The sequence below is a fragment of the Paenibacillus sp. 1011MAR3C5 genome, from assembly GCF_003591485.1.
Taxonomy (GTDB): domain Bacteria; phylum Bacillota; class Bacilli; order Paenibacillales; family Paenibacillaceae; genus Pristimantibacillus.
The window spans coordinates 403,510-461,180 of the sequence record NZ_QZCF01000003.1; the positions used below are offsets into that span (position 1 = coordinate 403,510).

Sequence of the window (57,671 nt, forward strand, 5' to 3'; positions counted from 1 at the left end):
TCCACGAACGCTTTTAGACAGTTTGCGAACGGAAAGAGTTGGCAGCAGCTTGATTTTAATACTCAGCAGACTATTCGTTACTTCGCTATCATGGAGCAAGCTGCAAGTAAATACGGTAATGAATTGGCTCAGAACACAGCAACTAAGCAGGCCATATTTAACGCCCACCTTAAAGACGCCCGTCTATACCTTGGACAGGCGTTTTTGCCTATCTACAATGCTATACTGCCAGCCTTAACGCAAATGGCCCAAGCACTTGCGACTGCGACGCGTTGGTTAGCATCGTTTGTGCAAGCACTGTTTGGCACTAAGTCGGTAACGTCGCAACAGACCAACGCTTTAGGAGGTCAAACATCTGCTGTATCTGAAATGGGTGATGCCTACGAGAAAGCCGGCAAACAGGCAAAAGGATCGGTTGCGGGATTCGATCAAGTCAACTTAGTTGGTGGCAAATCAGGCGGCTCAGATGATAAGTCAGGAGCGTCTGGTGTGGGAGGCGTGGCAGCGGCAGACACCGGGGCATTAAATGATGTTTCGCAAGCCTTGGATGGTGTAGCGACCAAAGCCCAAGAGATGGCTGCAAAGGTAAAAAAGGCTTATGGAAGCGTTTCGGACTTTATCAAGAAACACTCTGATATCATCATCGCTGCACTTGCTGGCGTGGCTGTTGCTTTAGCCCTAGCATTTGGCGTCGCGAAATGGGGAGCCATTATAGAAGGGATTAAGCGTTTCGGTGCAATTATCCTTACCGCGTTCCGGCTCACTCCAGTGGGACTACTCATAACGGCGATCAGCGCACTTGCAGCAGGTATCGTTTACCTTTGGCGAACAAATGATGGTTTTCGCGAAGCTATGATTAATGCATGGGAATCAATTAAGACTGCCATAAAAGGGTTCTGGGAGAACGTCATGGTCCCCTTTGGAAATTGGTTGCTTGAGGTTATGCCAATTGCTTGGGAGGCTGTTAAAAACGCCGCTATAGACGTTTGGGAAAGAGCTCTCGTCCCGCTAGGTAACTTCTTAAAATGGCTTTGGGATAACGTATTCGTCCCGTTTGGCGCTTGGTTGATGGACGTCATGCCGAAAGCCTGGGACGCCGTCGTTGTAGCTGCAATGTGGCTCTGGAAAAATGTCCTAGTCCCTTTTGGAGATTTCTTGAAGTGGTTATGGAAAGAAGTGCTTGTCCCGATTGGTAAAGTTATCGGTGAAGCCTTAGCAATTGCTTTTGATAAAGTAGCTAAGATCGCAAAGTCGTTTTGGAAAGAAGTATTGGTCCCTCTTGGTAAGGCTTTAGCTGAGATGTTAGGCCCTGCTGTCGAGGCCGTAGCGGCGGTGCTCTCGTGGCTCTGGAAAAACGTCCTAGTTCCGCTCGGTGCTTTTATTGCGGCTATATTGATGCCGATTATCGAAGGGCTTGTAGCTATTTTTACGTTCCTCTGGAAAAACGTGCTTAAACCACTTGTGAGTTTTGTCGGTGACGTTTTGGTCTCTGTATTCACAAATGCGTTCAAAAGCATCGGAGGTATTATTGGCGGAGTTAAGGATATATTTGTAGGCCTCATGAAATTTATAACCGGCGTTTTTACGGGCGACTGGAAAAAGGCTTGGGAAGGCGTCAAACAGATATTCAAGGGTGTATTTGACTCGCTCTGGTCCATAGTCAAGTTCCCGCTGAACCTCATCATCGACGGTATCAATGCCATGATAGGCGGTCTTAATAAGATCAGCTTTGACATACCGGATTGGGTACCTGGATCAATGGGCGGCAAGAATTTCGGCATCAACATTCCAAAGATACCGAAACTGGCGGTAGGTACAAACTATGTCGCGGATGATGGTTTGGCATTCCTTCATGAAGGTGAGGCTGTTGTGCCGAAGAAGTACAACCCAGCAGCAGGCGGTGAAATGCCTACATCGGATATGAGGAGTGTTGAGAACTTGCTCACCAAGATTTTGCGGGCAACCGAAAAAGGCGGCAATATGACCGTAACAATGTCCCAAACTACATTGACCAGGATGATAACCGAGGCCATGCGCGGCGAGCAAGCGAGATCGGGCAGAGCCCCGATACCGACGTAACGAGGAGGGGGAGCATGGATCTAAAGATAAATGGACAGATCATCGCCGCCAAGCCATATCAATTTAGTGTCACAGTCCTTGACCTGGACGACGCAGACGCGACAGTCCGGACAGCTAATGGAACATTTAACCGGGATAGAGTTGCCGTAAAAAGGCAAATTGACATGACGTTTAACCCGTTGCCATGGAAGACAGCATCAGCGCTGCTCAAGCAGATGAAGGACAGTTTCTTCCAAGTTTACTACCCTGATGTGATGACAGGCGAGTATGAGACGAAAACGTTTTATGTGGGGGATCGTCCTGCACCAGTTGCGATTAGTCGAGATGACGGTATCTGGTGGGGGCAAATACAAATAACGTTGACGGAGCAATGATATGTATCCAACTTCTGAATTATATAGAATGCTGCTCCTGAGACCTGACCGGGAGTTTTTAGTCAAGGTCGATGTGGGCGGGACAGATTATGGAATGAACGAGATCGTGGATATGTTGATTGAAACAAACCTTCTCGCTTCAGACGAATTTGAGATCGGGACGGTGTTTCGATCCCGGTTAACCCTGCGCATGAGGCTTAACGGGGCGGTTCCGAACAACGCCCGTATCATCCCTTACACCGCATTTGACAGTTCCGTCATGACTTGGGAACAAGCAATTATCCCTTGGGATAAAGCGGACATAGCATGGGGCGGCGGGGCCGGAGAATGGTTGCCGTTAGGCGAGTATTATATCAATAAGCGTCAAAAGGTTAATGACGTTTGGGAATTTGAATGCTATTGCAAATTAATCTGGACAGAACAGCCATATGTGTCGAACCTGACCTATCCAGCGAAAATGCAAGACGTATGGGATGAAATCTGCACACATCTCAACTACACCTATGATAGTACGGTGCAGATTAACCCATCCTATATGGTTCCATTTAAGCCCGTAGGCATGACGTGCAATGAGGTAATGGGTTATATTGCTGGCGCTAACTCTGCGAGCGTACGGACTGGCAAGGATGGGAAAATCCAGTTCGCCCAATTCACATCAGTTTTCAAACCTGTTTTAGACCTGGCTGATGCGCAATATATGAGAGCAGCTCATACCAACCCAATCAAGGAGTATACGCGATTTGTCGTTACCTATGATGACGAACAAGATCTAGTGTATGAGGCTGGGTCTGGTGATGAGGATCGGACTTTATATTACTACAACCCGTTTATGACGCAAGAGATAGTAGACGATCTGGAGACCACTTTAGGCGGTTTCAAATACCAACCGCTAGAAATGGATGCCCGAGGATATCCTCCACTCGATGCAGGGGATTGGATCGGTTATGAGGTATATGAAGGGACATCATGGAGGCAGACCATTACCCCATGGCAAGACACGAATATTCCTTGGAATGGTATGGTCCAGTATGGTTCGATTCTATTTTCCATTCGGCTTGGTTATCATGGTGGTTTTAAAATGCTACTTGATGCACCGAGCAAGTCACCTCAACAATCAGAATTTGTTGTGGAGGGACAATTAACCAAAAAAGTTAATCAAATCAATAAAGAAGCCGTAAAGCTTGGCCGAAACTATTACGGCACCCGAACGTCTCGCGAAGAAGGCTTTGTTGTTGAGACAGAAGGCGGATCCGGTAAGGGTATCTTTAACTCCGACGAGCTCTCATTCTGGGCTGATGGAGAACGAGCTCTGTGGTTTGACATCCCAAATAAGAAGTTTATATTTTCCGGTACTTTGGAGGGCGTTGACGGGACGTTCAGTGGCACAATAAGTGCTTCTGAAATAAACGGCAGCACAATCAATGGCGGCGGCATCTACGGTGCGTATATTGCAACGGGACTTGGGACATATCCGTTTGTCGAGCTGTCCAACACAAATAATTTGATTGCCGCTTATGGAGATGCGAACAAATACGTAAAAATAGAGTCTAACCTCGATAACCTGGGTGCTCCAATGATCCGATTCGGGTTCAATGGTAAGGAGACTTGGTTAGCGCAAATCAGCAGCGGCTTCTTGATATTTGGTCCCGATAGTAACGTCACCTATACCGTAAATAATCTCCAATTGGGCGAAAGCGTACAGGTTGGCGGCGGCGCTATGGTGTTGGGCTCTTATGGCGTGCCTGCTGCGACTGACCCTGATGATGCAGTTGTAAGGCTTAATCAACTGATTGCATTATTAAGTAGCATGGGTATATTGGCATAATTCGACAAATAACCTATAATAGTAGAAAAGCTATTATGAGGTGATATCGTGAAGAAGATCATTATAGGATTTATTGCTGGCGTTATATTCGCTACTGCCGGTACAGTTATGGCTCAGACTGCTATTGAAAAAATTACTGCTACTGTTAGAACAGACTATTCGGTAGAGGTGGACGGTAAGAAAGTAGAATTGAATAATGCGCCGCTTGCCTACAACGGTTCTTCTTATCTTCCGGTACGCGAAGTGTCTGAGATGCTGGGTAAGGAAGTGGACTTCAAAGATGGGGTGATTATGCTGGATACTCCTGTAGCCAACCATGAGAGTAATCCTGTGGCTGATCCTGCCGGAGAGTTGGCTAGACTCGAGAAAAACCGAGCTACGGATGAAGCTAATCTGGAAAAAATACACGAACACATAGCAAAAGAAGGCGCCAATATGACTGAAAGACAAAAGGAAATTAACGCAGAAGCTATTCGGATAACCGAAGAGGCACTAGCAAAAACAGAACAAAAAATTGCCGACCTTCTCAAGCAGTACCCTGAACTAGCAAAATAAAATATCCAGAATATGCAGAGTCCGCGAAATAGCGGGCTCTTTTATTTTGGCAAGGAGGATGTTGAAGATGTCCAAATACTATGGAGTGACTGCACAGGAAGCGCCTACGGAGACATTTGAAGAGTCGATTCGCCGGATCGTGAGAGAGGAAATAGCCGCTGCTCGCCAAGAGGAACAGCAGCTATTGGAAACTAGTCAAGAAAACCCGAAAATCAATGATTTACGCCCGATTATTAAACATTTGCTTCATGTATTAGTTACGCATAAGGCTCCTGTTCATTCGTTAGAACGCATTTTAGAAGGCCTGAAAGAGGCAGCCTTGAACAGCACTATTGTTCAAGAGAGATGGGCTAACGATGATTATAAAGGTTATAATCGGCTATAAATTCTTTTCCATCTTCTGTAATACCGAAGTTATAAGCGCCGTCGACAGTTAGTACGCCGCTCGCAACTCTAACAGGGTATGCACCCCTGATATATCCGTACTGGCAGCATGATTCAAGTGCCTGGTCAAAAAGGTCATCCCCTAATTGGGACATGCACGAACTGAAATCTGCTCCATTTTGAATCTTGACAAGCAACTCATACTTGGCTTTTTCGAGATCTTCGTTATAAGACATAGTTAATTCCTCCCTTCTCAGAGTGATAGGCTCGACAACCTACCATTCGACACGATGGGAGGCTTTTCCTTTTAATCCAACAAAGGAGGCTCCACCGTGGCAAAACTTAAACAGGTAATTAAAGCAGAACTTGACCCGCGCCGCCCGGTGCCGGAGATTATGGCAGTTATAGAGGCTATGATTGTTTCCAATCCTGGGCATGAGGGACCAATCCTATTAGGGGTATATGACGCCGTTCAAACAGCCTTAGACAGAATGACCAAGAAAGGAGGAGTAACCAATGGCAAATAGATATTGTAACCTTGTAGGCGTTAACCGGATCAGCGAGGACTATCCTAGTATTACGGAGGGATTTGACGGGGTACAGCGGGATATGGACGCTGCGACGGCAGGCATCAACGATGTACAGGCCCAAGTCGATACGCTCGTTATAAACGGCGATAGCAGCCCAGCAGCAGCGCAGGCGGCGGTAGATGCTAATGGACACGATTACAAGAATCTTAAGGTCAGACTGGATACAGAACATACGCAACTTAAAAACAATAAAGCGGATAGATCAGAAGTAAATGCGCTTGCGACTGAGAAGGCAAATCAGATTGATCTAAACGCTACGAATGTAGTTGTCGCCCAAAAGGCGGATCAGACGTATGTAGACGAACAAATTGCGAACATCGGGGACGGGTCACCAAAAGAGACTTTTGCTACGTTCGCGGAGTTACAAACCACATACCCTACAGGTGCAATCGGCGTTTATTTGGTCGCGCAAAACGGACATTGGTATTATTGGAATGGAACGGCTTGGACTGATGGCGGGGAGTATCAAAGTGATGGTTTAGCGGATAAATCTGTCACACCAAAAAAACTATCGTTTCTTCCTGTTGTAGGTAAAGTAGGTAGAAATCTATTCAACAAAGATGATGTAGTATTAGATCGATATATAAATTGGGCAGCGGGTGACGAGAGGGCGAATACCGCATATGTTGCAAGTGTCTATATTCCGGTTGACTCCAATACAACTTATAATTTAAACCATAGCGAGCAACTAGCATGGTACGCAGCAGACCGCAGTTTTGTATCAGGCGTTAATAAATCTGGCAACGGTAGTATTACAATTACATCTCCTGCAACGGCTAGATTTATTCGTATATCAGTTTTAAAAGCGAACCTCAATATTGTGCAACTAGAAAAAGGAAGTATAGCAACAGCTTACGAAAGTTATGTAATGATTGATGACAACAAAATACAAAATGAGAGCATCGCTAAAGAAAAATTAGCTTTTGAAGTTGTTGTACCAATAACGAGTAAAAACCTATTTTATAAAGACAAGATTACAACTGGTTATTATATAGGGGGAATTGACGGAGTTTTAAAGCCTAACCCATCTTATTCGGTTTCTGATTTTATCCAAGTAGCACCGGATACATTCTACACTAGAAATTTTGTGGATTTAATGACCATTTACAACAGCGAAAAAATAGGTATTTCATTTACTAATACGACAACTGGTACAGCAACTTTTAAAATCCCTCCTGACGGTTATTTCATTAGAGTATCTCTACCAAATACCAGATTAAATTCGTATCAAATAGAGGAAGGTGAAGAGACAACCGAATATGAAAAAGCAGGCTCTTATTTAACACCCTCATACTTTGATTCAGCTACTGAAAATGCATTAAATAATTTAATATTGAATCCAACTCATAAAACCATTCATTCTATTATGTCTCCAATCCGAAAAAACAACGGCTTACAAATCAAACTAATTGGCGACAGCATCACACAAGGCGTTGGAGGCACTGGTTTTGCTCAAGACGGGTATAACTTTGTTGGAGACTATAGAGTCAACACGAAGGGTTACTGTTGGGCTAACTTATTGAGAGATTACCTACAAGAAAAGTTTATTTGTACGGTAAAAAATTGGGGAACAACTGGAAGAACATCGAGATTTTTAGTGGAAAACATTTTAACGTTGGTGGAATCAACGGATGATATCGTCATATGTATGATTGGAACAAACAATAGAAACCAAAGTGCCGGCCAAACTATCGATCAGTTTTATGATGACTTAATATATATCGGTAACTACGTCAGAGGGCTAGGAAAAGAAATTATTTTTATGAGTTCGATTCCGGCATCTATTTCAAATGAAACTGACGTAAATAACCCTAAAACATATCACATGGAGGATATAGATACTGTTATTATGTGTGCGGCGGCTTACTTTAGTATGGACTACATTAGTTTGTATAAAATACTTATGAGTTATTGTGATCAAAAAGGAATTACAATCGATTCGTTGCTAGGCGATGGACTACACCCTAATGATGATGGTTACACATTAATGTTTAATTTTGTTTGTGATGGTTTGGGAATCGGAAGGAAACGACCGAATGCAACATGGTAAAAACGGGGCTCCATCATTGGTGCTCTTTTTCGTTATTGAAGTTATTCGCATATCGCTAAGGGCTCCGGGTAACCGGGGCCTTTACTATTTTACTTGGGAGGAAAACAATCATGGTTAAACAATTACTTTCAACAATTATAACAGCAGTAGCCGGTGCATCCGGCAAAGAAGCAGCGTTCGGCGGAGCTATTGCCGCATCCGGAACAACAATCGCGGCAGCGCTCGGAGGGTGGGACATTGCTCTGAAAATCCTTATTTTTGCAATGGTATTTGATTATATTACGGGTCTCCTCGCTGCCATAAAGGAAAAGCGAGTCGATAGTGACGTAATGTTATGGGGTGGCATCCGCAAGTTGGTAGTGGGTGGAGTTATTGCATTCGCGGTGCTGCTGGATCAATTCTTTGGCAATGACGCTCCAGTGTTGCGGACAATCGCATTCTACTTTTATCTTGGCCGCGAAGGCTTAAGCATCGTTGAGAACCTTGGCAAACTCAACATCCTTGTACCAGATGGAGTTAAGGATAAGCTGCAGCAGCTCAAGGGCAAGGAGAGCGAACGTAGCGATGTATAAGATAGACCATATCAAGATGACAACGCCATGCAACCGTCGTCCAGGGACATACATGCAGCCGGAGTACATTACAATACACAATACAGGCAATCCCAAAAGCACAGCGGCAAATGAGAGGTCCTGGCTGACGAATCCATCCAATAATGTGACGGCATCATACCATATTGTCATAGACGAACGGGAAACGATTGAGTGCTTGCCTCTCAACGAGGTCGGCTGGCATGCCGGTGATGGTAAAAACGGAACAGGTAACCGCAAGTCAATTGGAATTGAGATTTGTGAGAGCGGTAACTACGCTAAAACTCTGGAACGTGCCGTCGAGCTCGTGGCAAGGTTACTTAAAGAGCGCGGTTGGGGCGTCGATCGGCTGCGCCGGCATTACGACTGGAGCGGCAAGAACTGTCCACGTCTGATGAATGCAGACGAGAAGTGGACGGGCTGGGCAGATTTTAAGACTAGAGTAGCCGCGAAGTTGCAGCCGGCTGTTGTGCCAGTAAGTGACCAGGTTACGATCGTAGTGAATGGTAATCTGCTGGATCAAAAAGGAACGCTTAAAAATGGCGTGACTACTGTACCGGTTCGTGGCGTTGCTGAGGCGCTAGGGGCGAGTGTGAAGTGGGACGGGGAGTCCCGGACGGTTTATATAAATAATTAGGATAAAAAATCCCGCTGGCCGTAATGGTTGGCGGGATTAATCACTCCACTCTAATAGCCTCCAGCCCTTCCACTGAGAAACCTTTTTCTTTCGTTTACCTTGAGCCGAATATTTTATCTTCATAATTCCATCGACGGCTTGAGTCAAAGTGCCGTCATACATGTGTGAGTTCTCACGTAGCCAGTTTTGTAGGTTCCGGCACTTAAAAATCTCGCCAGTGGGGGACTGGATTACCCATTCCTTGGCATGCATATGCGTATCAAATCTACCCGTCAAAGGGTGAGTAGGTAATTTTTCATGTGCTAGTGCAAGATTGTCCTTTAAATACGTTTTGCGTCGCCTATTTTCGGACGAACACTCTGTACTGCATGTTTTTGTATCACTGCTAGGTGGCGCATAGAAACTCTGATCACACACGACACAAACCTTTTTATTGGAGCGCAATGCGCTGTAACAGGCCATAGAGCAAGCATTTTTGTTACGTCCAAGCGGTTTCCTGCAAACAGGGCAAGTCATGAATTACTCCATCGCGCTTGGCACTTAGAGCAGTATGTTGTATGGCTAATTGTACTCCACCTTAAAGGCTTTGGGTTATCGAAGTCACCGCCACATTGGGGACACTCTCCATCAGCAATACGTTTCGCGCGTAAGCGTTGGCGGTACACTCTACTACGGCAACGGTCGCTGCAATAAGCTTGTTGCGGCGCATGAGCATTTGGGATGAAAGTTTTGTCACAGTCATGAGCCGTACAGTTTTTACGGATAATCTCCAAAAACTTCACCTCCATTTCAATCCACGCACAAACCTATTTTATTATCAAAGTGCAATATATGTAAAGGCCAGCATGGCTTCCAGCTCATAGGGCGGGATATCCGCGACGCCTCACGGCGTTTCGACCGGTTTCCCTCCGGCCATCATCAGGCGGGCTATTTTCTATAAAGCTCAATTTTCTTAAGATCATCTTCGATCTCAAAACCCACTTCTCTGATTCGATAACTAACTGTAGCATCAAAGTAATCAAATATTACAAGACCTCTATGGTTGCTGCCGTAAAGTCCTATCATTTCCTCAGTAATTCCCAATTCAGTTTTGGCCTTTTCTGCTGCGCTTTCGATTGATTCAGCATCAACAATTACCTGAGTGTCATAATTCCACTCTTCACTCATGCTACTGTTAAAATCCAAAAATACATTATACTTTGGCATGAATATGCAACCCCTTTATTGTTTTTGTGTTTTCAGTCTTTGGTTCATTGCTTCTTTATAAGACATCAGTCGCCTGAATCTCAATGACCCAGGCTTGCGGTCAGGATACTTCCACGCCGAATACTGCACAACTTTGTGTATATAATACCTTATCCGTTCGCTATGGTGCTTCATTTCCTTTTAATCCACCGTACCGCAGCCGCAACCATTACTACCGCAGCCAGTGCGGTTATAATCATGGATACTGTTTGCATCTCTCATTCCTCCCTGGAAGGCCCCGAAGGGCCTGTGTTATTAAATTGGCAAGTATTGATTAATATCATCTGATGGATCACTGCCGTGATCTACAGTTCCCGCATCCGTTAGTTTTTGTGCGAGCGCAAGGACATCTTTTTTGGTTCCTATCATTCTTACACCATCACCATCGGCTGCGGCCCAGCAATTGTTTTTTCTATCCCACACTGACCAAGAGCGGACTCTCCCGCTATCGTGATAACTGTATGGACTTGCTACATAGCGATTTTCAAACATCCCCATTACCTCCCCGCGTAAGCTCGCCAGCATATTTATATACGAGTTACTTTATGATAAGATTGGGAGGAAGGCCGGGTCGTGACCGACCTTCCAATGGAACCTTTAACGTTTGCCCCGACGGCGATGTTTGGTTCCTTTTTTATTGCCTTCTTTTCCAGCGGCTAAGTAAATCATGATTGCGGCTAGTAGCTGGATGATGCTGGAGAGAAGGCCAACCCAATCTTGCATGTTCTTGTCTCACCTCCTTTCTAAATCAATTATATACTCACGTGAGTATATAGTCAAGCGTTTTTGTACTTGCGTGAGTATATTATTCTTGCTATTATGGAATCAGAAGGTAGGTGTTGATATGAGCGAAACTAAAGGGTCAGCGGCGACAAGGGCAAAGAACAAATATAATGCCGCAAATTATGACAGATTGTATCCTTACGCTCCCAAGGGAAGGAAAGCTGTTTATGAAGCTGCTGCAGCAAAAGCAGGCGTAAGCTTGAATGACTATATACTTACTGCTATTGAAGAGAAAATTGAACGTGATAAATATGATTCCGGCAAATAGGTCGGAATTTTTTGTGCCTTGCAATTGGAACGTATGTTCGGTATATAATAGGAGCATAATCATATTCGGGGTGATGAACAATGCGTAAGAAACTTGAAGGTAACGGCCTATGGGAATCCAGCCGCATGATGCTGCCGGAGCACAAGGCGGCGCTCAACTGGCACAACGCCAACAAGGACAACAGGCAGCGGATCAGCCTGGATGACCAGGAGCTGGAGCAGATCGGCAGAAAGCTGACGGAAGCACTTAACAGGAGAACCATTGTGACGGTAAGACTCTATGATGAAAAAGAGCAGCTGCAGGTTGTGGGGATGGTCGACCGTATAAGTCAGCAGCGCAGGCAGTTTATGGTTAACGGGGACTGGTATCCACTGGCCGACATAGAGGGTGTGGACGATGTTGAGTGACCGGGCGCGAAAAGTGTTATCGGTCGTGTGGCATACATTCGGCCATGAGCAGGCTGATTACGTTGCTGGCATGCATTTAATATGTCAACGGAGTCGCTATACAGAGCAGCAGGTGCGCGACGCTCTCAATGAGCTGGTTAAAACGGGATACCTACATCATAAGGATGGCCTTACTCGGGTGTTGTGGGCGTCGCCACTGGACCGAGAGAAGCATGAGGGGCGACGATGAACCATCTTGTCTCTTTAATGTGTAATGTGATAAAATGTAAATGAGCCGAGGGAAAGCATCCCTGCGGCTCTTTTCTTGTTCTATAACAGGTTATAAAACGTATTACGAATTGCCCACACCATACCCACATTGTTGTTAAAACTACAGCGAATTATGGTAAACTTAGGTGAACATATAAATCGCCAAAAGCGTTGAATATACTGGTGAAGGGAACGGTTGCGAATGGGTATGAACTATGAATTCAATTCGGTATGCAAATTCAAGTCGGAGCAGGAGTTATATGAATTGTTGGAATACGGAAAGGGCAAAATGGTAAAGAGCGGGTTCCGCGTCTATCCAACGGGCCAGAAGGTCATTGCTTATACGCCGAATAATGAAGCCATTGCGATTGTGCGTATCTCGGCTTCGATTGCGGAAATTAATTTTCAGGGCGAAGAAGTGACGCAAGTGGAGATGGAACTGGTACGCAAGCTGACGGATGAGGAAGCGCGGATCCAGACGGCTCTGGCGTACGAGATGTTTTTTGGAGAGCGGGGGTAATGTATGATTGTCAGATTCGGCTTCGTGGCGATGAGCCTGCTGCTGGAGAACGCCTCCCCATCCCGGACGATGACGTACAAAACGTTGTCCAATCTGGATGATCGGGAAGCAGGCCTAAGGCGGCTTGAGCGTATTGCGGAGGAGAACCTGACGAGCACGCTGCGTATCTTGAAGCATAGCCATGCCCATGATATTGCGATGTATCGTTTTTCATCAAAACTGATTCCACTTGCTACGCATGAAGATGTGGCGGATTGGGATGCCTATGCCCCATTGGCACCAGCCTTTCGTACTATTGGCGAGTATGTGAAGAAGACAGGCATGAGGGTGTCCTTTCACCCGGATCAGTTCTGTGTATTCAGTACACTGCGGCCGGAAGTTCTGGCGAAGTCGGAGCAGGATCTGGAGCATCATGTTCGTATGCTGGAGCTTATGGAGCTGGATGAGAGAAGCAAGTGCAATATCCACATCGGCGGAGCCTACGGCGACAAGGCCAGCTCTGGCGCAAGGTTCGTCGAGCAGTTCGGCGCATTGCCTGCGCGCATTAAAAACAGGGTTACGCTCGAGAACGACGATAAGACGTTTAACGTTATGGAAACCTTGACAGCTGCTGAGACGGCCGGTATCCCAATGGTGCTCGATATCCATCATCATGCCATCAATACGGGCGCCATCGAAGAGGACGAGCTTCATAACGGGCTGTGGCCTCGCATTTTGCGTACCTGGGAGCTGGAGCGCAAGCGTCTTGGTCTAGCCGAAGAAAGCGACCTGCCTCCGAAAATTCACGCATCCAGCCCGAAGAGCCTGTCCGATCCGAGAGGCCACGCCGATCATGTGGAGGCCGAGCCGCTGCTCCGGTTTCTGAAGGCAGCCGCGCGTAAGTGCTCGGCAGTCGATTGCATGCTGGAGGCGAAGAGCAAGGATGCCGCGCTGCTTCGGCTGATGGAGGATATGAAGGAGCTGGAGAAGAGAGGTGTAGGAGTCAAGGTCTTGGACGGAGCAAGCGTCGAGATTTCTCCTGATTAGCTATGGAATGGATTTTACTTGTATTGCTCGGCGTCGTCGCAGCTATGTTCGGCAGCATTGTGGGACTGGGAGGCGGCATCATCATCGTGCCGGCGCTGCTGTATACGGCTCCAGCCCTGATAGGATCCCATATCGACCATGCGGTTGCGGTAGGGGTATCGCTGTCGGTGCTCATTGTGACAGCGCTTGCATCGACGATATCCTATGCCAAAAGAGGATTGGTCGATAAGCGAAGCGCATTGCTGTTCTTTGTGACAAGCGGGCCTGGCGCCCTGCTCGGAGCTGCCATTACCGGCAAGCTGCCTATGGGGGTATTCCAGCTCGGATTCGGTCTGTTCATGCTCGGCATGGCAGGCCTGCTGATTGCTCGCGATTATATGAAACCGTTTTCGAAAGAGTGGCCGATCAAGCGAGAGCTGGTTGATGCATCGGGCATACGCCACAGCTATAGCTATGGCGTGCTTCCGGCGCTGGCTATCGGATTTGGCGTAGGGCTTATATCCGGACTATTCGGAATCGGAGGCGGGTCGCTGTTTGTGCCGCTTATGGTGCTCCTGTTCCGATTTCCGGCGCATGTCGCAACGGCTACCTCCATGTTTGTCATCTTTCTATCGTCTATATTGGGAAGCGGGATGCATGCTGCGCTTGGCGAGATGAACTGGCTGCTTGTGCTGGCTTTAGTGCCGGGTGCATGGATTGGAGGCAAGCTGGGCGCTTATATTGCCATGCGGATGAGCGGGAAGGGGCTGTTGTGGCTCCTGCGGGTAACGCTTATTGCGTTATCGATTCAGCTCATTTGGGAAGGGGTAGCTCATGTATAAATCCCGACATGCAGAAATGCAGGCGAAACGCAGCACGGGCTCCATACGTATTAAATATGATAGATGTGTTGCTGAAAATCCTATAACGCACCAGGGTTGACCAAATAATCGGCAAGGAGTGTGATACGGAGTGACGGAAGGGAACAACGCCTTCGTGGTTGGCGGCAAAAGCTTCACGGCTGTTGCCATCAACTGTGCGGCGAAGGCCGGGGAATGGATCATGACGAAGCTGGGCAACTACGCCAGCCTTGAAATCAAATATTCAGAGCATGACCTTGTCACCGAAGTGGACAAGGGTTCGGAGCGGCTCATCCGGAAGCTGATCGGCACGCACTTCCCCCATCATTCGTTTCTGGGGGAGGAAGGCTGCGAGCCTGGACCGGAGGCTTCTGCAAAGGCGCTGGAGGAAGTCAGCGATTCGGAATACCTATGGATCGTAGACCCGATTGACGGCACAACGAACTTTGTGCACGGATTTCCGTTCTTCTGCGTGTCCATCGCGCTTGCTTATCAGGGAGAAGTTATTGTTGGCGTCGTCTATGATCCTGTGAGGGATGAGCTGTTCGTCGCCGAGAAGGGCAAGGGAGCCTATGTGCATGGCAGACGCATGCAGGTGTCGACTGACCGGACGCTGAAGGAGAGCTTGATTGCAACCGGATTCCCTGCGGACCGGAATGATGCGCTGCCCATTAATTTGCGGGGAATCAGTGAGCTTGCTCCGCAAGTGCGCAACCTGAGACTCGCGGGATCGGCTGCGCTGCATCTCGCATATGTTGCTGCGGGGCGGCTAAGCGGATTCTGGGAAATCGGCCTGAATAGCTGGGATATGGCTGCAGGCGCGCTGCTTATTCAAGAGTCGGGCGGGCTTGTGACCAATACGAAAGGCGATTCCTATTCGCTTGGCGTGCGCAACGTTGTGGCGAGCAACGGCCACTTGCATGAAGAGCTGCTGACAGCATTGGTTAGGGCGGAAGCGACAGGGTAAGGATGATCCAAGGATAGAACAGGGGGCAGGAGAGATGAACACGCAATGGATCAAGCTTGGGGCTGCAGCGATGACGCTGGCGATTGTGATAGCGGGATGCAGCCGTTCGGACGCGCCGTCTGAGGAGAACGGGCCATCGCCATCTGCTGCTGCGGAGCAACCATCGTCAGGCGACTCCAACGGTGAAAAACCTGCGCCATCCGAACCGGCAGGAGAACCTTCGTCCCCAGCAGCCTACAATGGCACGGTCAGCGCGGGCTTGCGCATTCCGTGGTCGATTGCCTTTCACGGGAATGAGATCTATTTGAGCGAGCGGGAAGGAAACATCGTGCATATTAAGGACAGCGATATCGACCGTCAGACGGTCCGCCTGGGCAAGGCTGTCCACCACGATGGCGAGGGCGGATTTCTGGGCTTGTTGCTGGCACCGGATTTTCAAGAGTCCGGACTAGCCTATGCCTATCATACTTATCGCGGACCCGGAGGGACGCTGAACCGTGTCGTTCTGTTGAAGAAGGAAGGATCGGAATGGGCCGAGGAGCGTGCGCTGCTGGAAGACATTCCTGGCGACCTGTATCATAATGGGGGACGGATGGCTTATGGTCCCGACGGCATGCTCTACGTAACGACGGGTGACGCACAGGAGCAGGCGTTATCACAGAACAGGGACAGCCTTGCGGGGAAAATATTGCGCATGACGCTAGATGGCGCCGTGCCGGAGGATAATCCGATTCCAGGCTCGTATGTCTATTCATACGGCCATCGCAATCCGCAAGGATTGGCGTGGACGGAGGATGGCGTCATGTACAGCACGGAGCACGGACCGTCGGGAAGGCCCGGCGGCCATGACGAGATTAACCGGATTGAACCGACTGGCAACTACGGATGGCCGGTCGTCATTGGCGATGACAATCGAGACGGCATGATAGCGCCGCTCTATCATACAGGCGACGAAGCGATCGCGCCTTCCGGCACGATCATCGATGATCAAGGGAGACTGCTCATAGCAGGACTGCGCGGCGAAGCGATCTATCGCTATACGCCTGAGAGCGGCGAGCTGGAAACCCTTCATGAGGGCGAAGGCCGAATACGCGACCTGGTGCTGAGGGACGGGACTCTTTATTTCATAACGAATAACCGTGACGGACGAGGTGCGCCTTCCAGCACGGATGACCGCCTTATCGCTATACCATATGAATAATGAGATCGTCATAGATAAGGGAGGCAAAGCCGCTATTCGCGGACTTGCCTCCCTTTTGTCGTGGCGTATTACACCTCAATCATTTTGTACATGAAAATATCATCGACGTAACGACCGTTCATGTGGAATTCCTCAACCAGCTTGCCCTGTACTTGAAATCCGCATTTCTCATAGAAAGCAATGGCAGACGCGTTCGTTGAGAGAACGCGGAGCGACAGCTTGCGTTTGCCGTTACGCTTCGCCCAGTCATATGCGGCATTAAGCAGCAGTCTCCCGGCACCGATGCCTCTGAACCGGGAATCGACGCCAATGGCCAGCTCGATGACATGCTTGTTCGATTCCAGCTTGGTCGGTTGCTTCAGGCTCACATAGCCGCATAGCTGGCCATCGCATATCGCGACAATCTCGGAGCCTGGCGAATGATATTGTGCGTATTCCTCCGCGCTGTCCCAGTGAATCGGGGCAGGGGATGTGTCGTCGTTCCAGAGCCCGTTGTTCAGCTCCGCAAGCGCAGCGAAATCGCCGGCTTCCGATAAGCGGGTGGTGACATTCATGATGTGTGCAGCTCCTCTCTTATAGTATAAGTTCAAAAAGTCCGGTTTTCAGCATCGAGAAGATTGGATGAAGCTAGGAAATGAGGAGCGGAGCGTAGTAGAAGCTACGTGAGCACCGGAAGTTCCAGCTGAATTCAATATTCGATGTCGAGTAGGCTTCCCGTCTGCTTCGTGATCAAAAGTGGACTTTTTGAACAACCTCTTATAGTGTGAGTTGAACAACCTCTTATAGGGATGCCATGGCGTGATTCGCCGCTTCAATCGTAGTTTCAATGTCCGCATCCGTATGAGCGGTCGTCAAGAACCAGGCCTCGTATTTGGAAGGGGCGAGATTGATGCCCTGATCCAGCATGAGGCGGAAGAACTTGCCGAATCTCTCGCCGTCGGTATCCTGCGCTTCGTCGTAATTCGTAACGGGATGATCGCAGAAGTGGGCGGAGAAGGAGCCTCTAATCCCATTGACCGTAAGCGGGATGCCATTCTTCTTGGCTGCGGCAAGAAGGCCCTCGGAGAGCTTCGAAGCGAGTCCTTCCATCCGGTCGTAAATGCCCGGCTCCTGCAATACTTCCAGGCAAGCGATGCCTGCTGCGATGGAAGCCGGATTGCCCGCCATCGTGCCCGCCTGGTAAGCAGGGCCAAGCGGAGCAACCTGCTCCATAATGTGGCGGCGTCCGCCATACGCGCCAATCGGCAGCCCGCCGCCGATGATTTTGCCCAGCGCCGTCAAGTCCGGCTCGATCGCCGCATGGTCGGGAAATGCCTGATAGGTCTGTGATGAACCATAGTGGAAGCGGAATGCGCTGATGACCTCGTCATAGATGACCAGCGCGCCAGCCTCGCGAGTCAGCTTGCATAGGCCCTCCAGGAAGCCCTCATGCGGCATGACCATGCCGAAGTTGCCGACAATCGGCTCGACCATGACTGCTGCCGTATCGTCCCCCCAGCGCTGGAGCGCCTCTTCAAGCGCAGCCAGATCGTTGAAGGGTACTGTGATGACTTCATGGGCGATGCTGGCCGGGATGCCTGCGCTGTCTGGAATGCCGAGCGTGGAAGGTCCCGAACCTGCGGCTACCAGGACGAGGTCGGAATGGCCGTGGTAGCAGCCGGCGAATTTAATGATTTTGTTGCGTTTGGTATAAGCTCTGGCTACGCGAATCGTCGTCATAACGGCCTCCGTGCCGGAGTTCACGAAGCGGACCTTGTCCATCGACGGGATGGCTTCCTTCAGCATGCGGGCCAGTTTAATCTCCAGCTCCGTCGGCGTGCCGTACAGCGTGCCGTTCTGCGCGGCGCGTACGATAGCTTCTGTAATGTGGGGATGGGCATGACCCGTAATGATCGGACCGTAAGCTGCCAAATAATCAATATAGCGATTGTCATCAACATCCCAGAAATAAGCGCCTTCAGCACGCTTCATGAATACGGGAGCGCCTCCGCCTACGGCCTTGAATGAACGGGAGGGGCTGTTCACGCCTCCTACAATATGCTGCAGAGCCTCTTGATAGAGAGACTCGGATGTGGGTCTATGCTTCGACATGTGGTTCATTCCTTTCTATTCATGCAAGCTTAGCTATCTATTACATGTGAAACGACGGGTCCTGCGAGTCTGCATCGTGCTATCATTCATCCCCGTGTCCGCTCGTCCAACTTCATTAGTGTAACCGAATCGGGGAAAGAGAAAAAGAGCACGAGATGTGCTCTTTCACCAAGGGCTTATACGTTAGCTGCGGCTTCCCGTGCTGCCCGACACGCCTCCGCTGCTTGCCGAGCCGCTGGAATTGCCGCCATTCGCATCAGGCGTCTCCGATGGCACCGGTATCGTCTCGTCGGTCGATAGAATCTCCTGGACGTAGCCGCGAAGGGCATCCGCATCTCGAATGCCAATGACGGAGGCGCCGCCGACGGTTTTCTCTTCCACTAGCTCCATAGGCGGGATTTGCGCTGAGCCGCCGACATGGCTGTCAACGCCAAGCTGTCCAAGCTTGAGCATATCGGTGACGCTGAGGTTCGTCTCGATATAAGGCGAGACGCTCTCCAGGATTTCCTTCATCCGAATGAGGTTCCAAGTGGACTGAAGCTCCTTGGCGACAGCCTTCAGGAAATTACGCTGCCGCTCTGTCCGCGTATAGTCGCTCATGGCGTCGTGACGGAAGCGGACGTATTGGAGCGCCTTATCTCCATCAAGCAGCTGGTAGCCTTTTTTCAGATTAATATCGTAGCGGTTTTTGTCCGCATTGTCTGTGTAGCGCATGTCCTTCTCAACCTCGAAGTAGATGCCGCCGATCGTGTCGATGAGCGACTTGAACCCTTCAAAGTCGGTGTAGACAAAATATTGAATTTCAAGTCCGAGCAGTTCGCCGACGGTCTTCATCGCAAGCGACGGTCCGCCTATCGTAATGGCGGAATTAATCCGGCCGCGGTAGCCTTCAATTTCACCGTACGTATCCCGCAGGACGGAGAATAGATGGGCTTTTTTTGTAACGGGATCGAAGGATGCGACAAGTATGGAATCGGAGCGGGCGATTTCGCCTTCTTGGGCATCGCGTGCATCTCCGCCCAGCAGCATGATGTTGACGCGCTCTTTGCCTTCCCATTTTGGAATCTCAACCGTTTTGTCCGGCTCTATATCCTTGAATATCGAGTCTTCCGGCTTCTTCTGGAAGCTGTCCAGCTCCTTGATGATACCGGCGCCCCATACAGCAACTCCTGCCAGAATGAGCACCACAACGACCGAGAGACTTATCCATACCCATTTCCATTTATTTTTGTTTTTGTTTTTGCTGCTTGACCGAGTACGCATTGCGTTCGTGGGTCTCCTTTCACTATACGCCGATTAGAATTGTTCCGTATCCGATGTTGTCCGCCTGTATGAATGGAACATATCCGCACCCTGATGGAATGGATGGATCGGTTCTGCACAGTTTACGCATCGAGATAACTGATGTATGATTACATATCATAAAATTATAAAGCTCAGGACCAACCTGATGCAAGTTTTATCAAATAGGGAACAATATAGTCGCTATTTCCCAGGAAATGTCGAAGCGAGAGGAGCTGTTAACAGTATGCTGGCGATAGACGTCAAGGATCTGCGCAAAGATTTTCGCGTGCAAAAAAACCGCGAAGGCTTGTCTGGCGCGCTCAAAGATCTGTTTAAACGTGAGTATAGAGAAGTAAGGGCAGTCAAGGATATTTCTTTCCAGATTCCGCAGGGCGAGATATGCGGCTACATAGGGGAGAACGGGGCAGGCAAGTCGACGACGATCAAGATGCTTACCGGCATTCTCGTCCCGACGGCAGGCGAGCTGAAGGTGAACGGCTATGTGCCCTATAGGGATCGCGAAAAGTTCGTTAACGGCATTGGAGTCGTATTCGGCCAACGCTCGCAGCTTTGGTGGGATATTGGCGTCATTGAGTCATTTCAGCTGCTCCGCAAGGTATACAGAGTGCCAGAGGCTGACTTCCGCAGACGGCTCGATAATCTGGTGGAACGGCTGCAGCTCGGTGATCTGCTGAACCGTCCTGTCCGCAAGCTGAGTCTCGGTCAGCGGATGCGCTGCGAGCTTGTAGCGTCGCTGTTGCATAATCCTTCTATTCTGTTTCTGGACGAGCCGACGATCGGTCTCGATATCGTAGTGAAGACGGAGATTAGGGATTTCCTGATGCAGATGAATAAAGAGGAAGGCACGACCATTCTGCTGACCACCCACGACTTGCAGGATATTGAAGCGTTATGCTCCCGAGTCATTATGCTGGACGACGGCCGCGTCATCTATGACGGCGGATTGAACGAGCTAAAGACGAAGTGGAGCAAAGGGCGGGAGATTCAGTTCCAATTCGCCAATCAGACGCCAATCGCGAAGCTGAAGCAATTGACGGAGGGCATCAACGTGGGCTGGACCATCGAAAACGATGTAACGGCCAAGCTGTTCGTTCCGCATGAAGTAAGCGTGTCGGATGCGATGGCAAGAGTTGTCGGAGGAGCCGATATTCGCGATATTAAAATTTTCGAGACGAATACGGATGAAATTGTCAGAGGCATCTATCAATCGGGCTCGGCGGATGTCGCCAAGAAGGAAGTCGCAACGTCATGATGAGCGCGTACATCGATTTTATCCGAATCCGGTTTCTCATGATGCTGGCTTACCGGGTTAACTATTATAGCGGCATTATTATTTATGCGATTAATATTGGCGCTTACTACTTCCTGTGGCAGGCAATCTACGGAAGTCAGGATACGCTTGCGGGCTTTACCGTGGCTCAGATGACGACCTATATCGCCGTATCCTGGATGGCGCGGGCCTTTTACTTCAACAATCTGGACCGCGAGATTGCCAATGAAATCAGGGACGGCAGCGTAGCGGTTCAGTTGATCCGTCCTTACAATTATCTGTTTGTGAAGATGATGCAGGGGTTCGGAGAAGGACTGTTCCGGCTGCTGCTCTTTATGGTGCCGGGCCTCTTCATTGTCTGTCTGATCTTCCCGGTGTCGCTGCCTACCGATCCGAAGGTATGGCTGATCTATCTTGTCATGCTGTTCTTCAGCTTTCTGATCAACTCTCAGATCAATATCATGACCGGCCTGTTCGCATTCTTCGTGGAAAATAACGAAGGCATGATGCGGATGAAGCGTGTCATGGTCGATCTGTTCTCCGGCGTAGTGGTGCCGATTGCGTTTTTCCCCGGCTGGCTGTCGGGCATTATGGAGTGGCTGCCGTTCCAGGCAATCACGTATTTGCCAAGCTCCTTCTTCACAGGCAGGACGCCGCTTGAGGAGGCGGGAAGCGTCATGCTGCTGCAGCTGTTCTGGTTCCTGCTGCTGCTTATTCCGATCTGGCTGACATGGCGTGCGGCGCGCAAGCGGCTGTTCGTGCAAGGAGGGTAACTGAACGTGAGATACGCATCGTTATTTTGGGAATATATTAAGAACTACGCCAAAACCCGGCTTACCTATCGGGCCGACTTCTGGATTGAGGTTATCTCCGACCTGTTATTTCAGGGGATGAATCTGATCTTTATTCTAATCGTGTTCCAGCATACGGCATCGCTTGGCGGATGGTCGGAGCTGGAGGTGGTCTTCGTCTACGGCTTCTTCATGATTCCGTACGGCATCTTCGGTACACTGTTCAGCATCTGGAACTTCAGCGAGCGCTATATCGTAAAGGGAGAGATGGACAGGGTACTTACCCGGCCGGCGCATAGCCTGTTCCAGGTATTGTTCGAGAATGTCGATCCGCCATCGCTGATCGGCTCCTTCGTCGGTGCGGGCATCATGGCTTATTGCTGGTCGCAGATGGGACTGCCGTTCAGCGTGATGGATGTGGTTATGCTGTTCTTGTTCATCATTGGCGCGGTCTTGATCTATGCAGGCTTGTACACGGCGCTGAATGCGATCTCGTTCTACAGCGACGCGCCGACGGGCATCGTTCCGCTGATGTACAACATTCAGAACTATGGCCGCTATCCCGTCAACATTTACAATAAAATCATCCGTTTTATGCTGACCTGGCTACTGCCATTTGCTTTTGTCGGCGTTATTCCGGCTTCTTACTTCCTGGAGCAGAAGAGCGATGATATCTCTCAGCTGGCGCTGCTTACGCCGGTGATGGGCCTGATCGTATTCGGACTGGGACTGGCCTTCTGGAATCATGGCGTGAAGCGGTATCGCGGAGCGGGTTCATAGCATTAGGAAGGAGGGCATGCAATGACACTTGAAGTGGGGAAAAAAGCGCCAAAGTTCAAGCTGCCGGCTTCGAACGGAGAGACGGTATCCCTGATGGAGCTGAGAGGGCGCAACGTGGTGATTTTTTTCTACCCGAAGGATATGACGGCGACCTGCACGGTGCAGGCTTGCGACATGAGGGATGTCTACTCCGAGTTTGTGGACGCCAATACGGTCGTGCTTGGCATAAGCGGGGACAGCATCAAGTCGCATAAAAATTTTATCGCGAAGAAGGAGCTGCCTTACTTGCTGCTTGCTGATGAGGACCACCAGGTTTGTGAGAAATACGGCGTGTGGCAGCTGAAGAAGCTGTACGGCAGAGAGTATATGGGCATCGTTCGTTCGACGTTCTTGATTGATGCCAAAGGCAACCTCGTTCGCGAGTGGCGCAAGGTCAAGGTGAAGGGGCATGCGCAGGAAGTGCTGGATGCGGCGCGCAGTCTGAACAAGTGAGGTTGCTGTACGGCGCCTTTACATAGCAGGCTGTATAGGTATAGGGGGCGGCTGCCCCCATGCGCGCTGGAAGCTGCGCGCCCAAGTGAGAAGAGCGAGACCGACGTTGAAAAGCGTCGGTCCTCGCTTTTTTTGTTTAATAAGGACTGTAAAGTTGAGGGAGTATGGAGCAGGGGATAAGTCGGTGGGACCGACTTAAATGCTGTGCTGGTGCGGAGGAGCGTTGAATAAGTCGTTGAGAGCGACTTAAAAGCCTGGTGGAGCGGGCGAGTGTGGAATAAGTCGGTGGGATCGACTTAATTGCTCAGATGAAGCTGCAGGAGTAAGAAGCAGCCCGGTAGTCACCGGCTTATTTAATCTAGTTAATCAATAGAGTAATCAAATCAGTCGCCGAGATTGGTTCAGACGGATTCATAGGGTTAAGCAATGTGTGGAAACAAATCGAATAACAGCGCATGAGCGCTGAAGAATGAGCCTCGGAAGAGGCTTTTGGCATAGGTGTGAAATTAATATTTAGTGGCATTTACTAGAGAATTGTTTCATATACTCTATCAATTCGAATAAGAACCATTTTGATGATAGAGAAGGGTGGAAATGACGATGCGTCGAGTAGTGAAGGCATCTATTTGTGCGGCGGTATTTTGGTTTGGCGTGATGGAATTTGGAGGCGGTCTGCTGTACAAGGGCGAAGCGGCGCGAAGCATGGGTCAGACAGGCTATGTACAGACCGTGTCCCAACAATATGAAGCCCGCCCGTTGCTTGGAGAACCGGCATCCGATGAAGCTAAGGCGAATCCGGAGCCAGCTGTTGCTAATAACGAGAAGGAGCAGCAGCGTGATTTGCTGCGTGCGGACATGCAGCCGGATAACCCGAACGGCGCGCATGAGATAGGGGCTGCAGGAAACGGCAACGATGATAAATCGACAGAGAACCATAACGAGGATAAGCGCGATGACAGCGCCGGCAAATCGGAGGAATCCAGCTCCGGGAAGGCGGAGCACAGCGATGGTGGTGAGAAGGCGGGGCAAAGCAATGGCGGGAAGAACGGGTATAACAACAGTGGGAAGGCTGAGCATAGCAATGGTGAAATGACGAGTCAAAGCAGCAATAATAGCACGACAGTTGACGGAGCCAGCGCCAAGCAGGCCTCCAGTACGGTGAGTCAGCAGCCCGAACCGCTGGCTTCCCAGAAGAAACAAGGGAAAGTAGTCTATCTGACGATCGATGACGGACCGAGCAAGTATACTCCTGAGGTGCTTGATATTTTGCAGCGCGAAGGCGTGAAAGCGACGTTTTTTGCGCTGGGCGAGCAAGTGGAGCGCAATCCCGACATTGCCAAACGAATCGTAGAGGAAGGCCATGCGATCGGCAATCATACCTACGATCATCATTACGATAAGCTGTACGGCAGCTTTGCTGAATTTGCGAATCAGGTCATGCGTACCGATGATGCGATTTATGCCGCGACGGGTGTGCGGACAACCTTGCTTCGGGCGCCGGGCGGGACGCATACGAATTTTGACCAAGGGTATTTTGATGCGCTTGGGGCAGCGGGGTACCATGTGCATGACTGGAATGTGGACAGCGGAGACTCCAAGCGCAGAGGCGTGCCGGCTTCGGAGATTATTGCGAACATTAAGAAATCCAAGCTGGCAGATACGCTGAATGTCCTCATCCATGACAGCGCGGGGCATGGGGAATCTGTTAAAGCGCTGCCTGCTATTATTCACTACTATAAAAATCTGGGGTACACGTTCGAGATCCTTGACGATAGCGTAAAGCCAATGCAGTTCCAACTGGCGAGCAAGCCAAAATGGGCAAGAGGGAAAGTGACGGATGGAGAGAAGGCTGCTATCGTCAACTTCGGAAAAGCGCTGGATGCTAGCGGATCGCGTCAGCATTCGGCAGAGAGAGAGCCTGCACTAATCGTACATCGCGGCGAGGAATCTCTTGTTTTGAAAGCAGGACAATATCGTCTCGTAGCGGGGTCAATCCATGTGCCGCTCCAAGAGCTGGTGGAATGGATGGGAGGCGCAGCGGAGCGGGATGAGCAATCCGGTGTTGTGGAAGCCAACCTGTCGGGAAAATCATTGTTCTGGATGATGGATTCATGGCCGCCAGCCGAACATACAGAAGCTCATCTCGATGTACCATTGCGTTCCACGCTTGGTGAATTCGGTATCGATATCGAAGACTATACGATGACGAAGGACCGCCGCGAGGTTTGGATCAAAGAGTAGAGGAAGGGGCGGAAAACCGCTAAACAACGGACAGAATGGGAATCTAGCAGGTCTAAAGGGTGATAAAGCTGGCGACACTGAAAAATAGATAGATTTATTTTTCAGGAGGCGAGAGTGTATGATCACTTCCCATTTATATGAAGGCTATGAGGAACATGCGCAGCCGGGGCATGCCAGGCATTGGGCAGAACCGCCGCAGACCCTGCTTCGCAGGCTGCTGCTCAAGGTAGATTCGGTGCTGCTGGGCAAGCAGGATACGATTAAGCATACGCTGACGGCGCTGCTTGCAGGCGGTCATGTGCTGCTGGAGGATGTGCCGGGTGTGGGCAAAACGATGCTGGCGGGAGCATTTGCGCGAGCGGTAGGCGGTGAGTTCAAACGGATTCAGTTCACTTCCGATATGCTGCCTGCGGATGTCATCGGCGGGGTGGTGCTGGATGCGCGGACGCAGGACTTGGTCTATCGGCCTGGACCTATAATGGCCAATGTAGTGTTGGCTGACGAGATTAATCGCGCTTCTTCACGCACGCAATCCGCACTGCTGGAGGCGATGGAGGAACGCAGGGTAACGATTGAAGGAAAAACAAGAAGGCTTCCGGTCCCCTTTATGCTGATCGCGACCCAGAATCCGCTTAGCTTCGAAGGAACGAGCAGTCTGCCGGAAGCGCAGCTCGACCGTTTTATGATGAGATTATCGATCGGTTATCCCGGTGTAGAGCATGAGCAGCGTATGCTGGAGCAATATGCCGATGGCAAGCGATTGGAGCCCGAGAAGTTGCGCCCGGTCGTTGCCGTCCAGGAATGGCTGCAAATGCAGGCAGAGGCAAGGCAAGTTCATGTTCACCCTGCGCTTATGCGCTATATGGTTGCGATTGGCGAGGCGACAAGAAGATCGCCGGACATTCTGCTTGGGCTGAGTCCGCGGGCGCTGCGGGATTGGCTTCGCGCATCGCAGGCGCATGCTTACGTAGAAGGAAGAGGGTATGTCATTCCAGATGATGTGCTGACCGTGTCGGAGGGGGTGCTGGCTCATCGCATCGCCTTGCGCACCGGTTCCCCGCGCCAAGGAGGAAGCGCTGCTGCGCTGATCCGTCGTGTGACGAGAGAGACGCCATTCCCGAAGGAAGCGACAGCCGGTTCAGGAAGAGGGAGACGGGTATGACAGGACGGAGTCGCTATCGCACGAGATGGGCGGCATGGTCGATTCTGTTCGCCGGGCTGTTGTGCGCGGGAGTTGCAGCTGTCGTAAGAGGCGGAGCGGTAGAATGGTTTATATTCGCTTTGCTGGGTGGCATAGGGGCTGTTAGCGTCGGGCTTCCGATAGCGGCATCCAAAAGCATGAATATCAAGCGCATCGTATCCGAGACTGAGATAGAAGCGGGTGAATCTGTTCAAATCACGCTCAGCATCGAACGCAAATGGCGCATACCGATGGTTTGGATCGCGATCGAGGAGTCGGTCCGCAATACGAGCTCTTTGAACGATCGGCCGGCTCCGTATAGAACGGTGCTGGCGCAGATGTTTGGCGGATCGGCTGCGGTGAACTATTCGCTTAACGAGCTTGCTCGCGGAGTCCACCGATTCGGACCGGTCACGGTGACATGCGGAGATTTGTTCGGATTGACCGCTGTACGCAGGGAAGTGAATGGGGAGACGGAATTTGTGGTGCTGCCAACGCTGCCGGAAAATGATGCGTCCAACCCATTTCAGCTAACCGGCCGCCGACAGCCGGATATTTCTGCTTATACCGTGTCTTCAAGCCTCAGTGGAGAAGGAACAGACGCGTATGCGGGGCTGTTCGGCAAAGCCGGGCTGGGACCGGATAGTCGTCCGTATCGCGAAGGGGATTCGCTTCGGCATCTGGATTTCAGAGCTGCAGCGAGAGGCCGCGGCCTGTACACGAAGCTGCATGACGGCGATGAAAGCAGGTCAGAGCGGTTCGTGTGGATCGATCAACTTGCCTCGCCTTACGGCAATGACAGCAGGCTATTCGATGCATGTATCAGCTGGACATTGCTGGATGTTCAGCGAAGCTCGGAAGCGGGCAGTTCCGTCATGCTGTATGCGGATGAATGGACCTGTCATCTGTCAGGGGCTTCTGACTCGGAGCAAATGGCGCGCTTGTCGGAACTGAAGCATATGCTTGCCCGTGTGACCCCATCGGATACGCAGAAGGAATGGCCGGGACTGGCAGAGTTGCGGGATGAACGACATAGGAGCGATCGGATGTTGACCGTTTATTCCGCTGACTGGCATAATGCGGGACGATGGTTGAAGCTTGCGGATCAAGCTGGCGAATGCGGATTCGGGCTGGAGCTGCATGGGGTAACGAGAAGTGCCGTTCCTTCCTTTGCGATGCGGGAGACGGGGCGGCTGCTGGAAGCCAGCGGCATCCATTGTTATTGGCTGCATGTGACGCAAAGCAAAGAAGCATGGACTTCCGCCGGGAAGGGGGAGGACGCCTATGCTTTGGGATAAAGGAGAGGCCCGCACGGGTGCCGAGGATTCCTTGTTCTACCGATTCATAACGAGTCTGCTGCTATTCGGCTTGCTGGCGGAGTGGCTGTTGCCGTGGACAAGCGCGGGAGAGTGGCCGGTTCTCTACCAGCCTGTGCCTTTGCTTGTAGTAATCGGATGTATATTGGCAGCGGGCATGTTTCGCATCAGGGGCATCTGGTCGGTATTGGTGCATGCCCTATTGATCGTCCTTACATTGATGTGGCTGTTCAAAGGCGATAGTCAGAGCATGGCGGAATGGCTGCTTGGATTCCCCGTCCTGATCGGCGAGCAGATTGCGATGATTGCCAAAAGCGGATTGTGGGCCATGTCGGGAGAGCTCCGCACCTTGATGCTATTCGTGGGCTGGGCGATGCTTGCGCCCGCGCTTCAGGCTTTGATCTGGCTGCGCCAGGCCTCGCTTGGCATCGCTGCGCTCACGATGCTTTATTTGCTGGCGCTGTACGCTTGGCTTGGCATGGATGTGATGGGCGGCTTGATCCGCGTAGCGGCGGAAGGGCTGCTGCTTGCCGCTGTCGTTTCTATGCCGCGGGCAAGACGGATTTTGGACGCAAGCATGGATAGATTGAAGCAGGTGGAGGGCAAGTGGCTTGCGGGTTCCTTGTTCACGCTGCTAATCCTTGTAGGCATTGCGCTGCTGGCCGCAGGAGACAAGGAGCGGACGATGGAGCCGGCCCGCTGGACATCCTCTGTGACGGAACGGCTGGAGCGGGGCATTGCTTCGCTGGGCCGTGAAGGGGGAAGTGTAACGACGCTCCGAGGGATGAATGCGGCTGCGCTGGGAAGCGGGCTGACTGGTTATGGCTTTGATGATACGTCGCTCGGCGGAGCGATTAGCGATCACGCGGCTGTCGTATTCTGGGGCTATTCGCCGCTTAGTACCTATTGGCGTGGTGAAGCGAAGGTTATCTATGACGGCAGAGGCTGGAGCAATATCGACAGTGAGCTTGGGCTGTTGCCCGTAAGAATGCAAGAAGACAGACTAGGCGTGAACGCAAAGGCAGATGGTCAAGCAGATTCCGATTCAAGCTTGCCGGATGCCGGTATGATCTCGCAGACCATTATATGGGAACGCCCGATTCCGGCTATGCCGATCTTTATGTCGGGGATAGATGGCCGTGTGACGGAGCTCATCGCTTCGGATCCGCGGCGCAAGCTGAGCAGCTATGCGATCAATGAAAAGCTGGATGCTCTATATGCGCAGTCCGAGATGATCAAGCTGGAGCAATACACGGTACATAGCCGTTTGCCCGTCACAGACGCAGCGACTTTACGGTCGCTGGAGCCTGGCTCCGAGGTTGCATATGGACAAGCCGGGGATTCGAAAGGCTTGACGGAGGATGAGCTTGCACCGTTCCTGCAGCTGCCGGATGCGCTGCCGGGCCGTGTTCGCGCTCTGGCTGCGGAAATCGCGGGAGGCGGCGTGACGAGCCGCTACGATCGTGCGAAGGCGATCGAGCAATATTTGAAGGATACGTACCGCTATTCCAAATCGGAAAGCGAGATTCCGCCTGCGGGCGCGGATTTTGTGGATCATTTCCTGTTCGAGCAGAAGAGCGGCTATTGCGTGCATTACTCTACGGCGATGGTCGTTATGCTTCGCTCGGAGGGCATACCGGCGAGATGGGTCAAGGGGTTTGCGCCGGGCACAGCCGTGAGCGAAGAAAATGTCCGAAAAGCAAGCGGCAGCGCTGCCAAGCATGCTGCCCAGCTCTACGAAGTGAGGAACACAGACGCCCATGCCTGGGTGGAGGTGTACTTCCCCGGAGCGGGCTGGGTGCCGTTCGATCCGACGCCGGGGTATGACGGCGTCGCCGGGGTGGCTTCCGCCGCCGGAGCCTTCGGCGGCGGGACGGACGCTTCAGCAGCGGCGGCGGGCCATGACGCCGCTGGCGGAAGCGCTGCGGCAGGCGCGGGCAACGCCTCGCTGGCCGAGCGCCTGGAGTCGGCTGCGGAGAGAACAGCCGCAGCCGTCTCCAGCGGAGCGCGCGCCGCTATGAATGCGGCGGCGCAAGCTTGGGACCGCGCAGCGGAGGCGCCGCTTGCGGCCGCCGCTGCGGTGTTGGCGGCACTGGCGCTAGCCGCCGCCGTGCTCGTTGGCGCGCAGTGCCAGCGGCTGCGCCTGCTGCTCGCGCTGCGCCGCTATCGCGCGGCCAGCGCCGAGGTTGCGGCGCATGCTGGCGCATCCTCACAGGATGTTGCCGTTACAGAAACAACGGCAACAATGAACGACGCCAGCGCAAGCTTCGCTGCGACTAGGAATGATTCCGAATCCGATCAAGCGACACCACGAAAAGATTCTGGCGCAGGCTTTTCATCAACTAAAAAAGCAGTTGCGGATACATCGGAAGATCAACCGGTTCTTGGGCCTCGGCGTCCCAAAACGGCCATCGCGGCCATGGCCGCCGTAGAGTGGCAGCGCAGCAGCTTGATCGATGTAGCGGAAGCTGTACTGGAGCTGCTGTGGCAGAAGCGAAAGGCTTCACCGAAATACAAAGAAGAGCAGGCCCAGATGTCGGAAGCAATCACGATCCGGGAGCTAGTCCGATTTTTCAGCTCGCGGATGGATGCGGAGCTGGGACGTGAGCTGGACAAATTATCGAAGTGGCTGGAAGCGGCAAGCTTTGGAGCCCCTGGACAGCTAGCCGGTATGCCGAGTTACGAGGAATTACGTACTGTCTGTACGAAGCTATCCGCGTGGAAGGATACCAGGCATAGCAAGAAGCAAGCTGCGCCTCTACTCCCCGGTGACGCTCAACCATAAGCATGTAAGACTGTCTCCTCAAGTTGAATTTGAGGGGACAGTTTTTTTAGCGTTTGAGGAGGGCTGCAACAAGAGTGGGATTGAACAGATTAGGCATTGTAACTTAAATCATGTCTAGGTGATAGCGTTGTCACAAACTACTAAATGTCCAAAATAGGCGTAATGTTCCAAATAACTGTGCTACAAACCGCTAAATGAGCAAAATAACCGAAAAACCTGAAATAACATTGCTACAAACGGCTAAATGAGGCGAATAGGTGAAAGGAACAAAATAGCTGTGCCACAAACCGTTAAAGGAGCGGAAACAGCGAAATGACCGGAGTAGCTGAAAAGATCGAGTTTCGGACGTGTGGCGACAACCGTACCTCCCCGCCGCGCTCTTAGAGCTGCGTAAGTTACGGAAAAATGTACAAAATAAGGTTGTGTGCCTCGAAATGGAAACTGCGTTCATATGATCTGGCAGTTAAACAGAGATGGCAGGGTTTATCGCCTTGACTCCCTTGAAGGGCCTTATATATAATTACTACATCAATTGAGGGAGGCTCGGTAATGACGAAGCAAAATGAAATGATCGTTGTTCTTGATTTTGGAGGACAATACAACCAGCTGATTGCACGCCGTATTCGCGATTTGGGCGTATACAGCGAGCTGCTGCCTTACAACACGCCGGTAGAACGGATCCGTGAATTGCAGCCGAAAGGCATTGTGTTCTCGGGAGGACCGGCAAGCGTATACGAACAAAATTCTCCACTCGTAGATCCTGCGATTTACGACCTTAACATTCCGATCTTCGGAATCTGCTACGGCATGCAGATGATGTCGCATCAGTTGAACGGAAAAGTCGAGCGCGCCGGCAAGCGCGAGTACGGCAAAGCGGAAGTGGAATTTGTAGAGGGCAGCCACATCGCTCATGGTCTTGACCGTGTTCAAACGGTATGGATGAGCCATAGCGATCTGGTTATCGAGCCGCCTGCGGGCTTCAGCGTAGATGCCAGCACGGAGCATGCTCCGATTGCCGGCATGAGCAACGCGGACCGCAAGCTGTACGCGGTACAATTCCACCCGGAAGTGCGTCACTCCCAGTTCGGCAATGAGATGATCCGCAACTTCCTTTATAACGTTTGCGATTGCGATGGCAATTGGACGATGGAATCCTTCATCGAAGATACGATTCAAGATATCCGCAATCAAGTGGGCGACAAGAAAGTGCTTTGCGCGCTTTCCGGCGGCGTAGACTCTTCGGTTGTGGCGATCCTGCTTCATAAAGCAATCGGCGACCAGCTTACTTGCATGTTCATTGACCATGGCCTTCTCCGCAAAGGCGAAGCTGAAGGTGTAATGGAAACATTCGTTGGCAAATTCGATATGAAAGTGCTGAAGATTGATGCGAAAGACCGTTTCCTTGGCAAGCTGAAAGGCGTCGACGATCCGGAGCAAAAACGTAAAATTATCGGCAACGAGTTTATTTACGTATTCCAGGAAGAATCGGACAAGCTGGACGATTTCGAATTCCTGGCGCAAGGCACGCTGTACACGGATATCGTAGAGAGCGGAACAGCGACTGCGCAAACGATCAAATCGCATCACAACGTTGGCGGTTTGCCTGAAGATATTAAGTTCAAGCTGGTTGAGCCGCTTAAGGCTCTGTTCAAGGACGAGGTTCGCAAAGTAGGCGAGGAGTGCGGACTGCCTGAAGCTATCGTATGGCGTCAGCCGTTCCCGGGTCCGGGTCTAGCGATTCGCGTACTGGGCGAAGTAACGGATGAAAAACTCGAAATCGTACGCGAATCCGACGCGATTCTGCGTGACGAGATTGCCAAGGCGGGACTTGACCGCGAGATCTGGCAATACTTCACAGCTTTGCCGAACATGAAGAGCGTTGGCGTTATGGGCGATGCTCGTACGTATTCCTACACAGTAGGCATCCGCGCCGTTACGTCCATCGACGGCATGACCGCCGACTGGGCGCGTATCCCTTGGGATGTGCTGGAGAAAATCTCCGTTCGTATCGTCAACGAAGTCGACAACGTGAACCGTATCGTGTATGACGTAACGTCGAAGCCGCCAGCAACAATCGAGTGGGAATAGGACTGGATGAATCTGTGCTATAAATTACCCGGAAGCCGATTTATCAGGTTTTCAGCGATAATGACATTGGAACTCCATGTACATCTGCAACAATAGAGTGCAATAAAATACTCTCTTTTATCTGCGTTATTTAGCAAATAAAAGGGAGTATTTTTTATGACCAAATTCAACACTATATTGAAGAATTAAAGAGTGTTAAAATATTATTGTTGAATTCAATTTCTAGGGGATTATGTCTCAAGGTTACCAGCATCGTATATAAATAGGGCTTGCGGATGAGCTCTTGGGTTAACTAAAAATCATTAAAAGAGTAACAACTAAGGAGTGTGCATCATGGATTCGGTATTATTTATTGCAGGTTGGGCTATAGTTGGAATTTGTATAGGAGGAATAATTGTGGTTTTGAAAAATAGACCTAAGAAGTGAGTTAATAAAAAGATCAGATTTTAAATAGTGATCAGTTGGGCAAGATATTTTGCTTATCCTAATTGCCACAACCAAAATAAAGAGCCTCTTCTGAATGCAGATAAAAAACTTATTGTTCAAGCTGCTAGTTCCAAGAAGTCCTTACCCATTCGTAGGTATTCCTACACGAAAGGCATACGTGCCGTAACATCCATCGATGGGATGACAGCGGACTGGGCTCGTATTCCTTGGGAAGTGCTGGAGAAAATCGCTGATCGTATCGTCAACGAAGTCTACAACGTTAACCGTATCGTCTACTTGTCAAACCAAAGTAACGGACTTATATAAATTAAAAAGTATCGGTTTCTTAAATCAGTACATATTTTATTGATATTCAATAAGCCTCGATGGCTTCTTTTCTTGCTTGGATATGCAGGAAGTGGTGTTTTGATCCTTGTCTGACCTCATTTTCAGTGGCTGAAGCTCTCATATATTTTTCAACTATCGTCATGATGTGCGATTATTCGACATGGCATCCATGCTAATATGGAATTGTATCCATTTTAAGGGAAGGGGAAGGTCTTGTGAATCTTAAGGATCTCCATTTATTGATCTTGCTTCCGGGTCCAAAATGTCCTGTCCTCATGCATTCAATAGTTGAAAAAGAAACGAAACGGAAGAAGACAGGATTCTTTAAAAGAAAGCGTTAAACCTAATTCCGTTTCATTATGACTCTCTTTCTATTTGCGTTGTTTGCAAATTGAGGGGAGTTTTTTTGTGATTGACGGATATGGCACTCCCATCAATTAGATCGTAATACCAAACCTCTGCTATAATGAACAATAATTGCAGGCATACTAACAGGAGGCCCCATCCATGAAGCTGTCACCACCCGTCGTCCGGGACCATATTGATTTGCCGCACGGTTTTCCGATCCTTGTGTCGCAGACCGAAGGCGTAAGCCCGCCGTTTCAACGGCTGCATTGGCATACTCCGCTGGAGATTAATTTCATCTATAGGGGAAGCGGATATTATCTGATCAATGGCGGCCGATACGACTTCCGGGAGGGAGATATTGTTCTCATCAATTCCAACGATCTGCACCGGGCGGTGGAGACGGAATCGCTGGTGATGGGCATCGTCATGTTCGATCCTTCCTACCTGGCATTGGAGCAGAGGTACGATACAGAGCTGCTGGTTCCATTCCGCGAGATGGGCTTTCGATTCGATAATGTGCTTGACAGGGATCATCCCCAGCTCGTAAAGCTGTGGTCGCTGCTGGCAGAGATGCGAGAGGAATATTTGCGCAAGGAGCCGCATTACGAAGCGGTCGTTCGCGCTCAGCTGGTCCGATTTCTTGCGTATGTGAACCGGTATTTCTCCAAGGATTCCGGCAATGGCTCGCTTCATGCGAGAGGCACGGAGACTATTCGGAACGTGCTGCATGAATTGGAGGAGCGGATGGAGCATCCGTGGACGCTGAAGGAGCTGTCCGATCGCGCGCATTTGAGCACCTCAAGGTTCAGCTCGTTATTTACCCAAGTTGTCGGAACATCGCCTATGGATTATTTGATCCAGCTGAGGCTATCGAAAGCCGTAGAGCTGATCGAGACAACCGACGGGAAGATTATTGATATCGCATCGGAATGCGGATTCCGCAATTTGTCGAATTTCAACCGTTTGTTCAAGCAGCATATTGGCAAGCTTCCTTCCGAGCTGCGAGCGTAAAACAGTAAAATAGTATTATAACATCGTTCTTTCTTATTAGAGAGACGGTGTTTTTTGTTTTATGATGAATACATCAAGACAAGAAAGCATACGAAGTCCAAGTTATGGAATAGCTAAGGAGCGTGGAACCTATCATTTTTCTTGGTATAGACGCAGGAGGCACCAAGACGCATGCCTTGCTGGTAGATGAGAACGGGAAGGTGCTGGGACAAGGCCTTAGCGGCAACGGCAACCACCAAACAGCATTCGAACAGGCGCGCACCAATATCGAATCCGCCTGCAATGCAGCATTGAATGAAGCCGGTATTACGAAGGAGCAAGTAACGTACGCGTACTTCGGCCTTGCCGGTGCGGACCGTGAACCGGATTACGCGATTTTAAGACCGATGATTGCTTCACTCGGGTATGATAGACATGCAATTGCTTGCGATACGATGATCGGCATGAGAGCCGGCACACGCCGCTCGTACGGCGCGGTTATTATTAGCGGGACAGGGTTCAACTCCGCAGCGCGCAACGCGAAGGGCGAGGAATTGCAATACGGCGGCTTTGGCTACTTGTTCGGCGACGGACATGGCTCGGGCTCCGATCTGGCTGTACATGCATTCCGCACGGCAATCAGAAGCTGGGAAGGACGCGAGGAATATTCCATCCTGACGAAGCTGGTGCCTGAGAAGCTTGGTTATGCTTCGGTACAGGCGATGTATGACGACGCGCTGGACAACGGCAAGCGCCCGCCGAGGGATCTGGGGAAGCTGATGTTTGAAGCGGCCAGCCAAGGCGACGCGGTTGCGATTCGCATTCTGCGCGAAGCTGGCTTCGAGCATGCCAATGCGGTCAATGCGTTAATCAAACGTCTCGGCATGCAGGAGGATACGTTCGATGTTGTGCTGATAGGCAGCGTCATGTCGCGCGGCAGCTCGCCGCATATGGTTGACGCGATCAAGGAAGCGGTAGCCAAGACGGCTCCGAATGCAAGTGTAGTAAGGCTGGCTGTTGATCCTGTTATCGGCGCAGTTATGAGCGCAATGGATAACAGCGGCATTGAGATTGACGCCGCAACAGATGCAGCACTAAGAAGCATTACTTTTTAATTCAAATGTACTTATAGAAGTCATGCACGCAAACCATAACATTAAGGGAGGCAATACCTGATATGTCTAACAAAAAAGCGTTGAAAATCGCCGTTATTGGCGGAGGTTCTTCTTACACACCGGAAATCGTAGAGGGGTTTATCAAGCGTTACGATGAGATGCCTGTACGCGAGCTATGGCTTGTCGATATCGAAAAAGGCAAGCATAAGCTTGAAATTGTAGGCGATTTGGCAAAACGTATGGTCCAGCAGGCTGGCCTGCCGATCGAAGTTCACCTGACGCTTGACCGCCGCGAAGCGATTGCCGGCGCAGACTTCATCACTACCCAAATGCGTGTCGGCTTGCTGGAAGCAAGAAAACGCGATGAGCATATTCCGATCACGCACGGTGTAATCGGCCAAGAAACAACTGGCCCGGGCGGCATGTTCAAAGCGCTTCGTACCGTTCCGGTTATTCTCGATATCTGTAAGGACATCGAGGAGCTGGCTCCGGATGCATGGCTGTTTAACTTCACGAACCCGGCAGGTATCGTAACGGAAGCCGTTCAGAAATACAGCAAAGTCAAAACAGTGGGTCTGTGCAATTCGCCGATCAACTTCTACAAGTTCCTGGCGAAGGAATACGGTGTAACCGAGCGCGAGGTATTGCCGGAATTCGTGGGCATCAATCACTTGCACTGGGTAACGGCTGCCTATGTGAATGGCGAAGACAAGCTGCCTGAACTCATTGGCAAAGGACGTGAGTATACGGCTTCCAACGTTACAGCGTTTGACTGGGATGCTGACTTCCTGAGCTCGCTGGGTGCGATCCCAACGTACTATCTGCGTTACTTCTACATGACCGACAAGATGCTGGAGGACATGAAGGCCTCGATGGAGAAAAACGGTACGCGTGCCGATGTGGTTAGCCGTGTCGAATCCGAGCTGTTCGAGCTGTACAAGGACGTTAATCTGAAGGAAAAGCCGAAGCAGCTGGAGCAACGCGGCGGCGCTTACTATTCCGAAGCAGCGGTTAACCTGATGTATTCCCTCTATACGGACAAACGCGACATCCAGACGCTGAATGTTCGCAACGGCAACATTATCGACTTCTTGCCTGAGGATGCAAGCATCGAGGTTAACTGTGTCGTAACGGCGCAAGGACCAATCCCGATTCCGCTGCAAAACGTGCCTGCGCATGTGACAGGTCTGCTGCATGCTGTGAAGACGTATGAGTCCCTGACCATCGAAGCGGCTATCTCCGGCGACAAAGGCATTGCGCTGCAAGCATTGGTTCACCATCCGCTTGTACCAAGCGTATCCGTAGCGAAAACGCTGCTGGAAGAGATGCTGGAGGCCAACAAAGAATACTTGCCTAACTTCTTCAAATAAGATCAGACAGTCATTGAAAAGGCATAACCCTGCGGGGTTATGCCTTTTTTTTTGTTATTTACGGCTTATTGGGGAAAATGAGTATTGCGTATACTCGTTATAGTTGTTATACTTGATATATAACAGACAAATAATTGAGGTGATGAGACATTGCTGCTCGATATCGATCTCCAATCGGAGACGCCAATCTATACTCAGCTGGTTAACGGCATTATTGAAGGCATAGCAAGAGGACAGCTGCTCCCCGGAGAAGCGCTGCCCTCGGTGCGATCGCTCGCTGCCGATCTTGGCATTAACCTGCATACGGTCAATAAGGCCTACCATCTGCTCAAGCAAGAAGGGTACGTACAGATCAATCGGAAGCAAGGCGTCGTTATTGAGCCGGATGCGTTCCCGCCTGCTGACGAAGCATTCAAGGAACGGCTTGCCCGGCAGCTTCGGCCGCTGCTCGCGGATGCGATCTGCAGGGGGATGTCGAAGGAAGAGCTCGATGCCGTATGCTCGGCTGTATACGATGATATGAGATCCAATGAACTGGGAGGCGGATAAAGATGAATGATTCTTGGATGATGATACTGGTATTAACGTTGATGGTGCCTATTGTATTTATTTCGACGATTATCCCGTTTTTGACGCGGCGAATCGAGAGCTTCGGCGTAACGGTGCCGGAGACGGCACAGCAGGACCCGGATATTAAAGGGCTTCGCAATCAGTTTATTTGGATTAACGGAGGTGGAGGCGTCCTTCTGACGGCTTCTCTGCTGATCTTCTCCCGGGGCACAGATGAGAAGAGCTGGAGCATACTGCTGTTGGCTCATGTGTTCGGCTATCTGATTCTGTCATTCTTGATGTATTTGAAAAGCCACTATGCCGTGAAACGCCTGAAATCGGTCAAAGGCTGGAACACGGAGAGTGTGCAGCGCGTTGTCGTCAGCACCAAGTTCAGAAACGCGAAGCTTACGCTATCTAACTTTTGGTTCATTCCGCATGTGATGCTTATTCTGGCCACTGTCTTGATCAGTGTATTGTATTATGATCAGTTCCCGGCACAAATTGCGATGCAATATGGGATGGATGGCGAAGTGACGCGGAGTGTGGAGAAAACTTACATGGCTGTTATGTGGCCGGGGATTGTGCAGTCCTTCCTGCTTATCGTATTTCTGTTCTGCAATTATGCGATCGGGCTTAGCAAGCAGATTGTAGAAGGCAGCGACCCGGAAGGCTCGTTAGCCCGCAATATCAAATTCCGCAGAATTTGGTCCGGTTATCTTATTTTTACCGGCTTTGCGGTAATGGCTCTGCTGGCGCTGTTCCCGATCGGACAACTGCAAGAGTGGGGCATTAACGGAACGATGATTGCAACATTCAGCATTGTAGGCGTCATTATGGTCTCGTCCATTATTCTCTCCTTCGTTACGGGCCAGGGCGGCAGCAGGCTGAAGCACGCTTCGGATAATCAAAGCCAGACGGTGGCAACACAGGATTTGGACCAGTATTGGAAGATGGGGCAGGTTTATTTTAATCCCAAGGACCCGGCTATCTTCGTCGAAAAAAGGTTCGGCATTGGCTGGACGCTCAACTTTGGCAACAAGCTGGGCTGGCTGTTTATCATCGTCATTATCGGACTTTCCGTTTCATTGCCTTTTATCATTGATTAATGGAGAAACCCGTGCAGCGAATCTTCCGTCATGGAAGCTTGCTGTACGGGTTTTTTCGGTACATCTAAGTTCAAGGACGGGCATGTAATTGGTGATGGCGGGCGAAACTGCTGGTTAAGCAGAGAAAGGATGGGTCTGTTATCCGATCAGTATCAAAGCTTGTTCCTGTGCGGCGAGAAGCTGTCCGCGTATGCGGACGACTTCCCCGATGATAATTATGGCGGGATTTTGCAAGGAATGCGCGGCTGCGATGGCGTGAATATCGGCTAATGTGCTGATAAGGATGCGCTGATCGGGTGTTGTACCGTTCTCGATGAGGGCAACGGGCGTCGAAGCGGATTTGCCATACAGCAATAACTGCTCGCGAATGGCAGGCAGTTCGCTTACGCCCATATAGACTGCGAGCGTATCGACGCCGTGGGCAAGCAGGTCCCAGCGGATAGGAGGGCTCCCGCCATGGCAGCGGCTGCCGGTCACACAGGCGAACGATGCGGCATATCCCCGGTGGGTGAGTGGAATGCCGGATGACGCAGCCGCTCCAATGGCCGCTGTAATGCCGGGGACGATCTCGCAGTCGATGCCATGCTCCGCAAGCTCAATGGCCTCCTCGGCTCCGCGTCCGAAGACGAGCGGGTCTCCGCCTTTCAAGCGGACAACGGTACTCCCTTGCCGGGCATGCTGCATCAGGGTTTGCTGGATGGATAGCTGAGACATTGCATGTGCACCAGGAGCTTTCCCGCAGTAGATCAGTTGCGCATGGGAAGCCCGATATCGAAGCAATTCTTTGTTGACAAGCCTGTCGTACAGGATGACATCAGCCGATTGAATCAGCCGCATCGCCTTCACCGATATAAGCTCAGGATCGCCAGGTCCGGCGCCTACGAGATAGACCTTGCCAGATAAGCCGCTTCTCATAGGCTGCTCCTGCCTTCTCCCAATCCAGGAGCAGGTGCATCAGCTTGATGAAGGCTTGCTGCCGGTGTGCGAACGAGCTTTTTGTGAGACAGATACAGCAAGATCCCTGTGAACAGCGCGCCTCCGATAAAGTTGCCGAGGAGCACCGGAATTTGATTCCATACCCACCAATCGGACATGGAGACATCTGCGCCAAGCAGCATGCCTGCAGGTATGACGAACATATTGACAACGGCGTGTTCGAAACCTTGTGCGAAGAACGTAAGGATCGGCAGCCACATGGCGGCGATCTTGCCGCCGGTGGATTGGGACGTGAACGCCAGAACGACGCCTAGCGTCACCATCCAGTTGCATAGAATCGCTTTGAGGATGACCAGAAGCATGCCTTCCGATCCCATAGCCTTATATCCTAGCGTCTTGGTTTCGCTTAAGGAGATCAGCGTCTGAGCGAGGGGGGCGTCGGGACTGCTGCCCATGCTCGTGATGGTCAGGACATACAAGGCGGCATATAAGCCGCATCCGATCAGATGACCCAGAATGGCCCATCCAAAGGCGGAAAGCATTCGGGACATCGTTGTTTTACGAAGGGCGACCGCAAGCGGGATGAGAGCGAAGCTTCCTGTAACCAATTCCAATCCAAGCAGAACGATCATGACGAAGCCGACCGGGAAGATGAGCGCGCCAGCAAGTCCGATCGAGGTCTGTTGAACAGCTGTGAAAGCAAGCGTCGTCGCAAAGGCCAGAATCGCTCCGCCCAGCATCCCCCGTATGACCATCTGCAGCGGAGGCAGATTCGTCTTTGCTGCGCCTGAATCAACCATCATATCCGAGACTTCCGCAGGTTTGACATATGCCATTTCTCCATACCTCCCTTGTTCTTATTTAGACCGTGACGTAGATCGCGCCGTTTTGTTCATCTATCTCGGTTGGGAAGGTCTTGACGCATCCTTCATCCGGCTCATGTACACGGCCGTTCCGAAGATCGATCTTCCAGTCATGAAGCGGACAATGGACGGCGGTGCCGCACACCATCCCTTCAGAGAGCTGTCCGCCTTTATGCGGGCATTTGTTCTCAACGGCCAGTATGCTGCCGTCCGTCATACGGAAGATGGCGATGTCGACATCGCCTACCTTTAGCTTGCGGGAACCTCTTCTATCAATATCGCTTACGTTAGCCACGAGCAGTTTTTGCTTCATTTCCGCTTCCTCCTTTTAACGGTTACCGAGCAGTGGATGAGGTCTCCGGCAGAGGCTCGAAGTTTTTTCGCAGTTCGTCCGATTGAATGATTTCCTTCCAAGGATCTTTTGCAGAACGAAGCGTTATTTGAATACGTGCCATCAACGCCAGCCGCTCTTCGCGATTCTCTAGCGCCTTTTTGACAACATCGAGCCCTACACGTTCGATCCATTGTGCGGTCCTCTCATTCCATGCGGCATGCTCGCGATAGAGCTGCAGGAAGGCGGATGACCATTCCATGACTTCGTCTTCCGTCTTGACGACGGTCAGGATTTCGGTTGCTCTGACCTTGACGCCGCCATTGCCGCCGACATGAATCTCCCAGCCGCCGTCAATGGCGATGACGCCGAGATCCTTGATTGACGCTTCCGCACAATTGCGCGGACAGCCGGAGACGGCAAGCTTTACTTTGGCTGGCGCATTAAGCCGCTCGAATGCTTTTTCCATACGGATTCCCATAGCGATGGAATCTTGCGTTCCGAATCTGCAGAAGGTGTTGCCGACACATGTTTTGACCGTGCGAAGCATTTTGCCGTAAGCATGGCCTGAGGGCATATCAAGCTCCTCCCACATGCGAGGGAGATCTTCTTTCTTCACGCCAAGCAGGTCGAGCCGCTGGCCGCCGGTGAACTTCACCATAGGAACGTCGAATTTCTCTGCGACCTCCGCGATTTTCTTCAGCTCTGCAGGAGAGGTAACACCACCGTAAATTCTTGGAACGACGGAATAAGTGCCGTCCCTTTGAATGTTCGCATGATATCTTTCGTTCGTGAAACGGGATTCCTTCTCGTCTATATAGTGCTCGGGATATAACATGCCCAGGTAGTAGTTAAGCGAAGGACGGCATTTCGAGCAGCCCTCCGGATTGGTCCAGCCCATCACATTGATCACTTCCTGTACGCTCATGAGGCGCATGGAGGAGATGCCTGTGACGATCTCGTCCCGATTAAGCGTCGTACAACTGCATATGCCTTCTTTGACGGGTTCGCCCGTGGCTTCTCCGGAGTATAGTTGAAGCAATCCTTCAACAAGCGGCTTGCAGCCGCCGCAGGACGCCGATGCTTTGGTGCAGGAACGGATCGAACTGACAGTGTTGCAGCCTTTGGCAGCAATGGCTTCCGTAATCGTGCCTTTCGTCACACCGTTGCAGCCGCATACGATTTCATCGTCAGCCATTACCTGCAGACGGCTTTCCTGTGATGAACCGCCAAGCTGATCGGGAGACAGTCCGAGCAGCAGCGCTTTTTCGCGGCCTTCAACCGACTCTCCTTTTTTCATCATGGAGAATAGCTCGGGACCGTCTGAGGTATCGCCGAACAGGACAGCCCCGACCAGCTTGCCGTCCTGGAGCACGATCTTTTTGTACGTGCCAGCGACGTCATCCTGTATTTTCAAGGAGCGGGTGTTCGGAGCGTCATCGAAGCGACCTGCAGAGAATACGTCGACACCGGACATCTTCAGCTTGGTTGAAGTAACCGAACCGGCATAGCCAGCCGTCTCTAAGCCGGCCAGATGCTTGGCCAGCACTGCGCCTTGCTCATAGAGGGGGGCAACAAGGCCGTAGGCGATGCCCCGATGCTCTGCGCATTCGCCCAGAGCATAGATGTCCGGCACGCTAGTTTGCAGATAGTCATTCACGACGATGCCGCGGTTAACCTCGATACCAGCGGATTTGGCGAGCTCGACATTCGGCCGTATGCCCACAGCCATCACGATCAGATCGCCGTCTGCTTCTGTACCGTCAGAGAAGACGAGTCCGGTTGCGCGCTTTTTGCCCTTTATGGCTACGGTGTTCTTCTGAAGAAGAAACTGCATGCCTTGTGCTTCAAGCTCGCGCTGCAGCATCGTTGCGGCTGCTTCATCGAGCTGCCGTTCCATCAGATAAGGATGAATATGAACGACATGCACTTGCATGCCAAGGTGAAGCAGACCGCGTGCCGCTTCAAGTCCGAGCAGGCCGCCTCCAATGACGACCGCCTTTTTATATGACTTGGAGGCGGAGATCATCTTCTCGCAGTCCTGTATGTCGCGGAAGGCGATGACGCCATCCTTGTCGGCGCCTGGGAGAGGCAGCATGAACGGACTCGAGCCCGTCGCGATAATAAGCGCATCGTAGCTGGCCTGATGGCCCTTATCCGTAACAATCGTTTTGCGTGATGAATCGATCCTCGTCACGCGGTGACCGCTATGAAGCGTAATCCGGTTGTCGCTATACCACTTCCAATCATTGATGACGATATCGTTCATGCTTGCTCCGCCTGCGAGTACGGAGGATAGCATGATCCGATTATAATTGGGATGAGGCTCGCTTCCGAATATCGTGATGTCATATTTGTCCGGAGCGAGCTTAATCAGATGCTCAATGGCCCTTACACCCGCCATTCCGTTTCCGACTAAAGCCAGTTTCTTTTTGTCAAAAGCCATATTGGATTCTCCCCTTTCACGGATCGGACCATTCTTCGAAAACGTTCTTTGGCCATAGAAAAAGCCTGCCTCGAACACGGGAATGGTAAGTTCCCATGGACGGAAGCAGGCTCCTTTGCCTCTTCGGACGAATACGCCATTGTATTCGCGAACGTTATTGTTAATGGTTACTGCCACTATACAACAGCATTTATTTTGGTGTCAATATACATAACATAGTTTTCGTAAAAAACTTTGATGATGACAGAAAACTGAAAGTTATGTTATATATAATGACATGAACTGATGAGGCGATATCTGGCTTCGGCCACATAGAAGGGGGAGAATTTGCATTCGTTCTTTGCTCTTAATGGAATGGCATACGCCAAGCGATGAAGCAAGCGGACAGATTCACTCTGATTCGATAGCAATGTCAGGCAAGCGATCCCCCCATTATGTGCTTCGGGAATATGGGTACCGCATTCTGCTCGCGCAGGATAGGAAGCAAGTCAATGAGCAGCTGCCAAAAGCGGATGCCGCCATTCTGCATATGCCGCTTCATGAAGTCAAAGATTGGGGCCTGCGTCACGCCATGCACAGGAAGGTGCCGATTATGTGGTGGTGCAGTTCCGAGATCGCCTTATTATCCGCTGAATATTGCGAAAGCGAACTCCCGCTGGATGGACTGCTTGCGCCTTCTATGAGCGAACAGGAAATGCATTGGGCGTTGCATCTCGGAGCCAAACAGCATATGGAGCGCCAGCAATGGGACGTTGAACGGAGGCAGCTTGAGGGTAGGCTGGAGGAGAGGAAGTGGATTGACATGGCCAAGGGGATTCTATGCAAGCTGAAATCCATATCCGAAGCGGAGGCGTATGAGCTGCTGCGCAAGCAAGCGATGAACGAGAGGAAACGGATGGTCGACGTTGCGGCTTCGATCGTCAAGGTGCATCAGTTATTACAGGATCAACAATAAGGTGGTTGTCCATAAAATAGGGGGCCTTTTATGCTTGCAAATCTATTGAAAGAAGTTGGTCGAGGCAAAAGGGGCGCCCGTGACTTAAGCGGCGATGAAGCGCGGCAAGCGGCCGAGCTTATCATTGGGGGCAAGGCAACAGCAGCGCAAATAGGCGCTTTCCTCATCGCCGAGCGGATTAAGATGGAGAGTGTAGATGAGCTTGAAGCTTTTGTCCATGTGCTTAGGGAGCATGCTTGCAGGAGCGGGAATCGGGAAGGCATCGATTGCGCCGGTCCTTATGACGGACGGAAAAAAACGTTTTTTGCCACGATTGCAACCTCTTTCGTGCTCGGTGCGGCAGGATTGCCCGTTACGCTGCATGGAACGGCCTCGTTGCCGCCCAAATGGGGCGTTACGCAAAGGGATATATGGACAGCTGCCGGCATCGATACGGATCGGCTGCACGAGGATGATCTGCTGAGGATTGCAGGGGAAACAGGGATTCTGTATGTGCCTTCCGAGCGTTGGTGCCCGCCTCTTCAGCAGCTGGAATCGATACGCAAGGAGCTTGGGATGAGGACGGTGCTGAATACGGCCGAGAAGCTTGTCGATTACAGCCATTCACCGTACCTGCTGTTTGGTGTCTTCCATAATACTGTATTCGAGCGAATAGCGGAATTGGCGAACCGTCTGGGGTATAAGAGAGCTCTTATCGTGCAAGGGATGGAAGGCTCCGAGGATCTCTTCATCGAACGGCCGACCCGGACTTATTATGTGGATAGAGGCGAAGCGCGATTGCAGGTTATCGATCCGGATTCGTATGGTCTGGAGATAACCCCGCCTGAATTAGAATGGACGCCTGCGTTACAGCTGGAGACGACGGAGGCCGTCCTTCGCGGAGAGGGGCATCTCGCATTCGTACACGGCGTGCTGCTCAATGCGGCTGTAAGGCTTCATTTGGCAGAAAAGACGAATTCCATCGAAGAAGGACTCTACATTTGCAAGGCGCTTTTGGATGAAGGAGCACCATGGCAGCTGTACAGGAAGTGGAAGGAACTTATGCGAAAAACGTAGAACATTGGATCGAAGCTGCGATGTAAACGCTGCCTTTACGAATGATGGCACAACATTCATGGCGAATATTCGTGAAAATTGTTGACAAAACGTTCGTAATCTCTTTAAAATTGATAACGGATAACAACAACCGCATAGAACTTTTCGTATAATCTCAAGAATCGGCTTGAGAGTCTCTACTCGATCACCGTAAATGATCAGGCTACGAAGAGAGTGGAAGCCCATCGCAGCGGCCCTGCGGATGGCGCTTCCCCTTTTTGCAGAGCCTAGTCGAAATGCGTATATCAGCATTTGCAGCTAGGCTTCTTTGTTTGTTCCAACACAATTTTGGGAGGGTATTATCAAAATGGAACGTTTCTTTCGTTTGAAGGAACTAGGAACAAATGTCAGAACTGAAATTATGGCGGGGCTGACGACTTTCATGACGATGGCCTACATTCTGGCTGTCAATCCGGCAATCTTGACGCCGACAGGTCTTAGCTGGGATGCTGTTTTTCTGGCTACTGCGCTTGCAGCGGGCATTTTCACCATCGCAATGGGCATATTCGTCAACTTCCCTGTCGCACTAGCGCCAGGCATGGGTCTTAATGCATACTTTGCTGCTGTCGTCATCTCATCTGCTGCAACAGGCAAAGAAATTACGCCGGCTATGGGACTTACAGCCGTCTTTATTTCCGGTATTATTTTCATTATTCTAACGGTTACGCAAGTTCGCCAGATGCTGGTTACGGCTGTTCCAGACAGCCTGAAGCATGCCATTACGGTTGGTATCGGCTTGTTCATCGCCGTGATCGGCCTTAAAGGCAGCGGTCTCATGCACATCACGACGTTTGAAGATGGTTCGACATTGATCGGCCTGGGCAGTTTCCAAGATGAGACCGTTATTTTCACGCTGATTGCGGTAGCGCTGATCGCTATTCTGATGGTACTCCGCGTTCCTGGCGCGATTCTGTTCGGTATTTTGGGTACGACAGTCATTGCGCTGCTTACGGGTCATGTGAACATTAGCGATGCGCTCGAAGGAAAAACATGGATTCCTAACTTCTCCGAAATGAACGTATGGCATTTTGATTTTGCGGGCGTTTTTGAAGTGGGTCTCATTACCGTTATTTTGACATTCACATTCGTTGAATTGTTCGATACATTCGGTACGCTTGTCGGTACGGCCAACCGTGCAGGCATTATGAAAAATCCTGAAGAGGGCAAGAAGCGCATCGGCAAAGCGATGATGGTCGACGCCATCGGCGTAGGCGGCGGCGCGATTCTCGGCACAAGCACAGTAACGGCTTTCGTCGAGAGCTCCGCAGGCATCGCGCAAGGCGGCCGTTCTGGTCTGACTGCTGTGACGACGGGCATCTGCTTCCTGCTTGCGATCTTCCTTGCTCCGCTCGTAGCGCTTGTGCCGGGCGCGGCAACTTCCGCGGCGCTGATCATCGTTGGCGTATTGATGGTGCAATCTGTGAAGGATATTGATTTCTCCGACATGGTGTATGCGATTCCGGCATTCCTGACATTCGCGATGATGCCTTTCACGTACAGCATTGCGAACGGCATTTCGTTCGGTATCGTTTCTTATGTACTGCTGGCAGCTGTTGCGAACATCGCTGGCAAAGGCAAATACAAAATCCACGTCCTGATGTGGATACTGGCAATTCTCATTATAGCCCGCTATGTCTTCATGGGCGGCGAATAATCGAATTCGGCAGAAGCAGCGCTGGGCCGGCGCTGCTTCTTTTTTTTATGCGGAGAGAGGCTTGCGGCGGTATAATGAAGGGAAATGACAGGACGGGAGTGGCGGAGAGCATGCACCGTGTAGATTTGAATTGCGATATGGGCGAGAGCTTCGGCGCCTATCGATTGGGACAGGATGAGATCATTATGAGGGAGATCTCATCGGCCAATATAGCATGCGGCTTCCATGCGGGAGATCCAGGAATGATCAGAGATACAGTCAAGCTTGCCATTAGCTGCGGTGTAGCGATTGGCGCGCATCCCGGCTTGCCTGACCTGGCAGGCTTCGGGAGAAGAAGGATGGAGATATCGCCTCGTGAAGCGTATGAGATGATTGTTTACCAGATGGGAGCTGTACAAGCTTTTGCCCGGTCGGAAGGAACGAGCCTTGCGCATGTGAAGCCTCATGGCGCTTTGTATAATATGGCGGCTCAAGATGATTCGCTGGCGGAGGCGATTGCCGAAGCGGTCTATAAGGTGGATGGGAACGCGCTGCTGTACGGACTGGCAGGAAGCGCGCTCATTCGCGCAGCCGAGAAAATCGGACTTGCTGGTGTCCGTGAAGTGTTCGCGGATCGTTCCTACGAAGCGGACGGCTCCTTGACCCATCGGTCACTGCCGGGAGCCGTCATTCACGATTCGGAAGCGGCTGCCGCCCGAGTGGTCGATTTGATCTTGAGTGGCGAAGTGGTAACGAGGCAAGGCACACCGCTTGCCCTTCAAGCCGATACGGTATGCGTGCATGGGGATACGCCCGATGCGTATAAGCATGTGCTGGCATTAAGGAAAGCGCTTAGCCAAGCGAACATTGAGGTCCAGTCGCCTCGCCAGATCCTGCGATAAGGGGGAGTTGCTCATGAATCAAGGTCCGCAGTATCAGTTCACGCCGCTGGGTGACTCAAGCGTACTGCTTCGTAAGGGAACAACGATTGATCAAGAGACGCATCGCTGGATCATGGCTGTGATGCAGCTTCTGGAGGCTCATCGATTCGAAGGGATGATCGAATGTGTACCGGCTTTCGCCTCCATTGCCGTACATTACGACCCGCTTGCGGTATGGCGCAGCCGATCGCTGGAGGAGCAAGGACATGCTTCCGTATATGCTACAGTGTGTGAACGACTGGAGCATCGTATATCCAGCCTGCAGGATGAGTTCTCCGGCAGCTTGCCGGCGCGTGTAGTTACGATACCTGTCTGTTACGGGGGCGATTACGGTCCCGACTTGCAGGAGGTTGCCGAGTATTGCGGAATGTCTGCGGAAGAGGTTGTCTCACATCATACAAGTGGGGCCTACAGCGTGTATATGATCGGATTCGCACCAGGCTTTCCTTATCTGGGAGGCATGCCTTCGCGTATCGCTGCGCCGCGGCGCAAGACGCCAAGAATTGCGATACCGGCCGGAAGCGTTGGCATTGCGGGAGCGCAGACGGGCGTCTATCCGCTCGCAACGCCCGGCGGCTGGCAGTTGATCGGCAGAACGCCGCTGCCTCTATTCCTGCCGGATCAGCCCATTCCGAGCTTGCTGAGGGCTGGCGATGAAGTGAAATTCGAGGCGATCAGCGAGCGCCAATTCATGGAATGGGAAGAGCTTTACAGGAATGGACTCTATAGCGGACAGGAGGCTGGCGGGAGATGAGCTTGACGGTACTGAAGCCCGGGCTGTTCGCGACGGTTCAAGACCTTGGAAGGTACGGCTATCAGCAGTATGGCGTTGTCATTAGCGGCGCAATGGATGAGCCTGCGGCGCGCGTCGCGAACTGGCTGGTCGGCAATCGGGATCATGAAGCCGTATTGGAGCTGACCTTGACCGGTACGGTGCTAAGGGCGGAGCGTGATCTGTGGGTCGCCATATGCGGCGGCGATATGGGAGCCCGGACAGATGCGGGGGAAGCGGTACCGCTATGGCGGCCAGTATGGGTATCCGAGGGAACAATCCTGTCGTTCCGCCAATACGGCTCCGGCTGTCGTACGTATGTGGCGATTGCGGGCGGGCTGGATGCGAGTATGAGCATGGGCAGCCGCAGTACGTACTTGCGCGGGGGCATCGGAGGACTGGACGGCAGAACGCTGCGCGCGGGGGATTGGCTTGAGGCCAGGCAGAAGGAGAGGCAAGCTTTGGTGATTGATAACCTGGAGGTATCGCCCTCGGGCAAGCTGAAGTGGCCGCTCTGGCATGCTGGCGGGTTCGCTGTTGCATCAAGAAATGTACATGCCGTCCGGCTGATGCCGGGCGAGCATCAGCATCTGATGTCTGCCAAAAGCTTGCGCCATCTATTTGATGAGGTGTTCCGAATCGGTTCGTCGTCTGACCGGATGGGATACCGTCTTCAAAGCGACCGCAAGCTGCTGATGGGGGAGCAGATGCAGGAACTCATATCCGAGCCTGTCGTCCATGGCACGATTCAGCTGCCGCCGGACGGGACTCCGATCGTGCTGCTTGCGGATCGGCAGACGACGGGAGGATATCCGCGCATTGGCCAAGTCGCTTCGGTTGATATTCCGGTATTCGGCCAGCTGAAGCCGGGGGACAGCATCCGGTTTTATCCTGTTACTCCTAAGGAGGCAGAGCGGTTAAAGCTGGAATCAGAGCTGGACATGGATCAGCTGCGCACGATCATCGGCTTGAAGCTGCATGATAAAACATAAGGGCGGAGTGCCTGGCCGGGGAGAATGTGAATTCTCTCCGGGCCGAGGCGTTCCGCCCTTATTTGAAGAATAAAAAATGCGTCGGCAGCTTGCGCAGGCTGCCATCCGACGGCTTGTTAATGACTTTGCCGTTGAAAATTAGCGAGGAAGAGCCGCCGCCGTCGAGGTTGTAGGCATCAATTGTGCCGTAGCCTCGCAGCAGTGTCTGCAATTCGGCAAGCGATGCACCGGAGCTTCCGGCTTCATTGTAGCCATCCGTTACGAGCAGCAGCAGCTGGTCATCCTTATAATTGGCGATGACCGTCCTTGGCGCGCGCTTAGGGCTTGTCTGCCACTTGGCTGGAATCTGCTGCGGCACGCCTCCTTTCAGAAGGACGGGTACGAAGGAAGCGCCGAACTTCGGTTTTTTGGCATCCAATTGTTCCTTGCTCGTGAACTTGCCTCCGATCAGCTTATTCTTGTCACTCAATCCGACGAAGAAGAGATCGGAATAGGAAGCCTGGAAGCCGGATACGTATTCGCCATCCGCAATGGTGGTGCTCAGCGGGTATCGCTTGCCGCCGCCGTCTGCGAAGCCGCCGGCATTGACGCCGACAGCCGCTTTATGCTGCTTGACCGCTTCCAGTGTGGTCATAGATTTTCCAAGCTCGGAGCCGCCCATGACCATTTTCATCGCATCGGCCGATTTCAGCTGGATCTTGACTGCATAGCTTCGGAAGCTGTCATTCTTCAGATAGAAGAGCTGGGCTCTCAGCTTGTCAGAGTTAATGGTAGCTGCGGGCTTGCCGAGCTTGGCCGTGATGTTGCTGTCATAGATTTGAAGAGGACGCTTGGCCTGAGCGGTTGCCGTCTTCGCGATCGCATTCATTTCCGCATTGGTTTTGTTGTACAGCTCGATCTCCGTCTTAATCGATTGGCTTGTATGTACGGCAATGTCTCTTGCCTGGTCAAGGCCTGCTGCTGCTTCTTTCATGTACACTCGGTCTGAGGCCTGCTCCTCCCTGTCCGGCTCGGAAAGGCCGTCTTGCGACAACTCAATTGCTATCGTAGAGAAGAGCAGCCATAACAGAATGCCGATAAAGGGAGACAGCGCCAGCAGCGCCGTACGGTTCAATGTTTTTACGGTTAGGTTCATTTGAGGACATCCAAGCTTTTTTTCAGTTCGTTCAACTGTTTCTTCACTTCATTCAGCTGCGTATACAGCTTGTTGCTGTTGTCCGTCTTGCTGTCGGCATTATCCTTGGTGAAGGTCAGCAACTCGTTAAGTGCATCTATCTTTTCCTTGAGCAGCGTGATCTCGCCAGCATAGGTCGTTTCCAGCTCGGCCAAGCGGCCGTCGTACGCCTTCTGCATATCGGCGATTTGCGCGGAGGTCTGCCGATGGATATCGGCGGTTATATCGCGCTGCATCTTATCGGTATAGAGCTTGGCGCCAAAAAGGCCGCCTCCGATCAATAGAATCCATATGCCGATGAATAGGAGGAACGCCGCGTTTCCTTTCTTCTTGCGCGTGCTTGTCTCCTTACGGCCTGTGGTTGCATGCTCCAATTGCAAATCATTCATTGTGTTCATTCACCTCTTTAGTCTGTTGATTCTGGTCTCGTGCGATGGATGAACGAACGTGAAAAGGGATGTCCTGTGTGAATCGCGGCCGCTGCCGGATGAATGCGCCAGTTGCGGTGTGTCCGCCTATACTTCTAACGACAAAAAGCGGCATAAGTTGCGAATGTCATCCTATTGTAACAAACGTCAGAGCGGCTTGTCGCCATTATCCGCCAACTTGGATATAGACAATTATTGGGTAGATGCTTTTCGCTTTTTTGTCGGACAGGTGTGCGTGATGTATAATGAAAGAGTCAAGAAGAAACGCAATTTGGAAAGGATGATCCTCATGGGACAACATTATAAAGAGCTGGCCATGTTCGCGGGAGGCTGCTTCTGGTGCATGGTTACGCCGTTCGAGGAAATGCCGGGCATTTTATCCGTTGTATCGGGCTACACGGGCGGACATACGGTTAATCCAACCTACGAGGAAGTATGCTCCGACACGACGGGACATACGGAAGCTGTGCAGATTGCCTATGATCCTTCCCTATTCTCATATGAGCGGCTGCTGGACATCTTCTGGCGCCAGATCGATCCGACAGATGCAGGAGGACAATTCCACGATCGGGGCTCCTCTTACCGGCCGGGAATCTACTATTATACGGAAGAGCAGCGGCAGCAGGCAGAAGCGTCGAAGGAAGCGCTCCAGGCCAGCGGCCGTTTCGATAAGCCGATTGTGACGGAGATCGAGCCTGCCGGTGACTTTTACCCTGCGGAAGATTATCATCAGGACTACCATAAGAAAAATCCTTACCGCTATAAAATGTACCGCAAAGGCTCCGGCCGCGATTCCTTTATCACAAGCCATTGGAAGATGAAGAAGGATCTTGGCGAGCTGAAGAAAAATCTGACGCCGATTCAATACGAGGTGACGCAAAACAGCGGTACTGAGCGTCCGTTCACCGGCGAGTATTGGGATCATACGGAAGAGGGCATCTATGTCGACATCGTGTCAGGCGAGCCTCTATTCAGCTCCAAGGACAAGTATGACGCGGGTTGCGGCTGGCCCAGCTTCACAAAGCCGCTTCAGAAGTCGGCTGTGACCGAGCATATGGATTCCAGTCACTTCATGGTCAGGGTAGAGGTCCGAAGCCAGGAGGGCGACTCCCACCTGGGTCATGTGTTTGAAGACGGGCCTCAGCCGACAGGACTTCGCTATTGCATCAATTCCGCTTCCTTGCGGTTCGTACCCAAGGAGAAGCTGGAGGAAGAAGGCTACGGTCAGTATCGTTCGTTATTTGATTAAAAAGGAGTGTTCAAAAAGTCCGGTTTTCAGCACCGAGAAGATGGGGTGAAGCTAGGAAATGAGGAGCGGAGCGTAGTGGAAGCTACGTGAGCACCGGAAGTTCCGGCTGAATGCCATATTCGATGTCGAGTAGGCTTCCTGATCTGCTTCGTGATCAAAAGTGGACTTTTTGAACAACCTCTAAAAAGGGAGAGATGGGGATGACTACAACTGATTTGGCGCAGCTTCATGGGAAGGCGAATACAGTAGGCGTGCTGGACGCGATCCGCGAGCGCCGTTCTATCGGCCGGTTAAAGCCGGATGCCGTCGAGCGTGAAGTGATAGAGGCGCTATTGGAAGCGGCGTCGTGGGCGCCGAGCCATCATAATACGCAGCCATGGCGCTTCGTCGTGATGACGGGTGAAGGACGTTCGACGTTAGGCGAAGGATATGCCAGAATCGGTGCAGCGAATGCGCCTGGGCTTGAAGGCGAGGAGCTGGAGGAGCGGCTGCGCAAGGAGCGATTAAAAGCGTACCGTGCGCCTGTCGTCATTGCGGCGGTCTGCTCGCCTGCAGACGATCCGCGAGCTGTGCGCGAGGAAGAGCTTGCGGCAGCGCAGGTCGCTGTGCAAAACTTGCTGCTGGCCGCTCATGCTTACGGCCTTGGCGCCATCTGGCGCTCAGGAGCGCCGATGTTCGATCCGCGCATGAAGGAAGTATTCAGTCTTCGCGAGGATGAAGAACTCGTGGCGTTCATTTATCTTGGCTATCCTGATATGACCGCACCTGAACCGAAGCGCACGCCAATTTCGGATAAGACCATCTGGATGCAAGGGTGATTTCCTGCAAGCTATAAGGATTGAGATGAAGAGGCCTGCCGTGTGCAAGCCTCTTTTTTTGTGATGAGAACTATATAAAACTATAGCTATCTTAAATTCAAGTTCCCACGTATTGTTAATGGTGGATTGTTGCTGTTTGAACAAGACCATTATCCTAAAGAGAAGGTAGGCATCAAATGAAAAAGTTATTGAGTCTCCTCATTGCCCTCGTCATGGCGCTCAGCTTTGCGACGGGCGCACAAGCCGCTTCGAAACCGCTATCGATCTGGGTGGACGGCGAGCAAGTGCAGTTCGGCTCCAATGCGCCGATTGTTGAGAAAGGCACCACGCTAGTTCCAGTCAGAATGCTTCTGGAAAAGCTAAGCTTCAAGATTGATTGGAATGAAGAGAGCCGTGTCGTAACGGCGACAAGCACTAATCCTAGAAATGAAGCGATTATCAGCCTTCAAATTGATCATACAACGGCGTACGTCAACAGCCAGCCCCAGCAACTAACGGTAGCGCCTAAGATCCAAAACAAGGCTACTTATGTGCCGCTTCGCTTCATTGTTGAAGCGACTGGCTACGAAATCGACTGGAATGATACGGAACGTACAATCTCCATCGATACGATTCAGGAAAGCCGCGGCTTCATGTGGAAGGTTGAGAAGGACGGGAATGCCGTCTATATGCTCGGCTCCATCCATGTGGCGAATGAAGCAATGTATCCGCTACGGGACGAAATTATGGATGCATTCATGGAAGCGGACCATCTGGCCCTGGAGATTGACTTTACGTCGGAAGGCGATATGGAGGATTTTATCAGCAGCATTAATACGTATAAAGATGGCACAACTCTGCAAAATCATATATCCGAAGAGACGCATCAATACGTTAGAGAACTGTTGACCGAGCTTGGATATGAATCATATTCACTCGATCAGTATAAGCCGTGGTTCGCTTCCTTGGTCCTTGATGAACTCGGACGTGATGAGAGTGAATACAAGGCAGAGCTAGGCATCGACGAATACTTCATGAATCTGGCGGAGGAGTCGAAGCTTCCGATCATTGGATTGGAATCCTCTGAATCGCAGCTGAACATGTTGAATAACTTCTCGGATCGTATCCAGGAAGAGATGTTGTACGGCTCAATTGCAAGCTTCTATATGGAAGAAGAACCAGTGAAGGACTTGTCCGATATGTGGATCAACGGCGATCTCGATATGCTTGCCGAAATGGCTGTACAAACGCAGAAGGCCGATGAAGAATACTATAAAGCCATGCTGCAGGACCGCAACGTGCTGATGGCTGAGAAGATCGACGCATTCCTTCGCGACGGCAAATCCGAAACTTATTTTGTCGTAGTTGGCGCGCTTCATATGGCAGGCGAGCATGGACTGGTTACTCTGCTAGAGCAGAAGGGCTATACTGTAACGCGAATCTGACAGCATAGAAGGGCCGACGGCTGACAACGCCGTGGCCCTTTTTTAGATGACACGAGTGAAGATGTAATGGATGGGCAATTGATGGGATAACCTACAAGCAGGCATTGACTTGCTGCATGATATCGCTTCATACCCTGTATAGTTGGATTTGCAGATAAGGATTCTTGGACAGGTGTCCATGTCTTGAAGGCATTGCCCGTTTAAACCAGCTTCTTGATGGTGAAATTCTCGCCAAGGACGAACCAGTTCTGCGGGAACGAAACGCCAAGCACCCAGTAGCTCACGCCGCGCAGCTTGTAGGCTTTGACGATATCGAACTTGGCTTGCACGCTGCGGGCATCCTCGTACCAGACGACATGCTCCTTGCCTTCCTCGTCATAATAATGATAGTAAGGGGATTGAGACTCCTCGTCATAACGAATGGTAGCGCCATATTTGGCCGCCCGATTGACGGCCTCGTAGGGACTGACCGTTGGAGCCCATCGGCCTCCTTGCACAAAGGGAAGCGTCCAGTCATAGCCGTACAAAGGCATGCCCATAACGATCTTCTCCGAAGGAATGACGGAAAGAGCGAAGTTCAGCACCTTGACTACCTCATTAAGCGGGGCGACCGCTCTTGGCGGGCCTCCCGACCATCCCCATTCATAGGTCATAAGAATGACGAAGTCTACAATTCGTCCATGTGCGGCATAATCATGCGCTTCATATAAGGTTCCGGTTTGTTCCGCCGATAATTTGGGTGCGAGCGCGGTGGAGACTTGCAGATTGTAGGGGTGAAGGGTTTCCACCAGTCGCTCCAAAAATGCGTTATACAGCTCCCGGTCCGCGGGAGGCACATATTCGAAATCAACATTAAGGGCCAGATACCCCTTCTCTCTCATTACATTCATGATGTTAGCGATCAGAGCCGACTGGTTGTCTTGATCGGCAAGGACGGAGTGGGCGATGTCCGGACTGAAGGTGCCGCTTTCGAAATTAGTAATGACCATCATTGGAGCAACCCGCTTACGATAAGCGGCGTTGATAATCGCCGAATCATCAAGCGGAGTCAGCGAGCCGTTCATCTGAACGCGGTAGCTGAACGGACTGAGAAACGTCAGGTAATCGCCGATCTGGTCCACAATCTCAATGCCGTTCGCGCCAAGCTTCTCTGTATAAGCGTTTACTTCAATGACGGGTTTGGCCGCTTTCGGAATCGTCAGCATCTGCCCGGGCATAATCAGGGCTGGATTCGCCAGCCGATTGGCTTCTACGAGCTGCTGAATCGATACGCCGTATCGCTGTCCGATCTTCCACAATGATTCGCCGACCAGCACTTTATGCGTCAGTCCGTCACTAGGGGTCGGAATGATAACGGCCTGGCCGATCACAAGCGGACTTTGCGCCGTAAAGCTGTTGGCGGAATAAATATGCTCCAGCGGTACGCCATACTTTTGTGACAGCTCCCACAGCGAATCTCCTTTTTTGACCGTATGGATTTGCATGCGATACCCTCCCAATATGTACTCTCTATCTTCATCTATATTCAGCGTTAAAGGCTTGTAGTCTTATAAGATGGAAAAGAGCCGATTTAGGCAAGCTTATGCGGTTATTGGCAACGGATGACAGTTATCTTGGCTTCAATACGACTAAAAAACGAACTTTTACAATTACAGCTCATTTAATGTTCGTATTTTGTTGACATGCTAGTGGCGATTGGATAAACTAGAATAGGTTTGAGGCGGAACATGCCGCCCATTTCAATCGCATTCTCGTATATATTCGGGGTAGGCCCGAATGTCTCTACCCGGAACCCATAATTTCTGGACTACGAGTTTGAATAAGCTGTATGAAAAGCAGTGGCGTCGGCCGTCTGTGTACCCGGATTTCGGGGGCATGGACTCGGACTCAGCCATTGCGTGACGGTCCGCAAGCGGATGAAGGGTTGCTCTATCAAGAGCAGCTTTAATTGTCTCTAGCGGTTACGCACACGCTTATGCAGCAACATTCATTAGAAGCCTTCCACTAGCGGATTGCTTCCTCGAGAGGTCCTTGGCATATCGTATTTGAAGATTGCTGCGGGTCTTTTTTATTTGCTTATAAAACAACAATCTGGATAAAGAAAGTGGGTTTGAGCACATGTCTGCTAAGGTGGGCGTCATCATGGGCAGCAAGTCGGATTGGGACACAATGAAGTTAGCCTGCGACGTTCTGGAGGAACTCCATATTCCGTATGAGAAAAAGGTCGTATCGGCACATCGTACACCGGATCTTATGTTCGAATACGCGGAAACTGCCGCAGAACGCGGACTTAAAGTCATTATCGCGGGAGCGGGGGGCGCCGCACACTTGCCCGGCATGGTCGCATCCAAAACGACTTTGCCGGTTATTGGCGTTCCCGTTAAGTCTTCGAATTTGAACGGCCTGGATTCCTTGCTATCGATTGTTCAAA

54 protein-coding genes, 1 pseudogene and 2 riboswitches (2 of these 57 only partly in view) are annotated in these 57,671 nt (G+C 51.3%); of the genes and pseudogenes, 41 read left to right on the forward strand and 14 right to left on the reverse strand.

The window, feature by feature from the left end:
* From D3P07_RS27010 to D3P07_RS11605, 5 genes are all read left to right on the forward strand, one after another.
* Window positions 1-2,079 carry the 3' portion of a phage tail tape measure protein gene (locus D3P07_RS27010; protein WP_182914279.1) on the forward strand. 528 nt of this gene lie to the left of the window's left edge, so the window shows 2,079 of its 2,607 coding nt (coding positions 529-2,607); the start codon falls outside the window, past its left edge; the stop codon is at window positions 2,077-2,079.
* A gap of 14 nt (window positions 2,080-2,093) precedes the next feature.
* Window positions 2,094-2,453 carry a DUF6711 family protein gene (locus D3P07_RS11590; protein ID WP_119800383.1) on the forward strand — a complete coding sequence of 120 codons (360 nt, stop codon included), beginning with the start codon at window positions 2,094-2,096 and terminating at the stop codon, window positions 2,451-2,453.
* A 1-nt stretch (window position 2,454) separates the two neighbouring features.
* Window positions 2,455-4,278 (forward strand): hypothetical protein, encoded by a 1,824-nt coding sequence (locus D3P07_RS11595; protein WP_119800384.1) that lies wholly within the window; start codon window positions 2,455-2,457, stop codon window positions 4,276-4,278.
* 48 nt (window positions 4,279-4,326) lie between these two features.
* Entirely contained in the window at window positions 4,327-4,833 is a 507-nt protein-coding gene (locus tag D3P07_RS11600; protein ID WP_119800385.1) for a stalk domain-containing protein, read from the forward strand.
* A 67-nt stretch (window positions 4,834-4,900) separates the two neighbouring features.
* Window positions 4,901-5,218 (forward strand): hypothetical protein, encoded by a 318-nt coding sequence (locus D3P07_RS11605; protein WP_119800386.1) that lies wholly within the window; start codon window positions 4,901-4,903, stop codon window positions 5,216-5,218.
* Here D3P07_RS11605 and D3P07_RS11610 read toward each other — a convergent pair.
* The gene (locus D3P07_RS11610; RefSeq protein ID WP_119800387.1) at window positions 5,184-5,453 is read right to left on the reverse strand and encodes a hypothetical protein; all 270 of its coding nucleotides are present in this window, start codon (window positions 5,451-5,453) and stop codon (window positions 5,184-5,186) included. The two genes, D3P07_RS11605 and D3P07_RS11610, sit on opposite strands and share 35 nt — an antisense overlap.
* A 96-nt stretch (window positions 5,454-5,549) precedes the next feature.
* On the opposite strand from D3P07_RS11610, the gene D3P07_RS11615 reads away from it, so the two are divergent.
* The 4 genes from D3P07_RS11615 to D3P07_RS11630 all read left to right on the forward strand — a co-directional run bounded on the left by D3P07_RS11615 (window position 5,550) and on the right by D3P07_RS11630 (window position 9,084).
* Entirely contained in the window at window positions 5,550-5,744 is a 195-nt protein-coding gene (locus tag D3P07_RS11615) for a hypothetical protein (RefSeq protein ID WP_119800388.1), read from the forward strand.
* Window positions 5,734-7,857 carry an SGNH/GDSL hydrolase family protein gene (locus tag D3P07_RS11620; protein WP_119800389.1) on the forward strand — a complete coding sequence of 708 codons (2,124 nt, stop codon included), beginning with the start codon at window positions 5,734-5,736 and terminating at the stop codon, window positions 7,855-7,857. The genes D3P07_RS11615 and D3P07_RS11620 overlap by 11 nt, the downstream gene beginning before the upstream one ends.
* A 110-nt stretch (window positions 7,858-7,967) precedes the next feature.
* Entirely contained in the window at window positions 7,968-8,429 is a 462-nt protein-coding gene (locus D3P07_RS11625; RefSeq protein WP_119800390.1) for a phage holin family protein, read from the forward strand.
* Entirely contained in the window at window positions 8,422-9,084 is a 663-nt protein-coding gene (locus tag D3P07_RS11630) for an N-acetylmuramoyl-L-alanine amidase (RefSeq protein ID WP_119800391.1), read from the forward strand. The genes D3P07_RS11625 and D3P07_RS11630 overlap by 8 nt, the downstream gene beginning before the upstream one ends.
* A 927-nt stretch (window positions 9,085-10,011) precedes the next feature.
* Here D3P07_RS11630 and D3P07_RS11640 read toward each other — a convergent pair.
* The 3 genes from D3P07_RS11640 to D3P07_RS27545 form a co-directional block, all read right to left on the reverse strand.
* A complete protein-coding gene (locus tag D3P07_RS11640) occupies window positions 10,012-10,290 on the reverse strand; it encodes a hypothetical protein (RefSeq protein WP_119800393.1) in 279 nt (92 codons plus the stop codon).
* 294 nt (window positions 10,291-10,584) lie between these two features.
* Window positions 10,585-10,821, reverse strand: coding sequence for a hypothetical protein (locus D3P07_RS11645; RefSeq protein WP_119800394.1), 237 nt, complete (start codon window positions 10,819-10,821; stop codon window positions 10,585-10,587).
* Between the two features lie 105 nt (window positions 10,822-10,926).
* A complete protein-coding gene (locus D3P07_RS27545) occupies window positions 10,927-11,052 on the reverse strand; it encodes a hypothetical protein (protein WP_259391455.1) in 126 nt (41 codons plus the stop codon).
* A gap of 121 nt (window positions 11,053-11,173) precedes the next feature.
* Here D3P07_RS27545 and D3P07_RS11650 point away from each other — a divergent pair, with 121 nt between their 5' ends.
* The 7 genes from D3P07_RS11650 (at window position 11,174) to D3P07_RS11685 (ending at window position 16,589) form a co-directional block, all read left to right on the forward strand.
* Complete coding sequence (locus D3P07_RS11650) at window positions 11,174-11,380, forward strand: antitoxin (protein ID WP_119800395.1); 207 nt, start codon at window positions 11,174-11,176, stop codon at window positions 11,378-11,380.
* An 80-nt stretch (window positions 11,381-11,460) separates the two neighbouring features.
* Window positions 11,461-11,787, forward strand: coding sequence for a YolD-like family protein (locus D3P07_RS11655; protein WP_119800396.1), 327 nt, complete (start codon window positions 11,461-11,463; stop codon window positions 11,785-11,787).
* Between the two features lie 451 nt (window positions 11,788-12,238).
* On the forward strand, window positions 12,239-12,556 hold the full coding sequence (locus D3P07_RS11665) for a hypothetical protein (protein WP_119800398.1): 318 nt from the start codon (window positions 12,239-12,241) through the stop codon (window positions 12,554-12,556).
* A 3-nt stretch (window positions 12,557-12,559) separates the two neighbouring features.
* A complete protein-coding gene (uvsE, locus tag D3P07_RS11670) occupies window positions 12,560-13,582 on the forward strand; it encodes a UV DNA damage repair endonuclease UvsE (protein ID WP_119800399.1) in 1,023 nt (340 codons plus the stop codon).
* A gap of 2 nt (window positions 13,583-13,584) precedes the next feature.
* A complete protein-coding gene (locus tag D3P07_RS11675; RefSeq protein WP_119800400.1) occupies window positions 13,585-14,403 on the forward strand; it encodes a sulfite exporter TauE/SafE family protein in 819 nt (272 codons plus the stop codon).
* Window positions 14,404-14,533: 130 nt separating this feature from the next.
* Complete coding sequence (locus tag D3P07_RS11680; RefSeq protein ID WP_119800401.1) at window positions 14,534-15,388, forward strand: inositol monophosphatase family protein; 855 nt, start codon at window positions 14,534-14,536, stop codon at window positions 15,386-15,388.
* A 34-nt stretch (window positions 15,389-15,422) separates the two neighbouring features.
* Window positions 15,423-16,589 (forward strand): PQQ-dependent sugar dehydrogenase, encoded by a 1,167-nt coding sequence (locus D3P07_RS11685; protein WP_119800402.1) that lies wholly within the window; start codon window positions 15,423-15,425, stop codon window positions 16,587-16,589.
* 68 nt (window positions 16,590-16,657) lie between these two features.
* On the opposite strand, the gene D3P07_RS11690 is transcribed toward D3P07_RS11685, so the two are convergent.
* The 3 genes from D3P07_RS11690 to D3P07_RS11700 form a co-directional block, all read right to left on the reverse strand.
* Window positions 16,658-17,143 carry a GNAT family N-acetyltransferase gene (locus tag D3P07_RS11690; protein WP_119800403.1) on the reverse strand — a complete coding sequence of 162 codons (486 nt, stop codon included), beginning with the start codon at window positions 17,141-17,143 and terminating at the stop codon, window positions 16,658-16,660.
* Window positions 17,144-17,369: 226 nt separating this feature from the next.
* Window positions 17,370-18,680, reverse strand: a complete 1,311-nt coding sequence (locus D3P07_RS11695) for a glutamate-1-semialdehyde 2,1-aminomutase (protein WP_119800404.1) — start codon at window positions 18,678-18,680, stop codon at window positions 17,370-17,372.
* 183 nt (window positions 18,681-18,863) lie between these two features.
* Window positions 18,864-19,943 carry an LCP family protein gene (locus D3P07_RS11700; protein WP_119800405.1) on the reverse strand — a complete coding sequence of 360 codons (1,080 nt, stop codon included), beginning with the start codon at window positions 19,941-19,943 and terminating at the stop codon, window positions 18,864-18,866.
* Between the two features lie 265 nt (window positions 19,944-20,208).
* On the opposite strand from D3P07_RS11700, the gene D3P07_RS11705 reads away from it, so the two are divergent.
* The 15 genes and pseudogenes from D3P07_RS11705 to D3P07_RS11775 all read left to right on the forward strand — a co-directional run bounded on the left by D3P07_RS11705 (window position 20,209) and on the right by D3P07_RS11775 (window position 39,183).
* Window positions 20,209-21,237 carry an ABC transporter ATP-binding protein gene (locus tag D3P07_RS11705; protein WP_119800406.1) on the forward strand — a complete coding sequence of 343 codons (1,029 nt, stop codon included), beginning with the start codon at window positions 20,209-20,211 and terminating at the stop codon, window positions 21,235-21,237.
* Entirely contained in the window at window positions 21,234-22,028 is a 795-nt protein-coding gene (locus D3P07_RS11710) for an ABC transporter permease (protein ID WP_119800407.1), read from the forward strand. Before D3P07_RS11705 ends, D3P07_RS11710 begins: the two co-directional genes overlap by 4 nt.
* A 6-nt stretch (window positions 22,029-22,034) precedes the next feature.
* Entirely contained in the window at window positions 22,035-22,826 is a 792-nt protein-coding gene (locus tag D3P07_RS11715; RefSeq protein WP_119800408.1) for an ABC transporter permease, read from the forward strand.
* A gap of 21 nt (window positions 22,827-22,847) precedes the next feature.
* Window positions 22,848-23,318, forward strand: a complete 471-nt coding sequence (gene bcp, locus D3P07_RS11720; protein ID WP_119800409.1) for a thioredoxin-dependent thiol peroxidase — start codon at window positions 22,848-22,850, stop codon at window positions 23,316-23,318.
* A gap of 600 nt (window positions 23,319-23,918) precedes the next feature.
* Window positions 23,919-25,559, forward strand: coding sequence for a polysaccharide deacetylase family protein (locus D3P07_RS11725; RefSeq protein WP_259391456.1), 1,641 nt, complete (start codon window positions 23,919-23,921; stop codon window positions 25,557-25,559).
* A gap of 118 nt (window positions 25,560-25,677) precedes the next feature.
* Window positions 25,678-26,721, forward strand: coding sequence for an AAA family ATPase (locus tag D3P07_RS11730; protein ID WP_119800410.1), 1,044 nt, complete (start codon window positions 25,678-25,680; stop codon window positions 26,719-26,721).
* Window positions 26,718-28,037, forward strand: a complete 1,320-nt coding sequence (locus tag D3P07_RS11735; protein WP_119800411.1) for a DUF58 domain-containing protein — start codon at window positions 26,718-26,720, stop codon at window positions 28,035-28,037. The genes D3P07_RS11730 and D3P07_RS11735 overlap by 4 nt, the downstream gene beginning before the upstream one ends.
* A complete protein-coding gene (locus D3P07_RS11740) occupies window positions 28,024-30,840 on the forward strand; it encodes a transglutaminase-like domain-containing protein (protein WP_119800412.1) in 2,817 nt (938 codons plus the stop codon). The genes D3P07_RS11735 and D3P07_RS11740 overlap by 14 nt, the downstream gene beginning before the upstream one ends.
* A gap of 549 nt (window positions 30,841-31,389) precedes the next feature.
* Entirely contained in the window at window positions 31,390-32,928 is a 1,539-nt protein-coding gene (guaA, locus tag D3P07_RS11745) for a glutamine-hydrolyzing GMP synthase (protein ID WP_119800413.1), read from the forward strand.
* Window positions 32,929-33,504: 576 nt separating this feature from the next.
* Window positions 33,505-33,681, forward strand: a pseudogene (locus D3P07_RS27885) (GMP synthase (glutamine-hydrolyzing)); the annotation flags it as partial.
* 528 nt (window positions 33,682-34,209) lie between these two features.
* Window positions 34,210-35,061 (forward strand): helix-turn-helix transcriptional regulator, encoded by an 852-nt coding sequence (locus tag D3P07_RS11755; protein WP_119800414.1) that lies wholly within the window; start codon window positions 34,210-34,212, stop codon window positions 35,059-35,061.
* 122 nt (window positions 35,062-35,183) lie between these two features.
* Complete coding sequence (locus D3P07_RS11760; protein ID WP_182914280.1) at window positions 35,184-36,155, forward strand: N-acetylglucosamine kinase; 972 nt, start codon at window positions 35,184-35,186, stop codon at window positions 36,153-36,155.
* 62 nt (window positions 36,156-36,217) lie between these two features.
* On the forward strand, window positions 36,218-37,525 hold the full coding sequence (locus D3P07_RS11765; RefSeq protein ID WP_119800415.1) for a 6-phospho-beta-glucosidase: 1,308 nt from the start codon (window positions 36,218-36,220) through the stop codon (window positions 37,523-37,525).
* A 150-nt stretch (window positions 37,526-37,675) separates the two neighbouring features.
* Window positions 37,676-38,074 (forward strand): GntR family transcriptional regulator, encoded by a 399-nt coding sequence (locus D3P07_RS11770; protein ID WP_119800416.1) that lies wholly within the window; start codon window positions 37,676-37,678, stop codon window positions 38,072-38,074.
* A 2-nt stretch (window positions 38,075-38,076) separates the two neighbouring features.
* On the forward strand, window positions 38,077-39,183 hold the full coding sequence (locus D3P07_RS11775; RefSeq protein ID WP_119800417.1) for a DUF1648 domain-containing protein: 1,107 nt from the start codon (window positions 38,077-38,079) through the stop codon (window positions 39,181-39,183).
* A 138-nt stretch (window positions 39,184-39,321) separates the two neighbouring features.
* On the opposite strand, the gene cobA is transcribed toward D3P07_RS11775, so the two are convergent.
* From cobA to nirB, 4 genes are read right to left on the reverse strand one after another with little or no spacing between them, the layout of a single operon-like run.
* Entirely contained in the window at window positions 39,322-40,098 is a 777-nt protein-coding gene (cobA, locus tag D3P07_RS11780; RefSeq protein ID WP_119800418.1) for a uroporphyrinogen-III C-methyltransferase, read from the reverse strand.
* Window positions 40,095-40,955, reverse strand: a complete 861-nt coding sequence (locus D3P07_RS11785; protein ID WP_119800419.1) for a formate/nitrite transporter family protein — start codon at window positions 40,953-40,955, stop codon at window positions 40,095-40,097. The genes cobA and D3P07_RS11785 overlap by 4 nt, the downstream gene beginning before the upstream one ends.
* A gap of 25 nt (window positions 40,956-40,980) precedes the next feature.
* Window positions 40,981-41,295, reverse strand: coding sequence for a nitrite reductase small subunit NirD (nirD, locus tag D3P07_RS11790; RefSeq protein ID WP_119800420.1), 315 nt, complete (start codon window positions 41,293-41,295; stop codon window positions 40,981-40,983).
* Window positions 41,296-41,317: 22 nt separating this feature from the next.
* Complete coding sequence (nirB, locus tag D3P07_RS11795; RefSeq protein ID WP_119800803.1) at window positions 41,318-43,759, reverse strand: nitrite reductase large subunit NirB; 2,442 nt, start codon at window positions 43,757-43,759, stop codon at window positions 41,318-41,320.
* 349 nt (window positions 43,760-44,108) lie between these two features.
* Between nirB and D3P07_RS11800 the strand changes: the two genes are divergently transcribed.
* From D3P07_RS11800 to D3P07_RS11825, 6 genes are all read left to right on the forward strand, one after another.
* A complete protein-coding gene (locus tag D3P07_RS11800) occupies window positions 44,109-44,714 on the forward strand; it encodes an ANTAR domain-containing response regulator (RefSeq protein ID WP_259391490.1) in 606 nt (201 codons plus the stop codon).
* A gap of 30 nt (window positions 44,715-44,744) precedes the next feature.
* Window positions 44,745-45,770, forward strand: coding sequence for an anthranilate phosphoribosyltransferase (locus tag D3P07_RS11805; RefSeq protein ID WP_119800422.1), 1,026 nt, complete (start codon window positions 44,745-44,747; stop codon window positions 45,768-45,770).
* 124 nt (window positions 45,771-45,894) lie between these two features.
* A riboswitch (purine riboswitch) is annotated at window positions 45,895-45,995 on the forward strand.
* Between the two features lie 121 nt (window positions 45,996-46,116).
* Window positions 46,117-47,463 carry an NCS2 family permease gene (locus tag D3P07_RS11810; protein ID WP_119800423.1) on the forward strand — a complete coding sequence of 449 codons (1,347 nt, stop codon included), beginning with the start codon at window positions 46,117-46,119 and terminating at the stop codon, window positions 47,461-47,463.
* A 110-nt stretch (window positions 47,464-47,573) separates the two neighbouring features.
* Window positions 47,574-48,344: a LamB/YcsF family protein gene (locus D3P07_RS11815; protein WP_119800804.1), complete on the forward strand. Its 771-nt coding sequence runs from the start codon at window positions 47,574-47,576 to the stop codon at window positions 48,342-48,344.
* Window positions 48,345-48,357: 13 nt separating this feature from the next.
* Window positions 48,358-49,137, forward strand: a complete 780-nt coding sequence (gene pxpB / locus D3P07_RS11820) for a 5-oxoprolinase subunit PxpB (RefSeq protein WP_119800424.1) — start codon at window positions 48,358-48,360, stop codon at window positions 49,135-49,137.
* On the forward strand, window positions 49,134-50,147 hold the full coding sequence (locus D3P07_RS11825) for a 5-oxoprolinase subunit C family protein (protein ID WP_119800425.1): 1,014 nt from the start codon (window positions 49,134-49,136) through the stop codon (window positions 50,145-50,147). Before pxpB ends, D3P07_RS11825 begins: the two co-directional genes overlap by 4 nt.
* 58 nt (window positions 50,148-50,205) lie before the next feature.
* Here D3P07_RS11825 and D3P07_RS11830 read toward each other — a convergent pair whose 3' ends face one another.
* Together D3P07_RS11830 and D3P07_RS11835 are read right to left on the reverse strand one after the other, a co-directional pair.
* On the reverse strand, window positions 50,206-51,282 hold the full coding sequence (locus D3P07_RS11830; RefSeq protein WP_119800426.1) for a phosphodiester glycosidase family protein: 1,077 nt from the start codon (window positions 51,280-51,282) through the stop codon (window positions 50,206-50,208).
* Window positions 51,279-51,710: a hypothetical protein gene (locus tag D3P07_RS11835; protein ID WP_119800427.1), complete on the reverse strand. Its 432-nt coding sequence runs from the start codon at window positions 51,708-51,710 to the stop codon at window positions 51,279-51,281. The genes D3P07_RS11830 and D3P07_RS11835 overlap by 4 nt, the downstream gene beginning before the upstream one ends.
* Before the next feature lie 328 nt (window positions 51,711-52,038).
* Between D3P07_RS11835 and msrA the strand changes: the two genes are divergently transcribed.
* The 3 genes from msrA to D3P07_RS11850 all read left to right on the forward strand — a co-directional run bounded on the left by msrA (window position 52,039) and on the right by D3P07_RS11850 (window position 55,240).
* The gene (gene msrA / locus D3P07_RS11840; RefSeq protein ID WP_119800428.1) at window positions 52,039-52,998 is read left to right on the forward strand and encodes a peptide-methionine (S)-S-oxide reductase MsrA; all 960 of its coding nucleotides are present in this window, start codon (window positions 52,039-52,041) and stop codon (window positions 52,996-52,998) included.
* A 200-nt stretch (window positions 52,999-53,198) separates the two neighbouring features.
* Entirely contained in the window at window positions 53,199-53,816 is a 618-nt protein-coding gene (locus D3P07_RS11845) for a nitroreductase family protein (RefSeq protein ID WP_119800429.1), read from the forward strand.
* Between the two features lie 176 nt (window positions 53,817-53,992).
* Window positions 53,993-55,240: a TraB/GumN family protein gene (locus D3P07_RS11850; RefSeq protein WP_119800430.1), complete on the forward strand. Its 1,248-nt coding sequence runs from the start codon at window positions 53,993-53,995 to the stop codon at window positions 55,238-55,240.
* A 200-nt stretch (window positions 55,241-55,440) separates the two neighbouring features.
* Here D3P07_RS11850 and D3P07_RS11855 read toward each other — a convergent pair whose 3' ends face one another.
* A complete protein-coding gene (locus D3P07_RS11855; protein ID WP_119800431.1) occupies window positions 55,441-56,724 on the reverse strand; it encodes a glycoside hydrolase family 18 protein in 1,284 nt (427 codons plus the stop codon).
* Window positions 56,725-56,971: 247 nt separating this feature from the next.
* Window positions 56,972-57,070, forward strand: a riboswitch (purine riboswitch).
* Between the two features lie 288 nt (window positions 57,071-57,358).
* Here D3P07_RS11855 and purE point away from each other — a divergent pair.
* On the forward strand, window positions 57,359-57,671 hold the 5' portion of the coding sequence (gene purE / locus D3P07_RS11860; protein WP_119800432.1) for a 5-(carboxyamino)imidazole ribonucleotide mutase. Its footprint extends 173 nt past the window's final position; the window shows 313 of its 486 coding nt (coding positions 1-313); the start codon lies at window positions 57,359-57,361; its stop codon lies beyond the right edge, outside the window.

What these genes read in the sequence shown, in the direction of transcription:
- D3P07_RS11590 (WP_119800383.1), top strand. Translation starts at nt 2,094, where the DNA reads ATGGATCTAAAGATAAATGGACAGATCATCGCCGCCAAGCCATATCAA.
- D3P07_RS11595 (WP_119800384.1), top strand. Translation starts at nt 2,455, where the DNA reads ATGTATCCAACTTCTGAATTATATAGAATGCTGCTCCTGAGACCTGAC.
- D3P07_RS11605 (WP_119800386.1), top strand. Translation starts at nt 4,901, where the DNA reads ATGTCCAAATACTATGGAGTGACTGCACAGGAAGCGCCTACGGAGACA.
- D3P07_RS11610 (WP_119800387.1), bottom strand. Translation starts at nt 5,453, where the DNA reads ATGTCTTATAACGAAGATCTCGAAAAAGCCAAGTATGAGTTGCTTGTC.
- D3P07_RS11620 (WP_119800389.1), top strand. Translation starts at nt 5,734, where the DNA reads ATGGCAAATAGATATTGTAACCTTGTAGGCGTTAACCGGATCAGCGAG.
- D3P07_RS11625 (WP_119800390.1), top strand. Translation starts at nt 7,968, where the DNA reads ATGGTTAAACAATTACTTTCAACAATTATAACAGCAGTAGCCGGTGCA.
- D3P07_RS11630 (WP_119800391.1), top strand. Translation starts at nt 8,422, where the DNA reads ATGTATAAGATAGACCATATCAAGATGACAACGCCATGCAACCGTCGT.
- D3P07_RS11640 (WP_119800393.1), bottom strand. Translation starts at nt 10,290, where the DNA reads ATGCCAAAGTATAATGTATTTTTGGATTTTAACAGTAGCATGAGTGAA.
- D3P07_RS11645 (WP_119800394.1), bottom strand. Translation starts at nt 10,821, where the DNA reads ATGTTTGAAAATCGCTATGTAGCAAGTCCATACAGTTATCACGATAGC.
- D3P07_RS27545 (WP_259391455.1), bottom strand. Translation starts at nt 11,052, where the DNA reads ATGCAAGATTGGGTTGGCCTTCTCTCCAGCATCATCCAGCTACTAGCC.
- D3P07_RS11650 (WP_119800395.1), top strand. Translation starts at nt 11,174, where the DNA reads ATGAGCGAAACTAAAGGGTCAGCGGCGACAAGGGCAAAGAACAAATAT.
- D3P07_RS11655 (WP_119800396.1), top strand. Translation starts at nt 11,461, where the DNA reads ATGCGTAAGAAACTTGAAGGTAACGGCCTATGGGAATCCAGCCGCATG.
- D3P07_RS11665 (WP_119800398.1), top strand. Translation starts at nt 12,239, where the DNA reads ATGGGTATGAACTATGAATTCAATTCGGTATGCAAATTCAAGTCGGAG.
- uvsE (WP_119800399.1), top strand. Translation starts at nt 12,560, where the DNA reads ATGATTGTCAGATTCGGCTTCGTGGCGATGAGCCTGCTGCTGGAGAAC.
- D3P07_RS11675 (WP_119800400.1), top strand. Translation starts at nt 13,585, where the DNA reads ATGGAATGGATTTTACTTGTATTGCTCGGCGTCGTCGCAGCTATGTTC.
- D3P07_RS11685 (WP_119800402.1), top strand. Translation starts at nt 15,423, where the DNA reads ATGAACACGCAATGGATCAAGCTTGGGGCTGCAGCGATGACGCTGGCG.
- D3P07_RS11690 (WP_119800403.1), bottom strand. Translation starts at nt 17,143, where the DNA reads ATGAATGTCACCACCCGCTTATCGGAAGCCGGCGATTTCGCTGCGCTT.
- D3P07_RS11695 (WP_119800404.1), bottom strand. Translation starts at nt 18,680, where the DNA reads ATGTCGAAGCATAGACCCACATCCGAGTCTCTCTATCAAGAGGCTCTG.
- D3P07_RS11700 (WP_119800405.1), bottom strand. Translation starts at nt 19,943, where the DNA reads ATGCGTACTCGGTCAAGCAGCAAAAACAAAAACAAAAATAAATGGAAA.
- D3P07_RS11705 (WP_119800406.1), top strand. Translation starts at nt 20,209, where the DNA reads ATGCTGGCGATAGACGTCAAGGATCTGCGCAAAGATTTTCGCGTGCAA.
- D3P07_RS11710 (WP_119800407.1), top strand. Translation starts at nt 21,234, where the DNA reads ATGATGAGCGCGTACATCGATTTTATCCGAATCCGGTTTCTCATGATG.
- bcp (WP_119800409.1), top strand. Translation starts at nt 22,848, where the DNA reads ATGACACTTGAAGTGGGGAAAAAAGCGCCAAAGTTCAAGCTGCCGGCT.
- D3P07_RS11725 (WP_259391456.1), top strand. Translation starts at nt 23,919, where the DNA reads ATGCGTCGAGTAGTGAAGGCATCTATTTGTGCGGCGGTATTTTGGTTT.
- D3P07_RS11730 (WP_119800410.1), top strand. Translation starts at nt 25,678, where the DNA reads ATGATCACTTCCCATTTATATGAAGGCTATGAGGAACATGCGCAGCCG.
- D3P07_RS11735 (WP_119800411.1), top strand. Translation starts at nt 26,718, where the DNA reads ATGACAGGACGGAGTCGCTATCGCACGAGATGGGCGGCATGGTCGATT.
- D3P07_RS11740 (WP_119800412.1), top strand. Translation starts at nt 28,024, where the DNA reads ATGCTTTGGGATAAAGGAGAGGCCCGCACGGGTGCCGAGGATTCCTTG.
- guaA (WP_119800413.1), top strand. Translation starts at nt 31,390, where the DNA reads ATGACGAAGCAAAATGAAATGATCGTTGTTCTTGATTTTGGAGGACAA.
- D3P07_RS11755 (WP_119800414.1), top strand. Translation starts at nt 34,210, where the DNA reads ATGAAGCTGTCACCACCCGTCGTCCGGGACCATATTGATTTGCCGCAC.
- D3P07_RS11765 (WP_119800415.1), top strand. Translation starts at nt 36,218, where the DNA reads ATGTCTAACAAAAAAGCGTTGAAAATCGCCGTTATTGGCGGAGGTTCT.
- D3P07_RS11775 (WP_119800417.1), top strand. Translation starts at nt 38,077, where the DNA reads ATGAATGATTCTTGGATGATGATACTGGTATTAACGTTGATGGTGCCT.
- cobA (WP_119800418.1), bottom strand. Translation starts at nt 40,098, where the DNA reads ATGAGAAGCGGCTTATCTGGCAAGGTCTATCTCGTAGGCGCCGGACCT.
- D3P07_RS11785 (WP_119800419.1), bottom strand. Translation starts at nt 40,955, where the DNA reads ATGGCATATGTCAAACCTGCGGAAGTCTCGGATATGATGGTTGATTCA.
- nirD (WP_119800420.1), bottom strand. Translation starts at nt 41,295, where the DNA reads ATGAAGCAAAAACTGCTCGTGGCTAACGTAAGCGATATTGATAGAAGA.
- nirB (WP_119800803.1), bottom strand. Translation starts at nt 43,759, where the DNA reads ATGGCTTTTGACAAAAAGAAACTGGCTTTAGTCGGAAACGGAATGGCG.
- D3P07_RS11800 (WP_259391490.1), top strand. Translation starts at nt 44,109, where the DNA reads ATGGAATGGCATACGCCAAGCGATGAAGCAAGCGGACAGATTCACTCT.
- D3P07_RS11805 (WP_119800422.1), top strand. Translation starts at nt 44,745, where the DNA reads ATGCTTGCAAATCTATTGAAAGAAGTTGGTCGAGGCAAAAGGGGCGCC.
- D3P07_RS11810 (WP_119800423.1), top strand. Translation starts at nt 46,117, where the DNA reads ATGGAACGTTTCTTTCGTTTGAAGGAACTAGGAACAAATGTCAGAACT.
- D3P07_RS11815 (WP_119800804.1), top strand. Translation starts at nt 47,574, where the DNA reads ATGCACCGTGTAGATTTGAATTGCGATATGGGCGAGAGCTTCGGCGCC.
- pxpB (WP_119800424.1), top strand. Translation starts at nt 48,358, where the DNA reads ATGAATCAAGGTCCGCAGTATCAGTTCACGCCGCTGGGTGACTCAAGC.
- D3P07_RS11825 (WP_119800425.1), top strand. Translation starts at nt 49,134, where the DNA reads ATGAGCTTGACGGTACTGAAGCCCGGGCTGTTCGCGACGGTTCAAGAC.
- D3P07_RS11830 (WP_119800426.1), bottom strand. Translation starts at nt 51,282, where the DNA reads ATGAACCTAACCGTAAAAACATTGAACCGTACGGCGCTGCTGGCGCTG.
- D3P07_RS11835 (WP_119800427.1), bottom strand. Translation starts at nt 51,710, where the DNA reads ATGAATGATTTGCAATTGGAGCATGCAACCACAGGCCGTAAGGAGACA.
- msrA (WP_119800428.1), top strand. Translation starts at nt 52,039, where the DNA reads ATGGGACAACATTATAAAGAGCTGGCCATGTTCGCGGGAGGCTGCTTC.
- D3P07_RS11845 (WP_119800429.1), top strand. Translation starts at nt 53,199, where the DNA reads ATGACTACAACTGATTTGGCGCAGCTTCATGGGAAGGCGAATACAGTA.
- D3P07_RS11850 (WP_119800430.1), top strand. Translation starts at nt 53,993, where the DNA reads ATGAAAAAGTTATTGAGTCTCCTCATTGCCCTCGTCATGGCGCTCAGC.
- D3P07_RS11855 (WP_119800431.1), bottom strand. Translation starts at nt 56,724, where the DNA reads ATGCAAATCCATACGGTCAAAAAAGGAGATTCGCTGTGGGAGCTGTCA.